Here is a 57,134-nt window from a genome sequence, read left to right as displayed (position 1 = left end):
TCGATATGGTGCGGACGGCGCAGTTCGCCGGAGTTCTTGTCTTCAACATAGGTCGCAGACTTGAGACCGTCAGCCGAGCGGCGCATGCCACGCTTGGACGGGCTTGTTTTTCTTTTTGGTACAGCCATTTTTGTTACTCCACTTAAGCGGCGAAACAACGGAACCGGCCAGAACCAAAGGCCGAATGTCGGATGTCTCGATATCGGAAATTTGGCGCGCTTATACATGCCCAAACGGGCTTTGACCAGCCCTGACGCGCATTTTTTCGGATTCGGCAAAAACCATGCGGCAAACTGCCCTCAGGCAATGCCAATCATGCTTCACCTTCTATCGAAAACAACCAGCTCCTTGAAGTGGTTCATATCCCTGAATTCACAGAAAGCCGGCGGACGCATCTCCATAACTGGCGCCGCGGCACGCAGCTTTTCCAGTTCCTCGTCAAGCATCGCCTGCCAGCGCGGCAGGCACGCGGGCTTGAACCAGCTGATGATGTAGGAAAGGGTGATGTGAAACTCGTAGCTGTCATGATCAGGATGGCGATATCCGAAGAAATCGGCGAATGTATCCCGCCACAGGGCCACAATGCGATCATCCTCGGCGGTGGCTCCCGTCAGGACCAGACCTACCGGCCGCAAACCGGTAACTTGCATGTTGAATCCCGGCAGCGCCGGAAAAGCAGAAAGGCGGTCGCGATAATAGTCCGTCATCGCGTCGATCGGTGTATCAAGCGGCATTGTCTGCGGCCAATAGGGCAGAGCACGCCGAAACTCGATGATGCCCTGAAACACCGTCATGTGCAGGCTGGAAGCCGGTGTGAAAGCAAGCTGGGATGCCTCCGGCATATCCAGGAAGCGCCGACGCGTCGCAATGATCGCGTTTTCGGTCTGCGAGCCCCCGACAAGATGGCAGACGACCGTATTGCCCGGCTCAGGCAGAAACTCACCATTCTCATTAAAGCGGCTGCCGAGATGGCGCGGCGGCTGATCATGACAGGCAGCAGAAATATAGCCGAGATCTTTCGAGACGAGCGGGGCGTGCATGGGAAACTCCTCGTGAAGCGTTTCCTCTAATCCGTGCACGCGACACAGCAATGACATGGACCGGCCAAAAGCCGGTCAATGCGCCTCGTCCCAGTTGTCAGCCGCGCGGGCATCCACCTGCAATGGCACCTTCATGGAGATTGCCGGCATGGCCGCATTTTCCATGACCGAGACGACGACGGGCAGAGTTTTCTCGATTTCCGCTTCATCGACCTCGAAGATGAGTTCGTCATGCACCTGCAACAGCATGCTGGCGGACAGGTTTTCAGCCTCCAGCGCCGGTTCGATACGGACCATGGCGCGCCGTATGATATCCGCCGCGGAGCCCTGGATCGGCGCGTTAATGGCGGCGCGCTCGTTGAAGGCCTTCACGGAAGGGTTGGACGAGCGGATTTCCGGATAATGGGCGCGGCGGCCGAAAATCGTCTCGACATAACCGTTCTCACGGGCGAAAGCCTTTGTCGCCTCCATGTAGTCGCGGATGCCGGGAAAACGCTCGAAATATTTCTTGATATATTCGCCGGCTTCAGAACGGGCGATACCGAGCTGGTTGGCGAGACCGAAAGCCGAAATACCGTAGATAATGCCGAAATTGATGGCCTTGGCGCGGCGGCGCACTTCCGAGGGCATGCCTTCGACAGGCACGCCAAACATTTCCGAAGCCGTCATGGCATGAATGTCGATGCCGTTTTCGAAGGCGTTGCGAAGCTGCGGAATATCGGCGACATGGGCCAGCACGCGCAGTTCGATCTGGCTGTAGTCGGCGGAAAGAAGCTTGTGGCCGGGCGTGGAGATGAAAGCCGTGCGGATTTTTCGCCCTTCCGCCGTGCGGACGGGGATGTTCTGAAGGTTCGGTTCCGAGGACGACAGACGGCCTGTTGTGGTGGAGGCCAGCGCATAGGATGTATGCACACGTTTTGTCTCCGGGTGGATATATCCCGGCAGAGCATCCGTATAGGTGGATTTCAGCTTCGTCAGCTGCCGCCAGTCGACGATCTTGCGGGGGAGTTCAATACCTTCGGCCGCCAAATCCTCCAGCACCTGTGCCGAGGTCGACCATTGGCCGGTCTTGGTCTTGGAGCCGCCCGGCAGGCCCATCTTGCCGAACAGGATGTCGCCGAGCTGCTTTGGCGAGCCGATGTTGAAACGCTCGCCGGCCAGCTCGTAGATTTCCTCTTCAAACGCTGCCGCCTTCTGGGCGAGTTCGCCGGAAAGACGTGAGAGGATTTGCCGGTCGACGGTGATGCCACGCTCCTCCATATGCGCCAGAACAGGCACCAGCGGACGTTCCAGCCGCTCGTAAACCTTGGTCAGCCGTTCTGAAACAAGCCGCGGCTTCAGCGCCATCCACAGCCGCAAGGTCACGTCGGCGTCCTCCGCTGCATATGCCGTCGCCTTGTCGATGTCGACAAAATCGAAGGTAACGCTCGACTTGCCCGATCCCGCCACGTCCTTATAGGGGATCGGCGTATGGCCGAGCCAACGTTCGGACAGCGAATCCATGCCGTGCGTCGCTTTGCCAGCCTCAAGCACATAGGAGATCAGCATCGTATCGTCGAAACTCTGCATGACGACGCCATGGCGTTTCATGAGCAGATAGTCATATTTGAGATTTTGCGCGACCTTCAGCACGGCCTCGTCTTCAAGCAAGTCCTTGAGACGGACCAGTGCTTCGTCAAAGGGCACCTGGCCTTCGGCGAGCCTGATACCATCGCTGAATAGATCGCCGCCGGAGCCAGTCTTGTGCGTCAAGGGAATGTAGGCGGCGCGTATATCGCTGCCCGAGGCATCCTTGCCATTATCGGCGATTGCCAGCGAAAACCCGACGAGCTCCGCCTGCATCGGATCAAGCGAGGTCGTTTCCGTATCGAACGCGACGACCCCCGTTTCCCGCGCCGCCGCAACCCAGAGGTCCAGCGTCGCAAGATCCCTGATCGTCGTGTAGGCGCTCGTGTCGATCTTGGCGGCGGCAAAAAGCGTCTGGCGGGCGGTGGCAAGATCAGCCGGCGCGCTGCCCTCCCCGACACCTTTCCGCGCCGGAATAGCGGGCGAAACCGCAGTGCCCGTTACGCCAGCAGCCGCTTCGCCCACAGCCGGAGCGGCCGTCGCATCGAGATCGGGACCATGGGCGTCAGCGCCCCACTGAACCGGCACATTGGCGGACTCAATGGCGGAAGCATCGGTCTCTGTCGCTTCGGCAACCCGCCGCGTCAGCGTGGTGAATTCCATCGCCTTCAGGAAGGCAATGAGTTTCGGGCCGTTCTGAGGTTCCAGCACCAGTGCTTCAAGCGGCTGATCCAGCGGCACGTCGGTCCTCAGTGCCACGAGCTGTCTGGAAATACGAGCAAGTTCCGCATTGGCGATGATATTTTCCCGACGCTTCTGCTGCTTGATCTCACCTGCACGGGCGAGCAGCGTATCGAGATCGCCGTATTCTTCCAGCAATTGCGCGGCCGTCTTTGGACCGATGCCGGGGATGCCCGGAACATTGTCGGTCGAATCGCCGGTCATCGCCTGCAGGTCGATCATCTTTTCGGGACCCACGCCCCATTTCTCTATGACATCAGGGATGCCGATCTGCTTGTCCTTCATCGCATCGTACATGTGGACATTGGCAGTGACGAGCTGCATCAGATCCTTGTCGGAGGAGATGATGGTGACATCGGCCCCAATGGCCTCCGCCTGCCGGGCATAGGTGGCGATGATATCGTCCGCCTCGAAGCCTTCCGTCTCGATGCAGGGAAGGTTGAAGGCGCGCGTCGCCTCCCGTATCAGCCCGAATTGCGGCACCAGATCTTCCGGCGGCGCCGTGCGATTGGCTTTATAGAGATCATAAAGCTCATTGCGGAATGTCTTTGACGAATAATCGAAAATTACCGCAAAATGCGTGGGCGTCACGCCGACATCGGTGTTGCGCGCATCCTTCAGGAGCTTCCACAACATGTTGCAGAAGCCGGAAACGGCGTTGACCGGCAGCCCGTCCGACTTGCGGTTCAGCGGCGGGATGGCATGGAAGGCCCGGAAAATGAAACCGGACCCGTCAACGAGGAAGAGATGATCGCCTTTTTTCATGGGTAGCATGGATAGCGCGGGGGCGTTTTAACGTCTACCGAAACTTCGCGGAACATACGGTAAAGAGCCGGAACCGAGGTGGTGAAAAAAGCGCGTCGCATTTCACCCGAACGTTACCGATTTGTAATCCATCTTTCCCTTGAAAAGCCGCATTTGCAGACACATTTCTTAGAGGACGGCGCCTGATCACGCCGTAGTCTGATAGCTGGCTCGTCCCCCGCCGCGTCAGACCGGACAAAGGCCTTTCCCCCTCTCCGGGCCTTTGTCCTCCAATATGACCGCCATGGCCGTCCCCTCCGGGCCATGGCGGTTTTATTTTGCGCCTGTTACCAGCTGGCAAAAACATATCGTGCGATATATATCGCACTATTGAATTGCCGGCGCCGCCTGGCCAAACTGTCTGAGGGACGGAGGAATGGGGTTTTCCCGGGATGAATCGGCCATCTATCTCGCCGCCAAAATGGCGCGGGAGTTCACTATGGCGCTGCAGAAAAGAGCCGCCGCATTGGGCTTCTCTCCCGGCCAATTCCCCATTCTCATCGAGCTCTGGCATGAAGAAGGGCTGACGCAAAGGCAGTTGCTCGACAGAATCGATGTCGAACAGGCAACGCTTGCTAACACGCTCTCACGCATGGAGCGCGACGGGCTGATCGTGCGAAAGACGCATCCCGCTGACCGCCGCGCCCAGATCATCGAATTGACGCAGCGCGGCAGGGACCTGGAAGCGAATGCCATTGCCGCTTCTGAGGCCACCGAAGACATGTTGCTTGCGGATTTCCGGCGTTTTGAACGCCAGCTTCTGCTGGAATATATGCGCCGCGCCATCGAGAGCGCAAAAAAAGCAAAATAGCGCTTCCAACTCGAAACCGCTTCGCAGTTTTCCTGAACTGCTCTATCGTTCCCGCGGCCGCGCGTTTGCCGATTCACGACACGCCGGCCCTTGTTTCCCGCGATGCGCGATGCCCGGATGTTTCGTCTTATCGCCGGGTCACGACAGACATGACAGGATCAGCGATGACAGACGTTTCCCCCATTCTTTCCACTGCCGATGACAATCTCACCTCCAGCCTCGAGCGACTGTTCGAACTCGTTCGCATTCCGTCGATTTCCACGGACCCCGCTTACAAGGCCGAGTGCCGCAAGGCGGCGGAATGGCTCGTGAGAACGCTTTCAGCGCTCGGCTTTACCGCCTCCGTTCGCGATACAGCCGGTCACCCCATGGTGGTGGCGCATCACGATGCGGCCACCGAAGACGCCCCACATGTGCTTTTCTACGGCCATTATGATGTACAGCCGGTCGATCCGCTCGATCTCTGGGAAAACGATCCTTTCGAACCTGCCGTCAAGGATATCGGCGCAGGCCGTCAGGTGATTACAGGACGCGGTACGGCGGATGACAAGGGCCAGTTGATGACCTTCGTGGAGGCCTGCCGCGCCTACAAGGCCGCGAATGGCGGCCTGCCGGTGCGCGTCACCATTCTTTTTGAAGGTGAAGAAGAATCCGGTTCGCCCTCGCTGAAGCCGTTCCTCGAAGCGAATGCGGAAGAGCTGAAGGCAGATTATGCCCTGGTCTGTGATACCGGCATGTGGGACCGGGATACGCCCGCCATTGCCGCGGCGCTGCGTGGTCTGGTCGGCGAAGAAATCGTCATCACCGCCGCCGATCGCGATCTGCATTCGGGTCTTTTCGGTGGTGCCGCCGCAAACCCCATCCACATCCTGACCGACATTCTCGCTGGCCTGCATGACGAGACCGGCCGCGTGACGCTCGACGGCTTCTATGACGGCGTGGAAGAAACGCCCGCCAATATCAAGGCTGCCTGGGAAACGCTGGGCCGCACCGCAGAAACCTTCCTCGGTGAAGTGGGCCTTTCGGTTCCCTCGGGTGAAAAGGGCCGCTCCGTGCTGGAACAGACCTGGGCGCGGCCGACAGCGGAGGTCAACGGCATCATAGGCGGGTACACCGGTGATGGCTTCAAGACCGTTATTGCAGCAAAAGCTTCCGCCAAGGTGTCGTTCCGCCTTGTCGGCGAACAGAACCCCGCCGCCATTCGCGAAAACTTCCGGGCCTATGTACGCTCGAAAATTCCGTCTGATTGCTCCGTGGAATTCCACGAGCATGGCGCATCGCCGGCGATCCAGCTTTCATACGATTCACCCGTCCTGACCAAGGCGAAGAACGCCCTCTCGGAAGAGTGGCCCAAACCGGCCGTCGTGATCGGCATGGGCGGCTCTATCCCGATCGTGGGCGATTTCCAGAAGATGCTCGGCATGGATTCGCTGCTCGTCGGTTTCGGCTTGACGGACGATCGCATTCATTCGCCGAATGAAAAATACGACCTGCAGTCCTTCCACAAGGGCATTCGCTCCTGGATCCGCATTCTCGACGCACTGGCCGCGAAATAAAAAAGAGGAGGCGCCACTGGTCGGGCGCCTCCGCTCACTCCAAAAACAAAAAGGCCGGGCAAGCCCGACCTTTCCATCCGTTTTCCGTCAATGCCAGTACATCCGTGGTCAAAGCGGTTCAACGGTCTGATGTTTCAGAGCGCGTCGATTTCCGACGCTGCTTTCACAATCAGGATCATCTGTTTTGGTTAATCTTTGGTTAACGCAACAACAGCGGCATCTTAAGACGCCCCTGACAGTTTTCATCTGAAACACTGTTGAACCCTATATCGGTATACGTACCGCCGTTTTCAAGACCCCGCCCGCCGGACTTCCTTCCAAAGAAAAAGGCCGGAAAAATCCGGCCTTTCAGTTCATGCAAGAAACCCTTTCGGGCCTTTTGCGTATCAGGCAGCGACGAGGTTGCCTGCGGACATCTTGCCAGAGCGGCGGTCCTGCATCAGCTCGTAAGAAAGCTTCTGGCCGTCGTTGAGGGCGGTCAGACCTGCGCGCTCAACAGCCGAGATGTGAACGAATACGTCCTGCGAACCGTCGTCCGGCTGAATGAAGCCGTAGCCCTTGGTTGCGTTGAACCACTTTACTGTACCAGTCGCCATAACGATTTCCTTCCGTTGGCAATTGTATTTGCGCTGCGAGCAGCGCGGTCTTGGGGTCGAATTTGAAGGAAAAGATCGTCGTGAGCGTCTGGAAAGACGCCGAAGCTCTGGTCGTCAAACAAATATCGATGGCGAAGTACCTAGGTTGGAAGGGGCTGAAAGTCAAGTTTCTTTGAACGAAACTATCGCACCAGGGGTCCGCCAGGGCTCGAAAAAGGAAGCGCCAAATAGCAAAAACCCGGCGCGGGAGGAGGTGCGCCGGGTTCTTGAAACTGACTGACAATTGGGAGGAGGAGTATTGTCAGTCCAATCGGGCGACGCTGGGAGGAGGAGTGCGTCGCTTCGATGTTTTGAACATACAACATCGCCGCTCAAAAAACAGACATTCTATCGCAGCGCAGCATTGCGATTATTGCATAGCTAAAGCATGACATCTTGAACAACCATTTCTAACCGCCTAACAAATACGCATGTCTATTCAATCCGTCAGAGCATTTTTTGCCGAAAAATCACCCGAGGTGACAATCATTGAAACGGAGGCCAGTTCGGCAACCGTTGCGCTCGCCGCTGAAGCACATGGCGTCGAGCCAGACCAGATCGCCAAAACGATCTGCCTCAAGGCGGGCGATGCCATTCTGCTCGTTGTCACCGCGGGTACGAAACGCCTCGACAACAGGAAATTCCGTGATCATTTCGGAACGAAACCGCGCATGCTGGGGGCGGAAGAGGTGGTTGCGGTGACCAGCCATCCTGTCGGCGGCGTATGCCCCTTCGGCTTGCCGTCGCCTTTGCCGGTGTTTTGCGACATATCGCTGAGAGATTATCTTGAAGTGGTTCCGGCAGCCGGCGCTACCAATGCAGCGGTGCGGATTTCTCCCCATGTAATGGCCGAACTGACTAAAGCTGAATGGGTCGACGTCTGCCAATGACGCCGATTTGATCCGGCCTGGGCTTAACCCCGCCTTAAATTGCCGCATTTAAACTCTTCATCCTGGATTAAGGATCGCGCAGGCATAGACGCCTGAGGCCGACAAGGCACAGGCGGTCCCCCAAAAGGAGCGATTTCGGCTGGATGGCAGGCAAGGGTAGATCACGCGAACGGGTAGAACCCTCCTTCGGGGATTTCCACGAGTCCGGTGACGATCTGCGTCTTGACGCCAGCGAGCGCATCAGCGGCACTGCAAAACAGTCGCCGAAGAAACCGAAACAGGCTTCACGCCGACCCAAGACGAAAAACGAAAAGCGCGCCCGCGGCACAGGTCGGGGGGCGACGGGTTTCATCCGGTCCCTCGTCTATTGGTGCATCGTGCTGGGCATTTGGGGCGGTATCGGGATTGCCGGACTTGTGCTTTATTATGGCGCGCGCATGCCGAGTGCCAGCAGCTGGTCCATTCCAGAACGTCCGCCGAATGTGAAGATCGTTTCCGTGAATGGCAGCGTGCTTGCAAACCGTGGCACGACCGGCGGCGAGGCGCTCGCGCTGGAAGACATGTCGCCCTATATTCCACAGGCTGTCATGGCGATTGAGGACCGACGGTTTTATTCCCATTTCGGGGTCGATCCGCTTGGTCTCGGACGCGCCATCGTCACGAATGTGCTGACGGGGCGAACCGTGCAGGGCGGCTCGACACTGACGCAACAGCTGGCGAAGAACCTTTTCCTTTCGCCGGACAGGACCCTGGAACGCAAGGTTCAGGAAGTGCTGCTGTCCTTCTGGCTGGAGCACAAGTTCACCAAGGATCAAATCCTGGCGATGTACCTCAATCGCGTCTATTTCGGATCCAACGCCTATGGCGTCGAGGCGGCCTCGCGGCGCTACTTCAACAAATCCGCCCGCGACGTCAATCTGGGCGAAGCGGCAATGCTCGCCGGGCTTCTCAAAGCGCCCTCGCGCCTTTCGCCGGCACGGGACCCACAGGCAGCGGAAGAACGGGCGCAGGTCGTGCTGCAATCCATGCGCGACGTCGGTTTCATTACCGATGATGAGATCAAGACCGCCATGTCGCAGCCGCCGACCAAAGCGAAACGCTTCTGGTCCGGTGCCGAACATTATGCCGCCGACATGGTGCTGGAAGAGGTGCGCGGCCTGGTTGGCGAGGTCAAGCAGGATATCGTCGTCGATACGACAATCGATCCCGATCTCGAGCGCGATGCCGAAAAGGCGCTGACCCACGTGCTGCAGGGCGACGGCAAAAAACAGGGCGCCTCCCAGGCGGCACTGGTTTCCATCGATGGTACGGGCGCGATCAGGGCCGTGGTGGGCGGGGCGGATTATGCCGAAAGCCAGTTTAACCGCGCCGCCAAGGCAAAACGGCAACCCGGCTCGGCATTCAAGCCCTTCGTCTACGTCGCCGCCCTCGAATCCGGGCTCACGCCCTATACCATTCGTAATGACGGGCCTGTTCGTATCGGCAACTGGACCCCGGAAAATTATGAGAAGAAATTTCGCGGCGAAGTGACACTGGCCACGGCGCTGGCCAACTCCCTGAACACCATCGCCGCCCAGCTGGTGATGGAGGTCGGTCCCGAGCGGGTGACACAGGTGGCGCATCGCATGGGCATCGAATCGGAGCTGCAGAACAATGCCTCCATCGCGCTCGGCACTTCGGAAGTGTCGCTGATGGAACTGACAGCTTCTTATGCTCCCTTCATGAATGGCGGCTATAAAGCCACGCCGCACATCGTGAAGCGTATCACCGATGCCGATGGCAAGGTGCTTTATGAAAACAAATATGACAATCCGCCACGGGTGCTGAGCGAAGAAATTGCCGCCACGATGAACGGCATGCTGTCGCGCGTCATCACCGAAGGTACCGGCAAGGCCGCGCGCCTGCAGGGCTGGCAGGCAGCGGGGAAATCCGGCACCACGCAGTCTTTCCGCGATGCGCTCTTTGTTGGCTATACGAGCAATCTGACGACCGGCGTCTGGTTTGGAAACGACGACGGCACCTCCATGAAAAAGGTCACGGGCGGCGGCCTTCCTGCAAGGGCGTGGAAAGAGTTCATGACCGCGGCTCATTTCGGTCTTTCGCCTTCGCCCCTCTTCGGTCTTGGTGCAGGCGGCGTGCCGCCGCTCATGGATATGCAGCAACCGGCGCCGGAGAATGCGCCCTCCTCCATTGGCGACATCATTTCCAACGCGCTGGGCGGCGGAACGACTGATAACCGCGCCTATCCCGCGGCGCCGGCATCACCCACACCGAATCAGCCAGATGGGCAGCCGGGAGGGCTGACGCCGCCGACTAATATTCCTTCGCGGGATATCGAACCCCGTTATTCCGCCGGCAACGGCCCTGTGCCGCCGGCCGATATTGGCGGTGATGCGCCTGGCGCGTCGGGACCGAAACAAACCACCCTGCTCGACATTCTGATGGGTCGTTGACAGGTTTTGATCGTCGCCAAATCCCGGTAACGAAGGACAAAGCGACCGAGGTCCAAGTCCTTCCCTCTTTCGTTTCAAGCTTTTCGGTGGCCGAACCGGTCGCCGCCGCATTCACGGTGGCGAATCATCGCCTGAAGCGCAACACCCGCGTGCATACGTTAACTTTAGATTGATATTTGCCCAGACACGGCTACATTTCGGATGACTTTTTAGAGTAAATGAATTATTAATCGTTCATATAAATTAATTTTCTTCTATCAAAATAAGTTTTTCAGGATCCTATATTATGTTGGGTACTAAAGGCTCATCCCATGCCGTTTTTTTCGGCGATCCCTATTCCTCGGCCATCACTTTCGAGACACCGGAAACGCAGCCCTGCATTTTTGAGAAACGGGTATCTCCACTACAACGCGGCCAGTTCGCGCTCAAAAGAACGATGGACATTGCGGGGGCGTCCATCGCCCTCGTAGCACTGGCTCCCGTCCTGCTGACGGTGGCAGCGCTCGTCAAACTCGACAGCCGCGGGCCGGTCCTGTTCTCGCAGGTCCGCTGGGGCATGAATGGGCGGAAGATTCGCGTCTATAAATTTCGCTCAATGAGAACAGACATGTGCGACGCCACCGGCGTGGCGCAAACAGTGAAGGATGACCCGAGAATAACCCGCATCGGCGCCATTCTCCGGCGCACGAATATTGATGAGCTGCCACAGCTCATCAATGTGCTCAAGGGTGACATGTCGCTGGTCGGACCGCGCTGCCATGCCATCGGCATGCTGGCGGCCGGCCGTCTCTACGAGGAGCTGGTTCCGCACTATCACCTACGGCACCGGATGCGGCCAGGCATCACGGGACTTGCCCAGATGCGGGGCCTGCGCGGGCCGACGGATCGCAGCGACAAGGCAAGGGCACGCATCGTATCCGATCTTTATTATGTCGAAAATTTTTCGGTCTGGCTGGATGTCAGGATCATGGTCGGAACGGTGATTTCCGAGTTGCGGGGCGGCAAGGGCTTCTGATCTTCAAGAGGCAAGGCAAGATTGCGAAAAGAAAAGCCCGGCATCTCTGCCGGGCTTTTCTCATGAACTGTCGTCACCTTTAATTTGTCGGCGCGGGAGCTGCAGCCGGATCCGGCAGCGGCGCCGGGTTCGCAGACAGCGTGCGGAGATAGGCAATAAGATCTGCTCTTTCCGTTTCTTTCTTCACACCCGCAAAGCCCATGGCCGTGCCTGGAACGTGCTTTTTCGGGGCTTCGAGAAAATAGTTGAGATGATCGTAATCCCAGTGCTCGGCTCCACCCTTGGAGAAATCCTTCATCGCTGCGGAGTAGCTGAAACCTTCGTGGCTGGCGATCGGCCGGTTGACGACATCGAAGAGATTGGGGCCGACCTTGTTTGCACCACCACTCTCTCCGGTATGACAGCTCGTACATTTCTTGAAGACCGCTTCGCCCTTGGCGGCGTCCGCGCTGGCGAGCAACTGTGCGATCGGGGTGGCCGCAGCCGCCGCTTCTCCGCCGCCCGTTCCGCCGCTGCTTTCTTCCGCGACGATGGCGTAACCTTCCTTTTCGGGCGCGGGCGCATGGAAAATGCCCTCGGACGCAATCGACACCGACATCAGGACGAATACTGTACCCAGAAACGCCCCAACGCCCATATTAACATAAGAATTCATCTAAACGCGCTCCCTCGCATCCGCTCGATATAACGGGCATCTTGAAATTGCTCGAAAGCTATGGCTTTTGCACAGCCTGCGCAACTTGAATAATGCTCCCCACACCGTGACGTTTTGACACTTTTCGGGCGGGATTTGAAGGGTGTCGGATGAATAATCGGGATTTCGAGAAAGCTGTCGTCCTCATACCGGCGCGAATGGCCTCCACGCGCCTGCCCGGCAAGCCGCTTGCCGACATTGGTGGCAAGCCGATGATCGTGCAGGTTGCGCAGCGGGCACGTGAGGCCGGCGCGGAGCGAATCGTCGTCGCGGTCGATGACGAACAAGTATTTTCGGCGGTTCAAAATGCCGGTTTCGACGTGATGATGACGCGTGACGACCATCAATCCGGTTCGGATCGCATTTTCGAAGCGCTGCAGAAGGCCGACCCCTATGGCAAGGCGGAATATGTCATCAATGTTCAGGGCGACCTTCCAACCATCGAGGCGGAAACTATACGTGCCTCGTTGCGCCCGCTGGAGAACGCCGCCGTCGACATTGCGACACTGACGGTCGAAATCACCGACGAGGAAGAAAAAACCAATCCGAACGTAGTGAAAGTTGTGGGCAGCCCACTTTCCGAAACCCGTCTGCGCGCGCTTTATTTCACCCGCACCACCGCGCCTTACGGCGAGGGGCCGCTTTATCATCATATCGGGCTCTACACCTATCGCCGTGCTGCGCTCGAGACATTCGTGAGTCTACCGCCCTCACCGCTGGAAAAGCGCGAGCGGCTGGAGCAGCTGCGTGCTCTCGAAGCGGGCATGCGCATTGATGCCGAGATCGTCAGCTCCGTACCGCTCGGTGTCGATACACCGCACGATCTCGAAAAAGCCCGCAAAATTCTTGCAAGCAGAACCCTTTAACGGACAGTCCCATGAGCTTGATCACCAATCGCATTGCCTTTCAGGGCGAATTCGGCGCGAACTCCGACATGGCCTGCCGCGACATGTTTCCGAACATGGAACCATTGCCGTGTCCGACATTCGAGGATGCGTTCAACGCCATTGAAAACGGCGAAGCCGATCTCGGCATGATCCCGATCGAAAACACTCTGGCCGGCCGCGTGGCGGATATTCATCACCTGCTGCCGGAATCGCGCCTGCATATCATCGGCGAATATTTCATGCCGATCCGCTTTCAGCTGATGGTGATGCCGGGCGTGAAAAAGGACGAAATCCGCACCGTCCACAGCCACATCCACGCACTTGGCCAGTGCCGCAAGATCATTCGTTCCAACGGCTGGAAACCCGTCATCGCCGGCGATACGGCAGGATCGGCAAGACTCGTTTCCGAAACGGGCGACCGCAGCATGGCGGCGCTTGCGCCGCGTCTTGCCGCCAGCCTTTACGGTCTCGATATTCTCGCCGAGAATGTCGAGGATTCGGAAAACAACGTCACGCGCTTCGTAGTGCTGTCCCGCGATGAAAACTGGGCCAAGCGCCAGTCGAGCGAAGAAATCGTCGTCACGACGTTCGTTTTCAACGTCCGCAACATTCCCGCGGCACTCTACAAGGCCATGGGTGGCTTTGCGACGAACGGCATCAATATGACGAAGCTCGAAAGCTACCAGCTCGGCGGCAAATTCGTGGCGACGCAATTTTATGCCGACATTGAAGGCCATCCCGATGACGAACCCGTGCGGCATGCCCTGGACGAGCTGCGCTTCTTCTCTGAAAAAGTCCGCATTCTCGGCGTCTACAAGGGCCATGCGATGCGCGGAAAGCTCAACCAGAGCTGAGCCTGCCGCGATCTCCTACTTCGGCCATTCCACCCAGTCGCGCATCAGGCGATGCGCGATGGCTCCCATGGGCGGCGCAGAAAGACCTTCGCCCGCCGGGGCCTCCAGCATCTTTGCCACCTCTTCCCGCGTGAACCAGCGGCAATCCTCAAGCTCGACCTCATCGCGTGCGATCTCAAAAGACAACGCCTCGGCATAACAGCCGATCATCAGCGTATGCGGCATCGGCCAAGGCTGGGAGGCGTGATAACGGACGCGGCCGATTTCGACACCGGATTCCTCGTGCGTTTCACGGCGAACAGCCTGTTCGATGGTCTCGCCCGGTTCCACAAAACCGGCGAGGCACGAATACATGCCCGGCGCAAAATGCGCTCCGCGGCCAAGCAGGCACAGATCGCGCTCGATATCGATCGTCATCATGATGACGACGGGATCGGTGCGTGGAAAAATAGTGTGGCTGCAGGCGGCGCAGATGCGCTTGTAGCCGCCGATTCGCAGCTCCATGGCCCCACCGCATTTCCCGCAAAAGCGGTTGTCGGCGTTCCAATGTGTGAGGCTGACGGCCTGGGCGACCTCGCTCAGCAATTCCTCTTCCAGCAGGTGATCGCGATAAAGCGTGCGGGCATCGGCGAGCTTGTAGTGACTCGCCAGCTGGTCTTCGGCCACGGCAACGGGAACGGCGATTCGCGGTTCGCCAGTCTCCCGATATCCAAGCAGGACGGCATTGTCGAAATCCGGCTGCAACTCGGCCAGCTCATAAGCGGAAAACAGGGGGTCGATAACCTGTTCGTCATGCTTCAGGACAAGCCGACTGCCCGAAAAGGCAAAAATATGAGTGCCGTCGACTTTCAGGGCATCGGCAACGCATTCCTCCGTCCGCTTTTCCGCGAAACGATCGAGGGCATTTTTGGAAAAAGCCGTCAGCAGACTTGCTTCGGGATGGGGGGCAGTGGTTTCAAAAATTTTCATGGAAATCATCAGAGTGCGCCGGAGATTTTTTTCATCAAAGTTTCCTTTTCGCCCGCGGCATAAGGCACGGGCGTCCCGTGACCCCAGATGGGGCCGGGCCAGCAGGTGTCGCCTTCATTGCGGGCGATAATATGGACATGCAGTTGCCGGACGATGTTGCCCAGAGCGCCCACATTGATCTTGGTGGCCGCGGTAATTTCTTTCAAGGCGGACGCGACAAGATTGGTCTCGAATGTCAGCACGGCCTGATCAAGCGGAGTAAGATCGAACAGCTCGCTGACGCCCTCTCGCTGCGGCACCAGCACCAGCCATGGCCAGCGGCTGTCATTTTGCAAACGCAGTTCACATAGCCCCAAACGCGTCACGAGCACGCTATCGCGCGCCAGTCTTTCGTCCAGCTGGAATGTCTCCAAGGTGTCCTCCATGTTTGTTTTCATTGTGATAGCAGTTTTTTGAATGCTTGGCTTGCATTTGCTGTCGATATTGCCGATATGTGGCCCCGGGAGGTTGGTGGTGGACGAGCCACTCGCCAACCGGGTCAGGTCCGGAAGGAAGCAGCCCTAACGAGCCCGGCACGGGTCGCCGTGCCAGCCTCCCACCTTTTAAAAGACGTGCTCAGCTTTCGCCGGGCCAGTTCAGCGCCCCAAGACAAACTGGCAAAACAAACTGGCGAGGCGATGAACGACAGCGTACCCACCACATCAAGCGAATCCCAGGTCGGGACCGGCTATCGGGTACTGGCGCGCAAATATCGCCCGAAGGATTTTTCCGATCTGATGGTCGGACAGGAGCCGATGGTCCGCACGCTGACAAACGCGTTCGAGACCGGACGTATTGCGCAGGCCTATATGCTGACCGGCGTCCGCGGCGTGGGCAAAACGACCACGGCCCGCATTCTCGCCCGAGCGCTGAATTACAAAACCGACACCATCGACAAGCCGACCATCGATCTGCGCATTCCCGGTGAACATTGTCAGGCGATCATGGAAGGTCGCCATGTCGACGTGATCGAGATGGACGCCGCCTCCCATACCGGCATCGACGATATTCGCGAAATCATCGAACAGGTGCGTTATCGCCCTGTCTCGGCGCGTTATAAGGTCTATATCATCGACGAAGTGCACATGCTGTCGACGCAGGCTTTCAACGGCCTGCTCAAGACGCTGGAAGAGCCGCCGGAGCATGTGAAGTTCATCTTCGCCACAACGGAAATTCGCAAGGTTCCGATTACGGTTCTGTCACGATGCCAGCGTTTCGACCTGCGCCGCATCAGCGCCGCCGATCTCGTCGGTCTTTTTACCGCCATCGCCGGCAAGGAAGGTTTCGAAGCCGAACCGCAGGCGCTTTCGATGATCGCCCGCGCGGCGGAAGGGTCTGCCCGTGACGGCCTGTCGCTGCTCGATCAGGCAATCGCCCATGGCGGTGGCCGGGTGGAAGCTGAAGCGGTACGCGGCATGCTCGGTCTTGCCGACCGGGCCCGCATCGTCGATCTCTTCCAGCATGTCGTCAAAGGCGATGTCGCGGCCGCTCTGTCGGAATTCAACGGTCAATATGAGGCGGGCGCGAACCCGGTTGTGGTCCTTAACGATCTCGCCGATTTCACCCATCTCGTGACCCGCATGAAATATGTGCCGGATGCAGCGGAAGATCCCTCGCTTTCTGAAATAGAACGCGTGCGCGGTGCGGAATTTGCCGACACGATTGCGGTCACCGCGCTTTCGCGCATCTGGCAGATGTTGCTGAAGGGCATACCGGAAACGGAAAATGCCTCGCGCCCGGCCGGCGCTGCCGAAATGGTTCTCATCCGGCTGGCGCACGCTGCCAATCTTCCCGCACCCGAAGATGCTGCCCGGCGCTTGCTGGAGCTTTCGAACGGTGACGGGGGTTACGCCAATGGCGGACCTTCCGGCGGTGGCAATGGCGGCGGTGCGCGCGCCTATTCGTCAGCACAGACCGTGGCCGCGGGACGACCTGTCGATCTTCCCAACCAGCGCCAGGCAACGCCACAGACCTCCGCCATACTGCGCGCCATTCCAGATAGCCGCCCGCAGGAAATGCAGGTCGCAGCACCGAAAACGGAGGAGCGGCCGGAGCCGAAAGTTCCCGTCAGTTCCGTGCAGGATATTGCCGATCTGTGCCAGAAGAACCGCGATCCCGTCATGCGGGCGAAAGTGCGCAACTTCGTACGGCTGGTACGGCTGGAGCCCGGCCGGCTCGATATGCGCCTCGGGGAAGGTGCCCCCGGCTCCCTGCCCGGCGAACTTGGCGTCAAGCTCAAGGAATGGACCGGCATCCACTGGATCATCAGCCTCAGCAAGGAGCAAGGGGAACCGACCCTTGTCGAGGCTGAGGGCAACGCACGGGACGCGCGTCTCGTCGATGCACGCCAGGACCCTGATGTGGCTGCCATCCTGGCGCAGTTTCCCGGCGCAAAAATTACCGACGTGCGCATCCGCGCCGCCGCACAGGATGAGGCTGAAGAGATCGCGCCGCCATCGGTTGCCGAATCGAGCGAAGGCGACATCCTTCCTGGCGACGATATCGAGTTTTAAACAAAAAGAACAGGAGATTGGCACATGCGTGACATCATGGGCATGATGGGCAAGGTCAAGGAAATGCAGGCCAAGATGGAGAAGGTGCAGGAAGAAATCGCTGCGCTCGAAATCGAGGGGCGTGCTGGCGGCGGTCTGGTAACCGTCATTCTGAACGGCAAGGGCGAAATGCGCGGCCTGAAAATCGATCCCTCGCTGTTGAAGGAAGACGAGGTGGAAATCCTTGAGGACCTGATCGTCGCAGCGCATAAGGACGCCAAGCAAAAAGGCGAAGCGCAGGCGCAGGAAAAGATGGCTGGGCTGACCGCCGGCCTGCCGCTGCCGCCCGGCATGAAGCTGCCGTTCTGATATAACCGATCTGAAGAGAGGGCGAAGCGCATGGAGCGGGCGCCCTCCTTGTCCCATGACGGCTTCAAGCTTCCAGCATCGCGCGAAACCGGCTCGCCAGCGGCGTTTCCAGAAAGGCCCGGCGTTCGGCTGCATTGAGCTGCATGGGGCGAAAGCGCTGCAAGATGGTCGGTATTGGCAGCTTCAATCCTCGATAGGGTTTGAACACGATATCCTCCCCGGCAGCCAACATGCCGCCTTTCAGCACCCGGCAGTAGAACCCCGGTTGGCCCGCCCGACGGAAACGCAGTGCGAAATCGGGATCGCCGATGCGAACCGACAGGGTGGCGCAGGGAATGCGGGCGGCAGTCACTTCCAGCTCAACGTCATTTGCCGAGAACCTGTCGCCAACGTGGAGTTTTGCGCTGTCGACACCATCAAGAACGAGGTTCTCACCAAAAAACCCGGGTTCGACCGCAAAGCCCAGAGAGCGGGACCAGAAGTCGAGATCGGCGGAGCCCATGACGTAAATCGCCTGATCCGGCCCGCCGTGATGTTTGCGATTGCAGACGGCGTCACTGACGATGCCTTCCGCATCGACCATGACGGGACCCTGCACGGCGTGTTTGAAGATGCCCGTCTTCGTGGTCTTTCCCTGCAGCCTTTTCGCCTCGCCCCGGCACACCGCCCTGATTTTCATGAACAACCCTTTGCGCTTCATGATTCCCGTTTCCCGATTTATGCAGTAGAAAGCGCTCATGGCAAAACGAGTCACCGGCCCCGAAATCGAAAAACTGATCCAGCTCCTGGCAAAAGTGCCGGGACTTGGGCCCCGCTCGGCGCGACGGGCAGCACTGCATCTCATCAAGAAGAAGGAACAGCTTCTCGGGCCGCTGGGCCATGCCATGGGCGAGGCCTATGACAAGGTGAAGATCTGCTCCTGCTGCGGCAACGTCGATACGATAGACCCCTGCACCGTCTGCGCCGACGACCGGCGCGACCAGTCGGTCATCATCGTGGTGGAAGATGTGTCTGATCTCTGGGCGCTGGAGCGGACGGGTGCGATGAACACTGCCTATCACGTGCTGGGGGGCACGCTGTCGCCGCTCGACGGGGTCGGGCCCGAGGACCTGAACATCAAGGGCCTGATCGACCGTGTGAGCGCCGGCGGCATTCGCGAGCTCATCATCGCCGTCAATGCGACGGTGGAAGGGCAGGCAACCGCCCATTACATCACCGACCGCCTCTCCGGTCTCGACATCAAGATCACCCGGCTTGCGCATGGCGTGCCGGTGGGCGGTGAGCTCGATTATCTCGACGAGGGCACTTTGACGGCCGCGCTTCGGGCGCGAACGACAATCTGAAGTCCCCCTCCCTCCCCGTCATTCAAAGAGGAGACCGAATGCGAAACCGTTTTGCCCCGAAGGCACTGGCTGCCCTTCTTTCCGTTTTTTCAGCAACGACGGCGTTGGCGCAATCGGCACCGACAGGAGCAGCGGCAGCCCGATATGATGCCGAATTTAATGCCTGGCTGAAAAAGGAAATCTGGCCGGAAGCGCGCAAGGCCGGCATTTCGCAAAGGACGCTTGAGGCCACGCTCAGCGGTCTCTCCATCAGCTGGAACCTGCCCGATCTCGTCATTCCCGGCCAGAAGCCGCCGAAGGAGCAGAGCCAGAGCCAGGCGGAATTTTCCTCGCCCGGCGCCTATTTCTCGGAAAAGCGGCTGCAGGGTCTTGCCGCCACCGGGCGTTCGCTTGCTTCCACCCACCGGGCGACGCTGCGCCGGATAGAGGCGAAATACGGTGTGCCAGGTGATATCGTCGTTGCGATCTGGGGCCGCGAATCCGGTTTCGGCCGGGCAAAACTGCCGCATTCCGTGGTCGATGTGCTGGCCACAAAAGCCTATATGTCTACCCGCAAGGAGATGTTTCGCGCCGAGTTGATCGATGCGCTGAAGATCGTCGAGAGTGGCGATATCGCGGCCGCTCGCATGATGGGCTCCTGGGCCGGTGCGCTCGGCCAGCCGCAATTCATGCCATCGAGCTATCTCAAATATGCCGTGGACTTTGATGGCGACGGCCACCGCGACATCTGGAACTCCGTGCCGGACGCGTTGGCATCCATAGCCAACTATCTTTCCCAGCGCGGCTGGCAACGCAATCGCGACTGGGGTTTCGAAGTCTCGATCCCCGCCAATGTTTCCTGCGCGCAGGAAGGGCCTGATCTCGCACGACCTGTGGCGGACTGGGCGAAAATGGGCATCACACGCATTTCCGGAAAAGCCTTCCCGGCCAATGACCTCTCTGCCGATGGCATGATGCTGGTCCCGGCTGGGCGCCACGGGCCAGAATTTGTGGTGACGCCGAATTTCTACGTCATAAAGGAATATAATAATTCCGATCTCTATGCGCTTTTCATCGGCAATCTCGCTGACCGCATCGCCCATGGGGCGGGGCCGTTCCAGGGGGAATGGGGCAATGTGGGCTCAATGCTGCGCTCGGATGTTCTGGCAATGCAGAAGGCGTTGATTGCCAAGGGCTACGATGTAGGCAAGGCAGATGGCCTCGCCGGTTTCAAGACGCGCCGCTCGCTTGGGGACTGGCAGTTGAAAAACGGGCTCGCTCCAACCTGCTTTCCCGATGCGACGTTGAAGGCGAAGCTGAAGTAGCGTTGCTGGCAGCGTGTGAAAACCTCTCCTCCGTCATGCTCGGGCCTGTCCCGAGCATCTGCAACCGATTGATTTAATGATAGGTGTTTGGATCCTCGGGACAGGCCAGAGGATGACGGGGAGTGTGTGAGAAGGGCATCGCCACTCACTTACCCATCGTCTCTCAATGCTGATCGGTATGAGGCTTGTGAAAGATATCGTCGGTCGGCGGGATGGTCTGACGTTCGATCATCCGGTGCACCCGTGGCCGCGTCTTGCCGCGGTGAAGCTCCAGCAGCCGGTCCCAGGCCTCTGCATCTGCCTGGGTGCGGCGGTGATTATGGCGGACATATTCCACCCAGGTCGGCACATGGTAACTTTCCGTCCAGATGTCGGGGTTTTCGAGATCCCGCATCAGGTTCCAGTTGCGCGCGCCGTCACGAATGCGAATGCGGCGGCGCTCGGCCATCAGCGGCAGGAATTCGCCCAGATCCTCGTCATGGATTTCGTAGTCGATGAGGATGGCGATGGGCCCGCTGCGCGGCTTGATGTCCAGTCTCAGCGGCGGCTCCACAAAACGGTTGAGCGGATCGAGATTTAGCGAGGCAAAGGCTGGCATGGCGAGCTTGAGGCCGACGACGACGCCAAGCAGCATCAGTGCGCAGGAACAGAGCAGCGAATAGGAAATGCCGTAATCTTCCGCCAACTCACCCCACAGCCAGCTGCCGACCGCAATGCCGCCGAAGGTGAGCGTCTGGTAAAGCGAGAGCGCCCTGCCAACCACCCATCGCGGGGTGGAGAGCTGGACAATGGTATTGAAGAGCGACAGTGCCAGCACCCAGCAGGCGCCGGCAACGGTCAGCACCAGTGACGTGATGATCGCGCTCGTGCTCACCGCCGTTACGCCGGCGCTGAAGGCGAAGCCTAGAAATGCGACGCGCACGATCCATTCGCTGGACAGCACCTCGCGCAATCTCGCGCTGATCAGCGCACCGCCAATCGCGCCGACGCCGAAGGCACCCAGCATGACGCCATAGGTCAGCGGGCCGCCCTCCACCAGGTCGCGGGCGACGATGGGCATCAAGGCGAGGATGGCGCTGGCTGAAAGGCCGAAAAGGAAGCCGCGCACCAGCACCTTGCCGATATTGGGCGACATCGCCACATAACGCATGCCGTCCGAAATGGCAGCCAGAAGCTGCTCCCGCGGCAGGGTCGAGGCATATTTGGGCGGCTGCCAGCGAAACAGGGCGTAGATCAGCGTGAAATAGCTCAGCGCATTCACGAAAAATGCGGCGGCCGCACCGGCGGCGGCGACGATGATACCGCCGATGGCCGGGCCGACACTGCGGGTAATATTGAAGCCGACACTGTTCAGCGTCACGGCGGCGGGCAAATCCTCGCGCGGCACCATTTCGCCGACGGAGGCCTGCCAGGACGGATTGTTGAGGGCCGTGCCACAGCCGATCATAAAGGTGAAGAAGAGCAGCAGCCAGGGCGTGAGCCAGCCGGACCAGGCAAAGACCGTCAGCAGCACGGAGGCGGTCAGCATCAGCAGCTGCGCCGAAATCATGATGCGGCGGCGGTCGAAACTATCGGCCAGCGCACCTGAAATCAGCGAGAACAGCATGATCGGCAAAGAGGTGGAGGCCTGCACCAGCGCGATCATGTTTTCCGAACTGGAGAGCGAGGTCATCATCCATGCGGCGCCCACCGCCTGGATCAGTCCACCGAAATTCGAGGCAAGGCTCGCGATCCAGATTCGTCTGTAAGTCAAATGCCTTAAAGGCGCGAGTGGCGATTTACGGTCAGGCACGCTCTGTCCACTTGATGCAACTGCGATTTATCAAACGGCAACTATAGACAGTGCCGAAAATCATGCCAGCCTTTCCCGCACGGGAAGGGTGAAAATATGGCCGAGGGCGCAGCGGAAGCGAGTCTACCCGCGAAAACCTTGCAATCCTGCACCGATGGGTCTATATGACCACTGAAATTCTTGATCGCTTGATGAAGAGTGGGGCCGCAAGGCTCCGCTCTTTTTCGTTAGGCGAACCGGAAACAGAGGGCTGAAAGCCCGGCGACAATCCAAAACCGGAAGGCCAGATGGCAGACACCGCACACGAACCGCGACTTATAACCGAAACCGGCATCGACCAGCGTATTGCCGAGATCATCGAACCCGTTCTGACGGGTATGGGCTATGTTCTGGTGCGCGTGCGGCTTTCCAATCAGAACGGCATGACGCTGCAGGTGATGGCGGAACGGGAAGACGGCACGATGACCGTTGAGGACTGTGAAGCCATTTCCATGGCCATTTCACCGGTTCTTGATGTGGAAGATCCGGTCGATAAAGCGTATCATCTTGAAGTTTCCTCGCCCGGCATCGACCGGCCGATGGTTCGCAAATCGGATTTCACCCGTTGGCAGGGCCATCTGGTGAAGGTCGAAACCTCCATTCTGGTCGAGAACCGCAAGCGGTTTCGCGGCAAGATCGTTGAGGTTGATGCTGACGGTTTCAAGCTGGAACGCGACCAGATCGCTTATGGCGAAGAGCCGACAGTCGTTATTCCGTTCACTGCGCTTTCCGATGCGAAGCTCATTCTGACGGACGACCTTATTCGTGATGCGCTGCGGGCAGACAAGGCGGCCAAGGCCGCTGCCGCAAACCAGAACGACGAAAACGAAGCAGACGAAGACTAATTCCAACGTAAAGCCCGGAAAACGGGCGATCCCCGCAATTATGCGACTTACGGAGATAAAAAAATGGCAGTGAGTGCTAACCGGCTTGAGCTTCTGCAGATCGCCGATGCTGTGGCGCGCGAAAAGGTCATCGACCGCGAAATCGTGCTTGCCGCAATGGCAGACGCTATCCAGAAAGCCGCCCGCTCGCGCTATGGTTCGGAAACCAACATCCGCGCTGATATCAACTCCAAGACCGGCGAAATCCGCCTGCAGCGTCTTCTGGAAGTTGTCGAAGCGGCTGAGGACTATTCGACCCAGATCCCGCTGGAGCTTGCCCGCGACCGCAACCCGGATGCCAAGCTCGGCGACTTCATTGCCGATCCGCTGCCGCCAATGGATTTCGGCCGTATCGCTGCCCAGTCCGCCAAGCAGGTCATCGTGCAGAAGGTGCGCGAGGCCGAGCGTGACCGCCAGTATGACGAGTTCAAGGACCGTATCGGCGAAATCGTCAACGGCACCGTCAAGCGCGTCGAATACGGCAACGTCATCGTCGATCTCGGCCGTGGCGAAGGCATTATCCGTCGTGACGAGATGATCCCGCGCGAAAACATGCGCTACGGCGATCGCGTACGCGCCTACGTCTACGACGTTCGCCGCGAACAGCGTGGCCCGCAGATTTTCCTGTCGCGTACCCATCCGCAGTTCATGGTGAAGCTCTTCACCATGGAAGTTCCGGAAATTTACGACGGCATCATCCAGATCAAATCGGTTGCCCGTGATCCTGGCTCACGCGCCAAGATCGCCGTCATCTCGAACGACAGCTCGATCGATCCGGTCGGCGCCTGCGTCGGTATGCGCGGTTCGCGCGTTCAGGCCGTCGTCGGCGAACTCCAGGGTGAGAAGATCGACATCATTCCATGGAGCCAGGAGCCGGCGTCGTTCATCGTCAATGCCCTGCAGCCGGCGGAAGTCGCCAAGGTCGTTCTGGATGAAGAATCCGAGCGTATCGAAGTGGTCGTTCCCGACGAGCAGCTGTCGCTCGCCATCGGCCGCCGCGGTCAGAACGTGCGTCTGGCATCGCAGCTGACCGGCTGGGATATCGACATCATGACCGAGCAGGAAGAATCCGAGCGCCGTCAGAAGGAATTCAACGAGCGTACGGCCCTGTTCATGGAAGCGCTCGACGTCGACGAAATGGTCGGCCAGGTTCTGGCTTCGGAAGGCTTCGCGCAGGTTGAAGAACTGGCTTATGTGGATCTCGACGAAATCTCCTCGATCGATGGCTTCGACGAAGACACCGCCGATGAAATCCAGACCCGCGCCCGCGAATATCTGGAACGCCTGGAAGCCGAAATGGACGCCAAGCGCAAGGAACTCGGCGTTTCCGACGAATTGCGCCAGATCGACGGCCTGACCTCGCAGATGATGGTTGCGCTCGGCGAAGACGGCATCAAGACCATCGAAGACTTTGCCGGCTGCGCAGCGGACGATCTCGTTGGCTGGAGCGAGCGCAAGGACGGCGAGACGAAGAAGTTCGAAGGCATCTTCTCCAAGCTCGATGTTTCGCGCGTCGAGGCCGAGAACATGGTGGTGCAGGCTCGCCTTCTGGCAGGCTGGATCACCGCCGAAGAGCTCGCTTCCGAACAGGAAGCCGATGCGGAAGCTGCCGAGGAGGCGGATACCGCCGAGCAGGAATGACATCGCAGGCGCATGAGCCGGACGAGCTGCCCGAGACTGACGATGACGGGCGGATCAAAGGCGACGTCAATGGACGTATGTGCATTGTGACACGGCAGAGCGGATCGCCAGATGAGCTGATCCGCTTCGTCGCAGGCCCGGACGGCAACGTCGTTCCGGACCTGAAACGCCAATTGCCGGGACGCGGCTGCTGGGTGACACCCGAGCGCGCCCTGATCGAGAAAGCCATCGCGAAGAAGCTCTTCGCGCGGGCTCTGAAACGTGACGTCAAGGCCGGGCCTGAGCTTCTCGCTCTTCTCGACCGTCTGATGGCGCAGCATGTGGCTGGCATGATGAACATGGCGCGCAAGGCGGGCCAGTTCATCAGCGGCGCGACGAAGGTCGATGCTGCCGTCCGGTCCGGGAACGCGATCGCCGTGTTCCATGCGACCGACGCTGCGGCCGATGGCGTCAGAAAACTGGACCAGGCCCGCAAGGCCTGGGCACTCGGCAGCGATGCCGGCAATGAAATTCCGTCCTTCCGGCTCTTTAGCGAAGCCGAAATGGACGAGTTGATGGGCCAGAATGCTTTTATCCATGCCTGCGCGCTTGCAGGGCAGGCGGGTGAGGGTGTAGTGAAGCGCGCAACGATGCTTGAGCAGTACCGCAATGGCGGTCGGGCTCATGCGGAACGCGACGCTGCCCGGACAGAACAATGACGCGGTTGCCCGATATGAACGGTCGCCGCGTTCCGATGCAGCAATTGAACGACGAGACCTGATGAACGTCATCCGGTTCTCGTCCGAAGGAACGGGAACGGAATGACCGACAACAACGACGACAAGACACTCAACGCGCCTGCCAAGAAGACTCTTACCCTGAAGCCGGGCGGGATGAATCAGGGCACCGTGCGGCAGGATATGGGTCGAGGTCGCACCAACGCGGTTGTCGTGGAAACACGCAAGCGCCGCCCCTTGCGTCCCGAAGACGAGAAGCAGGTACATTCGGCTGCGGCCCCCGCTCCGAAGCCGGCGGCTCCCGCCGCAGCAGCGCCGCGTCCACAGGCTCCGCAGCCACGCATCCACCAGCCCAGCAACCAGCAGCAGCGTCCGGGTTCTTCCCCTTCGCAGCAGCAGCGTCCCGGCTCGTCAGCGCCCCAGCAGCGCCAGCCGGAGCGTCCGCGCGGCAATGTTCTGCATGACCTTTCCGCCGGTGAAATGGAAGCCCGTCGCCGCGCACTGATGGAAGCGCAGGCCCGTGACGTTATTGAAGCCAAGCAGCGCGCCGAAGAAGAGGCTCGCCGCAAGGTGGAAGAAGAACGCCGCATTGCCGCGGAAAAGGAAGAGGCCGCCCGCCGCGCCGCCGAGGAGGCTGAAGCAGCAAAGCTCGCGGCAAGCCAGCCGGCCGCGGAAGCGAAATCCGAACCGGCCGCTGAAAAGCCGGTTTCTGCCGCTCAGCCGGCGCCGCGCGCCGAGGCTCGTCCTCAGCCCGCCGCTGCCCCTGCCCGCCCGGCCACCGAAACCGCCGCTCCGCGCGGTCGCCGCACTGACGGCGACGAGGAGGACGATCGCGGTGCACGCCGTGGTAACCTGCCAGTCCGTGGCAAGGTTGCAGCGCCAGCGCCGGCCAAGCCGGCTGCACGCCTGAAGACAGAAGAAGAACGCCGCCGTGGCAAGCTGACCGTTACCTCGTCCAACCTGGATGAAGACGGTACGCCACGTGGCCGCTCCATGGCATCCATGCGCCGCCGGCAGGAAAAGTTCCGCCGCAGCCAGATGCAGGAGACCCGTGAAAAGGTAATGCGCGAAGTGATCCTGCCGGAAACCATCACCATTCAGGAACTGTCGCAGCGCATGTCGGAACGTGCCGTCGACGTCATCAAGTTCCTGATGAAGGAAGGCCAGATGATGAAGCCGGGCGACGTGATCGACGCCGATCTGGCGGAACTGATTGCGGTCGAATTCGGCCACACCGTCAAGCGCGTTTCCGAATCCGACGTGGAAGAAGGCATCTTCAACCAGGCGGACGACGAAGGCGAAATGCTACCGCGTCCGCCCGTCGTGACGATCATGGGTCACGTCGACCACGGCAAGACCTCGCTTCTCGACGCCATCCGTCAGGCGAATGTTGTTGCCGGCGAAGCCGGTGGCATCACCCAGCATATCGGCGCCTATCAGGTCGAGAAGAATGGTCAGAAGATCACCTTCATCGACACCCCCGGCCACGCCGCCTTCACCGCCATGCGTGCCCGTGGTGCGCAGGCGACGGATATCGCCGTTCTGGTGGTTGCCGCAGACGACAGCGTGATGCCGCAGACGATCGAGTCCATCAACCACGCCAAGGCGGCGGGTGTTCCGATCGTCGTTGCGATCAACAAGATCGACAAGCATGAGGCCAACCCTGAAAAGGTTCGCCAGCAGCTTCTGCAGCACGAAGTCTTCGTGGAATCGATGGGTGGTGAAGTTCTTGACGTCGAAGTTTCGGCCAAGAACAAGCTCAACCTCGACAAGCTGCTTGAAGCGATCCTGCTGCAGGCCGAAATCCTCGACCTCAAGGCGGACCCGAACCGCACGGCGGAAGGTACGGTCATCGAAGCCGAGCTCGACCGCGGCCGCGGCGCCGTTGCCACGGTTCTGGTTCAGAAGGGCACGCTGAAGCCCGGCCAGATCATCGTTGCCGGTGATCAGTGGGGCCGTGTGCGCGCGCTCGTCAACGACAAGGGCGAGCATGTCAAGGAAGCCGGTCCGGCCATGCCGGTCGAGATTCTCGGTCTTTCCGGGACGCCGTCGGCCGGTGACCGTTTCGCGGTTGTCGAAAATGAAAGCCGTGCTCGCGAGATTTCCGAGTACCGCCAGCGTCTGGCACGCGACAAGGCTGTCGCACGTCAGACCGGCCAGCGCGGTTCGCTGGAACAGATGATGAGCCAGTTGCAGACGTCGGGAATGAAGGAATTCCCGCTGGTCATCAAGGCAGACGTGCAGGGTTCGGTCGAAGCCATTATCGCTTCGCTCGACAAGCTCGGCACCGACGAAGTCCGCGCTCGTATCGTTCATTCGGGTGCTGGTGCCATCACGGAATCGGATATCTCGCTTGCCGAGGCCTCCAACGCCGCAATCATCGGCTTCAACGTTCGCGCCAATGCACAGGCACGTACGGCTTCCGAACGCGCCGGTATCGAGATCCGCTACTACAACATCATCTACGATCTGGTGGATGACGTGAAGGCGGCGATGTCGGGTCTGCTTTCGCCGGAACGTCGCGAGACCTTCCTCGGCAATGCCGAAATCCTCGAGGTGTTCAACATCACCAAGGTCGGCAAGGTCGCGGGTTGCCGTGTCGTCGAAGGCAAGGTGGAACGTGGCGCGGGTGTTCGTCTGGTTCGCGACAACGTCGTCATCCACGAAGGCAAGCTCAAGACTCTCAAGCGCTTCAAGGACGAAGTCAACGAAGTGCCTGTTGGTCAGGAATGCGGTATGGCCTTCGAAAACTACGAAGACATCCGCGCCGGCGACACTATCGAGTGCTTCCGCGTCGAACACATCACGAGAACGCTCTAAAGCATTTCCAGGAAAAGTGGACCCCCGGTTTTCCGTCCGGAAATGCGATAGAACAAAGAGCGTTCTCGCCGCAAAACAGGACTTTACTGTCGGGCGCCGGCTTACCGGCGCTCGCTCCGTTTGAGGCATAACCCATGGCAAAAGCTACATCATCGGCCCCTTCCCAACGCATGCTGCGCGTCGGCGAACAGGTGCGCGCCGCCCTGACCCAGATTCTCCAGCGCGGTGAAGTCCGCGACGATCTGATCGAAAGCACCGTCATTTCCATTTCGGAAGTGCGCATGTCTCCCGATCTCAAGATCGCGACAGCTTACGTGACGCCGCTCGGCGTTGCCGACCACACCGATATCATCACGGCACTCAACCGCCATGCCAAGTTCATGCGCGGCCGCCTCGGCCCGCAGCTCCGGCAGATGAAATACATGCCGGAACTGCGTTTCCGCGACGATACGAGTTTCGACAATTATCAGAAGATCGACGCGCTTCTACGCTCGCCCGAAGTGCAGCGCGATCTTGGACCTTCAAACGAAAAAGACGACGAACAGAACTGAAGCATGTCCAAACCACGCAAACAGCAGAACCGCAAACCCAAGGGCCGTCCGATTTCCGGTTGGCTGATCCTCGACAAGCCGCTCGATTTCGGCTCTACCGAGGCCGTCTCCAAGATCAAGTGGCTGTTCAATGCCCAGAAGGCAGGCCATGCCGGCACGCTTGATCCGCTGGCCTCCGGCATGTTGCCGATCGCGCTTGGTGACGCCACCAAGACCGTGCCTTACGTCATGGACGGCCGGAAAATCTACGAATTCACAGTGACCTGGGGCGAGCAGCGCACGACCGACGATCTGGAAGGCGAAGTGGTCGAATCTTCCGATCAGCGCCCGGACGAGCAGGCGATCCGCGATCTTCTGCCCAATTATACCGGCGTGATCATGCAGACCCCGCCGCAATTCTCCGCTATCAAGATCGCCGGTGAACGCGCTTATGATCTGGCACGTGACGGCGAGACCGTGGAAATTCCCGCACGCGAGGTGGAAATCCATCGCTTGACGTTGCTGGCCTGCCCGGATGCCGATACGGCCCATTTCGAAGTGGAATGTGGCAAAGGCACTTATGTGCGGGCGCTTGCGCGTGACATGGGCCGCGATCTCGGCTGTTTCGGCCATATCTCGGAACTGCGCCGCACCATGGTCGCTCCATTCGGCGAAGACATGATGGTGCCGCTCGAAACGCTCACCGCGCTGGAAGCCGTTGAAGACCGCGACGAGCGGCTGGAAGCGCTGGACGCCTATCTGATCGACACGGCCGAGGCACTTTCCGCCCTTCCCCGCCTTATTATCAACGACGACCAGGCGCACCGGCTGAAGATGGGCAACCCTATCCTGCTGCGCGGGCGCGATGCGCCGGCCAGCCATCCGGAAGCCTACGCTACGGCGCATGGCAAGCTGGTCGCCATTGGCGAAATCGGCGAAGGCGAGTTTCGCCCGAAGAGGGTTTTCGGCTGAGTCGGACCGTCATGCGTTTGCTGACGCGTGGCGGAGCGCTGTCAATCGCCTCTTTCCATTGCACCCGGAATAGTTTATAGGCAGCGCCAGCTTGGGCTTTGCCTTCGCTTTCATGGCCAGAGCTGGACGACATCCCGGCTCTAGGCGTCCCGTTTTCCTTAAAACTGAAAGGATCGTCCGATGTCGATTACTGCAGAGCGTAAAGCCGCCCTCATCAAGGAATATGCAACGAAGGAAGGCGACACCGGTTCGCCGGAAGTTCAGGTCGCAATCCTTACCGAGCGGATCAACAACCTGACCGGTCACTTCAAGGATCACAAGAAGGACAACCACTCGCGTCGTGGCCTTCTAACCCTGGTTTCGAGCCGTCGTTCGCTTCTCGACTATCTGAAGAAGAAGGACGAAGCCCGTTACACCAAGCTGATCGGTGCTCTCGGCATTCGCCGCTAATAAGGTTTCCGGCGGGCTTCTCAATGATGCCCGCCGGTTTTTAATTCCGGCCCTTCAGGCCGCATGATTTTCCGGGCGTTTGCCGCAGATGTGGCCCCCGGGCGATAAGGGTGAACCGGATGGGCCGGTGCCGCCTTTTTCAACCGCAGACCTGTCATGGGGCAGGATTGCCGGATGCTTGCCTGTCCAAGCCTCCCGCTGTCTTGCCCGTGATTGAGTCACAGCGCTGCCACGGCCGGTCACGATGACCGAGCGGGCAGCCACAACCAAGGACAAGATATGTTCAATCAACACTCCGTGGAAATCGAATGGGCAGGCCGCCCGCTGAAGCTCGAGACCGGCAAGGTTGCCCGTCAGGCTGATGGCGCCGTCATCGCAACCTACGGCGAGACCATGGTTCTCGCGACTGTGGTTTCCGCTAAGTCTCCGAAGCCGGGTCAGGATTTCTTCCCGCTCACCGTCAACTATCAGGAAAAGACCTACGCAGCCGGCAAGATCCCCGGTGGTTACTTCAAGCGTGAAGGCCGTCCGAGCGAAAACGAAACGCTGGTCTCGCGCCTGATCGACCGCCCGATCCGTCCGCTCTTCCCTGAAGGCTACAAGAACGACACCCAGGTTGTCGTCACCGTTATCCAGCACGACCTGGAAAACAATCCTGACATCCTCTCCATGATCGCCACATCCGCGGCGCTCACGCTTTCCGGCGTTCCCTTCATGGGCCCGGTTGGCGGCGCGCGCGTTGGCTACATCAACGGCGAATATGTTCTGAACCCGCATCTCGACGAGATGGATGAGTCGGTTCTGGACCTGGTTGTTGCCGGCACGCAGGACGCCGTCCTGATGGTGGAATCGGAAGCCAAGGAACTCAACGAAGACGTCATGCTCGGCGCGGTCATGTTCGGTCACCGCGGTTTCCAGCCGGTTATCGACGCGATCATCAAGCTCGCCGAAGTTGCCGCCAAGGAGCCGCGCGAATTCGAACCGGAAGATTTTTCCGCTCTCGAAAACGAGATGCTGGCACTCGCCGAAGCTGAACTGCGCGACGCTTACAAGATCACCGAAAAGGCCGCCCGTTACGCCGCCGTCGACGCCGTCAAGGCTAAGGTGAAGGCGCACTTCCTGCCGGAAGAAGGCGAAGCCAAGTACACGCCGGAAGAAATCGGCGCTGTCTTCAAGCACCTTCAGGCCAAGATTGTTCGCTGGAACGTTCTCGACACCAAGAGCCGCATCGACGGCCGCGACCTGTCGACCGTTCGCCCGATCGTTTCCGAAGTCGGCATTCTGCCGCGCACGCACGGTTCGGCGCTCTTCACCCGCGGTGAAACCCAGGCGATCGTTGTTGCGACCCTCGGCACCGGCGAAGACGAGCAGTATGTCGACAGCCTCACCGGCATGTACAAGGAACGCTTCCTGCTGCATTACAACTTCCCGCCCTACTCGGTCGGTGAAACAGGCCGCATGGGCTCTCCGGGCCGTCGTGAAATCGGCCACGGCAAGCTCGCATGGCGCGCTATCCGTCCGATGCTGCCGACTGCCGAACAGTTCCCCTACACGCTGCGCGTCGTTTCCGAAATCACCGAATCCAACGGCTCCTCGTCGATGGCAACGGTTTGCGGCACCTCGCTGGCGCTGATGGACGCAGGCGTTCCGCTTGCCAAGCCGGTTGCCGGTATCGCCATGGGCCTCATCCTCGAAGGCGACCGTTTCGCGGTTCTTTCCGACATCCTCGGTGACGAAGACCACCTCGGCGACATGGACTTCAAGGTCGCAGGTACGGCTGACGGCATCACCTCGCTGCAGATGGACATCAAGATCGCCGGTATCACCGAAGAGATCATGAAGATCGCTCTGGAGCAGGCACAGGGTGGCCGCAAGCACATTCTCGGCGAAATGGCCAACGCCATCACCGAGAGCCGCGGTCAGCTCGGCGAATTTGCGCCGCGCATCGAAGTGATGAACATCCCGGTCGACAAGATCCGTGAAGTCATCGGCTCCGGCGGCAAGGTCATTCGCGAAATCGTCGAAAAGACCGGCGCGAAGATCAACATCGAAGACGACGGCACCGTCAAGATCGCTTCTTCTTCCGGCAAGGAAATCGAAGCGGCCCGCAAGTGGATCCACTCCATCGTTGCGGAACCGGAAGTCGGCGCCATCTACGAAGGCACGGTTGTCAAGACCGCTGACTTCGGCGCTTTCGTCAACTTCTTCGGCGCCCGTGACGGCCTCGTCCACATCTCGCAGCTCGCTTCCGAGCGTGTTGCCAAGACCTCCGACGTCGTTAAGGAAGGCGACAAGGTCTGGGTCAAGCTGATGGGCTTTGACGAGCGTGGCAAGGTTCGCCTGTCAATGAAGGTTGTCGACCAGGAAAGCGGCAAGGAAATCGTTGCCGACAAGAAGAAGGAAGACGGTGAAGCCGCTGCCGAATAAGGCCGCGCCACCAGATCCTGTCGAGGCGCGGGTTTTGCCCGCGCCTTTTTTCTATTCTACCGTGAGGATGCTCCCATGAGCCGTGACGCCGTAAAAACCCTTTTCCATCCCTTTGCCTCTGACATGCTTGCCATGCCGAAAGACGGCGAACGCGTTCTTTTTCTGGGAGCAGAGGCGGGTCCACGGCTCGACGGTTTCGACGCGGAGATCGCCGCGGTTCAGCATCTTCGGCCGCTCTATCGCGCTCTTGAAGCTCAGGGTGCAAAGGTCACTCCGGATATTTCGGGCGAAGATTACGATGCGGCGCTGCTGCTTTGCGGCAAACACCGCGGCGAAAATGAAAACCGTGTCGCTGAAGCGCTTTCCCGGGTGAAGGCCGGCGGCCTGATCGTCGCAGCCGGATCGAAGGAAGACGGTATTCTGACGCTGCGTAAGACGCTGACAAAGCTCGGTATCGAGGCGGACTCGACGCCGAAATATCACGGCGTCGCCCTGTGGTTCAAACGGCCGGACGATATCTCTGCCGTCGTGTCGAAACTTGCTCAGAAGCCCGTGACGGTGGAAGGCCGCTTCACCGCCCTGCCCGGCATGTTCTCGCATGACCGCGTGGATGATGGTTCGGAACTGCTCGCATCGCGCCTGCCGACCGATTTCGACGGCAATGCTGCCGATTTCGGTGCCGGCTGGGGTTATCTCTCCATCATGCTTGCGGAAAAATCGCCGCGCACGGCCCGTATCGATCTGTTCGAAGCGGATTGGAATGCGCTCGAATTCGCCAAGACCAATCTTCTCGAAAACAACCCTCGCCTAACGGCGCGTTTCTTCTGGCAGGATCTGGCAAACGAGCCGCCGAAGGAGAAATACGACCTCATCATCATGAACCCGCCTTTCCATTCAAGTGGACAGGCGGCGGAGCCGGCGCTGGGTCAGGCCTTCATCAAGGCCGCGGCCGGGGCGCTGCGCAGCGGTGGCAAGTTGCTGATGGTCGCCAATCGCGGCCTGCCCTATGAGCCGGTGTTGGCAGCAGAATTCCGCACCAGCACGGAAGTATGCCGAAATGCCCGCTTCAAGATTCTGAGCGCCCAGAAGTAAGAAAATCAGCTCAATAGCCAGGCCCATAGCGACACGGAAAGGACACCGGTCGCCGTGGATATGCTGATGGTTGAGGCCGCAACGCTGTGGCCTATGCCGAAACGGTTGGCGATGAGCCAGGCATTCACGCCCGTTGGCACCGACGAGGTGAGGACAAGCGCCGCCGTCCATTCACGGCTTAGCCCGAGTACATGGCCCATGGCCCAGACACAGGCTGGCAGGAGCAACAGTTTAAAAAAAGTCATGGTGACGGCAATGCCCATATTGCCGCGGATGGTGTATTTCGTCAGCGCCATGCCCAGCGAGATCAGGGCTGCGGGTCCTGCCATGGAGGCGATCTGATCCACCACTGTTTTCAGGACAGGCATCAGCGCCAGACCGGAAACGTTGGTCGAAAGCCCTATGACGAGGCCAATCACAAGAGGATTGGTGACGAGATTTCTGCCGACCTGCTTGAAGACCGCGGCCGTGCTGCGCTTTTCTCCACCGATTGCCTTGTGCGTTGCATTTTCCATCAGGATCGTGCCGGCGATCATCATGACCGGCAGGTGGATGGCGAGCAGGATGGAAAGGGCAACCAGCCCTTCGTCGCCCACGGAGCGACCGACAAGAGGCAGGCCAATGAAGATATTATTCGCAAAGGCCGAGGAGATGCCGGCAATGACGGCGATGCGGACATCCTGCTTGAACACATGGCGGGTGACGATATGCCCGACTGTCCAGGTGACGGCCACGCCAGCAAAATAAGTGAGCCAGAGCCGGAACGGCGAGGCACCGTGGAAATTCGCTTCCGCAAGGGTGCGGAAAATCAAGGTCGGCACGGCGATCTTGAAGACGAAGTCGCTCAAGATCTCTCCTGCGTCTGCCCGGAAGAGGCCAGCTCTCACGGTCAACCAGCCGATCAGGATGAGAATGAAAATCGGGGCGACATTCGCGGCAACGGCAGACATGGAGGGAAAGCTTTCGCGGCTTTTGCGGGAGGATACTCCGCTTTAGAGCCTTTTCGGCCGGAATGGAATCGCGAAAACGCTTCATGTTCCGGTTTTAATCGCGGCATGGAAGGCTGGGCAGCCTTCCCACCACGTCTACCGGGCGGGCGTCCGGCCCATGCGATGGTGACGTCTGCCTAAAAGAAAAAGCGGGGGTCTCCCCCGCCTTTCATGTCCGTTATATGCCGCCAGTACATCCGTGGCGGAGATAACGGTTGAGCCAGAAGACCTCATGTCTTCCACTTCGGTACGCATTCACACACCTCTGCTCTGGTCGCAGAGATAGCTTAACCATATTACAGGCAAATGACGCGTTTTCTTCTTTCGCGCAGAACCGCATATTTCCGCTTTAGGCTTTTCTTGCAGCCAGAAATGTTTAAGACCTTTGAGAAAAGACGCACACCCCGTGCGAACCGGATAGGGCCAATGACGAAATTTGACGTACTGACTGTCGGCAATGCCATCGTCGACATCATTTCCCGCTGCGATGACCGCTTTCTCAACGACAATGCCATTACCAAAGGGGCGATGAACCTCATAGACGCAGAACGGGCAGAGCTGCTTTATTCGCTGATGGGGCCGGCTCTCGAAGCCTCCGGCGGCAGCGCTGGCAATACGGCGGCGGGTGTGGCGAATTTCGGCGGCAAGGCTGCCTATTTCGGCAAGGTGGCGGAAGACCAGCTCGGCGAAATCTTCCAGCACGACATCCGCGCTCAGGGCGTTTATTTCGAAACCAAGCCGCAAGGTACCTTCCCGCCAACGGCCCGTTCGATGATCTTCGTGACTGAAGATGGCGAGCGTTCGATGAACACCTATCTCGGCGCCTGCGTCGATCTGAGCCCTGAGGATGTGGAAGATGACGTGGTGGCGCAGACCAAGGTCACCTATTTCGAGGGTTATCTGTGGGATCCGCCGCGCGCCAAGGATGCGATCCGCGAATGCGCCCGCATTGCTCATGAAAACGGCCGCGAAGTTTCCATGACGCTTTCCGACAGTTTCTGCGTCGGCCGTTACCGTGAGGAGTTTCTCGATCTGATGCGCTCCGGCACAGTGGATATCGTTTTCGCCAACAAGCAGGAAGCGCTTTCCCTTTATGAAACCGACGACTTCGAGCTTGCGCTGACCAGGATCGCCGCCGACTGCAAGATCGCGGCGGTGACGATGAGCGAAGAAGGCGCGGTTATCCTGCGCGGCACGGAACGCGTGAAGGTGGATGCCTATCCGGTGCATGACGTGGTCGACACGACGGGTGCGGGCGATCTTTTCGCCGCCGGCTTCCTGTTCGGTTATACGCAGGACCGGTCGCTCGAAGATTGCGGCAAGCTTGGCTGCCTTGCGGCTGCCGCTGTCATTCAGCAGGTCGGGCCTCGTCCCATGTCATCGCTGAAGGCGCTTGGCGAGAAGCACGGCCTTATTTAAAGGCTTCACCCGGGTAAGCACCCCAGATTTCGCCCTGCGAAACCCAGCCCGAGGCCTGACCGGCCTCGGCGCGACACCAGTCCCCATTGCATTCGCCGATCCTGAAGACCACGCCCGGCTCAAGCCGCGCCACGACGGCTGCGCCGGACTGCGCCTCGCGACGCATGTTGACATAGACTTCCTTGCCCTTGCCGCGCATCCATGGGGCAGCGACGGCCGTGCGCTCACCGGAGAGAAGGGCCTGGTTGACCCAGCCTTCCGTCCCATCGGCATCACGGATGCGCCGCCAGTTTTCATATTCCTGGATGATCTCGACCGGCATCCCGGATTTCAGATACATCCATGACACGGCGTAATCCGTGCTCGGACCGATGCGCATGTTCACGCGTTTGGATTTCAGGCTGACGAAACGCGGCAGCGGCAGGCCGCTGGCGCCTTTCGCGGCGCCCTGCGCCATGGCGTCGGTTGCCGCACCGAGGAGGCCCAAAGACAATGCAATGCAAACAATAGAAACCACACTGCGCATGCCCATTTCCGTTTCCCGCCTTCTGCAAACCGGATGATATTTAAGGAGGCTCGTTTCCACATGCCTCAAGCTTCAGCGAGTTTTGTTTGTCTTCGCCGGTGGGTCTGGTAGAAACGCCCTGATTGAAAGAAATTATCGCTCTTTCTGGTTAATGACTTCTGAACAAGGCAGCGGCAAACGATGACCCCCAAGAAGAGACCGACAGTCTATATCATCCGCAAATTGCCTGATGTCGTCGAAACCCGAATGCGCGAACTTTTCGACGCAGAACTCAATATCGATGACACCCCGCGCAGCGAGGAAGAACTGGTCGCCGCCATGCAGCGGGTGGACGTGCTGGTGCCAACGGTCACCGATCGCATTACCGCCCCGATGATCGAGCAGGCTGGACCGCAGCTGAAGCTGATCGCGAGTTTCTCCAACGGCATCGACCATGTGGATGTGGACGCCGCGGCCCGCAAGGGCATCACCGTGACGAACACGCCCAACGTACTGACCGAGGACAGCGCCGATATCACCATGGCGCTGGTGCTGGCCGTACCGCGCCGCATGATCGAGGGCACACGCGTCCTTGCCAATGGCGCGGATGAGTGGCTCGGCTGGTCACCAACCTGGATGCTGGGACGGCGCATTTCCGGCAAGCGTATCGGTATTGTCGGGATGGGCCGCATCGGCACCGCGGTGGCACGGCGCGCCAAGGCTTTCGGGCTTTCCATTCACTATCACAACCGCAAACGCGTCAATCCGGCGACGGAGGCGGAGCTCGAAGCGACCTATTGGGACAGTCTCGACCAGATGCTCGCGCGGGTGGACATCGTTTCGGTCAACTGCCCCTCGACGCCCGCGACCTATCACCTTATTTCCGCCCGGCGGCTCGCGCTGATGCAGCCGACGAGCTACATCGTCAATACCGCGCGGGGCGACATCATCGATGAGGCAGCGATGATCCAGTGCCTGCGCGAGGGCAAGATCGCCGGCGCTGGACTGGATGTCTACGAGAACGAGCCTGCGGTGAACCCCAAGCTCATCAAGCTTGCCAAGGAAGGCAAGGTGGTGCTGCTTCCACATATGGGTTCAGCGACAATCGAAGGCCGCATCGAGATGGGTGACAAGGTCATCATCAATATCCGCACGCTGTTCGATGGTCACCGCCCGCCGAACCGGGTGTTGCCCGGGCGAAACTGAAACAGAGGCCCGAAGATCGGACCTCCCGGTTCTTGTCAATCGCGCCGGAGGGAAGTCGCTTCAGCCGAGGATTTTGGTCATCTCGATCGAGGTCGTGCGATCATATCCCGCATGGGCATTTTCTGCCGTCTTGACGAAACCCCAAGCCCCGAACTTTGCATGATTGGCGACAAGCTCAATCCGGGTTTCCAGCCGTAGCGCCGGCAGCGCCAGTTCACGGGCCAGGGCCTCGGCTTGCGCCAGCAACATTTTACCGATGCCCTTTCCCTGCGCTTTCGGGGAAACGCACAATTTGCCGACGTAAAGACAGGATGGCGGCTCCGGCCTGCAGAAAAGGCAGCCCAGCAGGTCATTCCCGTCCAAAACTACGAAAGCAATCTCCGCCCTTGCCTTTTCGGCAAGATTTTCAGGCGTCAGGCGATGGGCTGAAGATGGTGGGTCGATGACGCCATCCATGTAAGCGAAGGACGTCATGATAAGCGCCAGCAATTCATGCCAGCGGTCGAAGTCGTCGCCAATTCTTTTGATTTCCATCATGTTTTCTTTGTCCCTTGACGCCGCTTGTATCGCACTGTTTCGAAACGCGCCGACAGGGCGTCATAGAGGAGCAGACGGCCAATCAGCGGTTCGCCGGCACCGGTGATCAGCTTGATCGCCTCCATGGCCATCAGCGTGCCGATAACGCCGGTCAGCGCGCCGACAATCCCTGTTTCCGCACAATTCGGGATGAGCCCCTGCGGCGGCGGCTCGGGAAACAGGTCACGATAGCCGGGCAGCAACGTGCCTTCGGCATTTGTTTCATAGGGCTTCAGCACCGTCACAGAACCATCAAAACGGCCAACGGCGCCCGTCACCAGCGGCCTTTTTGCCGTTTCCGCCGCGTCCGCTGCGGAATATCGAGTGTCGAAATTGTCCGATCCGTCAATCAGGAGATCGAAAGATTGCAAATGATCATGCGCCCAGACCTGCGAAAAGCGGTCTTCATACACGATTGTACGCACATGAGGATTGAGGCGAGCAATGGCCTTTCGGGCACTTTCCGTCTTCTGCTCGCCAATCGTCCCGCTATCGTGGATCACCTGGCGCTGAAGGTTGGAGAGAGACACGACGTCATCGTCGATCATGCCGAGTGTGCCGACGCCGGCGGCGGCGAGATAATGAAGCACGGGCGCACCGAGACCACCCGCCCCTATGACCAGCACGCGCGCGGCCTTCAGCCGTTGCTGGCCTGCACCGCCGATTTCCGGCAGCAGGATATGGCGTTTGTAGCGTTCTATTTCTTCCGGGCTCAGCGGGTCCATGTCGCACTCCCTCTCTTTGCCTTCATGCGGTGATGCTCCCGTGGGATACATTGAAGAATTGTGCCCGCTCGCCAAGGGCGGAGAACATGGCCGCATCCGTTCCAGTCATGAAACTCTGTCCCCCCAGCGCGTGGATGAGATCGAACAGGGCCGCCCGCCTGCCCTCGTCCAGATGAGCGGCAATCTCGTCCAGCAGCAGAACCGGTGCATAACCCGTCATGTTGGCGGTCAGCTGCGCATGCGCGAGCACCAGACCCACCAGCAGCGCCTTCTGCTCCCCCGTCGAACAGCGTTCGGCTTCCATGTCCTTTTCCGCATGCCGCACGAAGAGATCGACACGGTGCGGCCCATCAAGCGTGCGCCCGGCGGCGGCGTCCCGGTAGCGACCTTCACGCAGCATCAAGCCATATTCGTCTTCCAGATCGACGGCGGGACGGTTGAGGCCATCATCCATAAAGCCGGAAAGCGACAGCGTCGCAGAGGGGAAGGCCGCATCGCCCGTCCGCCCTTCGATCAAACTCCGGAGCAGGCCGAGCATCTCATAACGGGCAACCGCCATGGAGATGCCGAGTTCAGCCATCTGCTTTTCGATACCATCCAGCCAGACCGGATCAAAACGGCCCTCGGAAAGCAGTCTGTTACGCCCACGCATAGCTTTGTCAAAATCGCTGGCGCGTCGACCATGGGCGGGATCAAGCGAAAGCACAAGTCGGTCAAGGAAACGCCGGCGGTCAGACGATGAGCCTGTAAAAAGGCCGTCCATGGCGGGGGTGAGCCACAGGACACGCAGATGGTCGGTCAATTCATCGACGGATTTGACAGGCGTCCCGTTCAGCCGCAGCCGGCGCGACACCACCTCGCCATCGCCTTCAATCCCCGTGCCGATCGCGACCTCGCCATCCATGCCGTCGACATCTGCGAAAATCGAAAAGCCGGTGGCTTGCGCACCCACGCGCGTGACGTCGGACAGGACCGCGCGGCGAAGTCCGCGTCCGGGCGACAGAAACGACACCGCCTCCAGAAGGTTGGTCTTGCCGGACCCATTGTCGCCGGTCAGCACCACATGGCGGTCATCCAGGGAAAGCGACGCCACCGCGTAGTTGCGGAAGTCCGTGAGTTTCAGTCGGGAAAGCGAGACCTTGTTCGTCATGGTTACGGCCTAAAACGAAGCTGCCCCGATGGCAAGGCGGCTCTTGTCCATGTTTATTGCCTAGCGCCGAAACCATGCGAATTATTCAGTAGTGGCAACTTTTTTAGCGGGCGGCTATTTATAGCCGGTTCGTTATCACCGGTAACTCTTCCATGCGTCTCCTCCTGCCTCTTTTTATCATGCTCGGTCTTCTTTCCTCCTGCGCCGGACGGCCGGGAGCGGACGTGCTGCAAGCGGTCGACACCAGGGCGAAGGATGCCAAAATCGTGACCGCCTATGTGGCAAGCACGCGCGAAAAAAGCGAGGAGGCCAAAAAGGGCTTCAGTGCGCTCAGAGCGGCCGAACCGAATTATGCCCGCTTCGACATTTCGATACCGCCCACCCACAAGAGTGGAAAAATTGAGTGGTCGACCGGCAAACCCGACGCGAAGAAGGATTTTGTCGTCACGCAGGCGCAGATGTTGAGCAAGGCTCGTTTTAACGATGACCTCGGAGATATCACCCGCTCCGGCAAGCAGATCGCGCTTTTTGTGCATGGCTATAATTACAGCTATCAGGAAGCGCTTTTCCGGGCAGCGCAGATGGCAGCCGATGCCAATCTGGATGGCGTGCCGCTGGTATTTTCCTGGCCCTCGCAGGCGAATGTCGCCGGCTACGTTGCCGACAAGGAATCGGCGACCTACTCCCGTGACGCACTCGCCAATCTGCTGACAGACCTCACACGCCGTTCTCCACGCAAGAACATTGTCGTTTTCGGCCATAGCATGGGCGGCTGGCTGGTCATGGAAGCGCTACGCCAATTGCGTTTCGAGGGGCGAAGCGACGTTATTGCCAAGCTGCAGGTGGTTCTTGCCGCGCCCGACATCGATGCCGATGTCTTCCGCAAACAGATCGAGGTGGTTGGCCGGCTCAACCCGCCGCTCACCGTTCTGGTTTCCAAGGACGACCGCGCCCTGAAAGCCTCCTCCATACTGGGCGCAGACGTCACGCGGATCGGCGCACTTGACGTCACGGATCCGAAGGTGCAGGACGCCGCCCTCAAGGAGGGCGTTCAGTTCGTGGATATTTCCAAGCTGAAGGCGTCGGACCCGCTCAACCACGACCGCTATGCTGCTTTGGCGTCACTCGTGCCGCAGCTGGAGGCAAGCCGCAACGGCAATGGACAAAACGGCATCGGCCGTGCGGGCGCATTCGTGTTCGATGCTATCGGCGCGACCGTATCGAGCCCCTTCCGGCTTGCCAGCCAGGTGGTGAACCCGCAGTAAAAATACTGCGGGTTGCCCAAAGGGTTCAAAAGTCCCAGTCTTCGTCCTCGGTCGCGACCGCCTTGCCGATGACGTAGGACGAGCCGGAGCCGGAGAAGAAGTCGTGGTTCTCATCTGCATTGGGCGAGAGCGCTGAAAGGATCGCCGGATTGACCCGGCAAGCCTCGGCGGGAAACAGTGCCTCGTAACCCAGATTCATCAGGGCCTTATTGGCGTTGTAGTGCAGGAACTGCTTGACGTCCTCGGTCAGGCCGACGCCGTCATAGAGGTCCTCGGTATATTTTGCCTCGTTATCGTAAAGCTCAAGAAGCAGGTCGAAGGCGAAATCCTTGATCTCCTGCCTTTCGTTTTCATTAAGGCGGTCTATCGCCCTTTGGAACTTGTAGCCGATATAATAGCCGTGCACGGCCTCGTCGCGGATGATCAGGCGGATCAGGTCCGCCGTGTTGGTAAGCTTGGCGCGGCTTGACCAGAACATCGGCAGGTAGAAGCCGGAATAGAACAGGAAGCTTTCCAGAAACACGCTGGCGATCTTTTTCTTCAGCGGATCGCCGCTGTCATATTCCCGCATGATCAGTGCGGATTTGCGCTGCAGGAACTCGTTTTCCTCCGACCAGCGATAGGCATCGTCGACGTCAGGTGTCAGGCAGAGCGTCGAGAAGATCGATGAATAGGACCGGGCGTGCACCGCTTCCATGAATGAAATGTTGGAGAGAACCGCTTCCTCATGCGGTGTTGCCGAATCTGCCATCAGGCGCACCGCGCCGACGCCGTTCTGGATTGTGTCCAGCAATGTCAGGCCGGTGAAGACACGGATCGTCAGTTTCTGCTCCTCGGGCCTCAATGTTCCCCAGGAGGGGATGTCGTTGGAAAGCGGCACCTTTTCCGGCAGCCAGAAATTCGAGGTCAGGCGGTTCCAGACTTCCAGGTCCTTGTCGTCCTCGATGCGGTTCCAGTTGACCGCGCGGATGCGGGACACAGGTTTTACGGCGATGTTCATTGTCTTGTCCCTCAAATCAGAGCGTGCAGGAAACGCAGCCCTGAACCTGCGTGCCTTCCAGCGCCATCTGGCGCAAACGGATGTAGTAGATGGTCTTGATGCCCTTCTTCCAGGCATAAATCTGTGCCCGGTTGATGTCGCGGGTCGTGGCCGTATCACGGAAGAACAGCGTCAGAGACAGGCCCTGATCGACATGCTGGGTAGCCGCCGCATAGGTGTCGATGATCTTTTCAGGGCCAATCTCATAGGCATCCTGGTAATATTCGAGATTGTCGTTCGAGAGATAAGAAGCCGGGTAATAAACTCGGCCGATCTTGCCCTCTTTACGGATTTCAATCTTCGAAACGATCGGATGAATGGAGGATGTGGAGTGGTTGATATAGGAGATCGAGCCTGTCGGCGGCACGGCCTGAAGGTTCTGGTTATAGAGGCCTGATGCCATGACCTCCTGCTTCAAGACCTTCCAGTCTTCCTGGGTCGGAATGGCGATACCGGCCTTTTCGAACAAGTCGCGGACCTTCTCCATCGCGGGCAACCATTCCCGGTCGGTATATTTGTCGAAATATTCGCCCGAGGCATATTTGGAGTTTTCAAAGCCCTTGAAGCTCTGGCCTCTTTCCACCGCCAGCCGGTTGCTGGCGCGGATAGCGTGATACGTCACGGTGTAGAAATAGATATTGGTGAAATCTATGCCTTCCTCCGAGCCATAAAAGATGCGCTCGCGCGCCAGATAACCGTGCAGGTTCATCTGACCGAGCCCGATGGCATGGCTTTCGTCATTTCCCTTTTCAACAGAGGGAACGGAGGAGATGTGGCTCATGTCCGACACCGCCGTCAGTGCCCTGATGGAGGTTTCAATGGTCTTGCCGAAATCGGCCGAATCCATTGCCGCGGCGATATTCAATGAACCGAGATTGCAGGAAATATCCTTGCCCATGTGACTATAGGAGAGATCGGCGTTGAACGCGCTCGCTTCGCTGACCTGCAGGATTTCCGAGCAGAGATTGCTCATGCTGATGCGACCGGCAATCGGATTGGCGCGGTTCACCGTATCCTCAAACATGATGTAGGGATAACCGCTCTCGAACTGGATTTCGGCGATCACCTGGAAGAATTCGCGCGCCTTGATCTTCTTCTTGCGGATGCGGCTGTCGGCGACCATCTCGTGGTATTTTTCCGTCACCGAGATTTCGGTGAAGGGCACGCCATAGACCCGCTCCACATCATAGGGAGAGAACAGATACATATCCTCGTTGTTGCGGGCGAGCTCAAAGGTGATGTCGGGGATGACGACGCCGAGCGACAGGGTCTTGATGCGGATTTTTTCGTCGGCGTTTTCACGCTTGGTATCGAGGAAACGCATGATGTCGGGGTGGTGGGCATGCAGATAGACAGCACCCGCACCCTGGCGGGCGCCGAGCTGGTTGGCATAGGAAAACGAATCTTCCAGTAGCTTCATCACGGGTATGACACCGGAGGACTGGTTTTCGATCTGTTTGATCGGCGCGCCAGCCTCGCGAATATTGGTCAGTGAAAGGGCAACGCCGCCACCGCGCTTGGAGAGCTGCAGCGCCGAATTGATGGAGCGGCCGATGCTTTCCATATTGTCTTCCACGCGCAGCAGGAAACAGGAGACCAGCTCGCCGCGGCTCTTCTTGCCCGCGTTCAGGAACGTCGGTGTCGCCGGCTGGAAGCGGCCGGAAATGATCTCGTCGACCAGATTGCGTGCCAGCTGCTCATCACCGCGCGCAAGGGAAAGCGCCACCATGCAGACGCGATCCTCGTAACGCTCCAGATAACGTTTTCCGTCGAAGGTCTTCAGCGTGTAGGAGGTGTAATATTTGAACGCACCGAGGAAGGTCGGAAAGCGAAACTTCCGGGCATAGGCCTCGTCATAGAGGTCACGAACGAAATTGAAGGAGTACTGGTCCAGCACCTCCTGTTCGTAGTAGCCCTCCGCTACCAGATAATCGAGCTTTTCCCTGAGGTTATGGAAAAACACCGTGTTCTGGTTGACGTGCTGGAGGAAATATTGACGGGCAGCAAGACGATCCTTGTCGAGCTGGATTTTTCCGTTCTCGTCATAAAGGTTCAACATCGCGTTCAGCGCGTGGTAGTCCAGGCCTGCATCGAGCGGCGTCTGGCTTGCGGCTGTTGGCTGTTTGGTGTCCTTGCGCAGCGCGTTAGCGGTCAGCGTGTCCAAAATCGTTCCAATCCATGTTTGACGTTGGCGACATCCTCCTCAGTGCCGAGAAGCTCGAAGCGATAGAGAAACGGCACCGCGCATTTGCGCGAGACGATGTCTCCGGCGGATGCGAAAGCTGCGCCAAAATTGGTGTTTCCCGCCGCGATGACGCCGCGAATGAGATTGCGGTTGGAGGGTTCGTTTAAAAACCGGATGACCGGCTTCGGCACCGCACCCTTGGTGCCGCCGCCGCCATAGGTGGGCGTGACGAGCACATAGGGTTCCGACACCTGAGGCACGTCATCCTCAGCGCCGAGCGGCAGGCGAAGCAACCGCCGCCCCAGTTTCAGAAGGAAACGATGGGTGTTTTCGGAACGACTGGAATAATAGACGATCAGACCCATCGCCCGCCGCCTCAGCCGATCGAGCCGATCATGTCCGGCCGGAACCCCGCCCAATGGCGTTCACCGGCAACCACCACCGGAACCTGCATGTAACCGAGACCACGGACATGATCGAGAGCGTCAGCATCTTCGGAAATATCGACGATCTCATAGGGAACGCCTATGCGGTCGAGCGCGCGATAGGTGGCGGTGCACTGGACGCAGGCGGGTTTGCTATAAACGGTGATGGTCATAATTTCCCTTTCGAAGCGATTTTGGACGCGGCAAAGCGTTGCCGATTGCAATCGCAATCGGGCGGCGGTGGTTTTGTCATTCAGGTGGGGCGTGCTCTCTCGGAGTTTTCTCGGGAAATCCGACTGGTTCTCCTGGAACTGCTGAAAGCCGCAGAAAATCACTCCCTACGCAGATGAGCGTAGCAACTCAAAAATATGCACTGGCATGACTTCACCCCGAAGCTTGTTCTGGAGGGGGCAGAAAAGGGCGCACGCAAATCATCTGCGTCTACACCTTCCTCCGGACACCCCGCCCGTGGACGTTTGCGCTCAAGGCAGGTCTCCTGACTTGCGGGTCACAACATCTATTCCGGCCTTCCCGGAGCGCTCAGCTCCAGTGACTCAAATCGGAACGATGCTCGCCGCTTACAGTTGCGGGGGCAGTTTCGGCCTTGCTTCACCACGATGGCGTCACGCACCGAATTCCCGTCTTAGCTCCCAATCCTTGCGAATCGGAAGAACCTCGAACACCACATATAGTATATGAGGAAATTTTCTCGTCAATAAATAGACACACAAAAGCCCCGCCCTGTGGATCAAAAAGATTCAACACATGGTCAACAATGACTTAACGGCGGGCCGGACACACCGCGCGGGAGATGAAGATCTTAATCTATTCCCAGATATCGATGTGGATATCGGCGGGACGGGCGTTTTCGATCACCCTTTTCCCGTTGGGAAGATCGTTTGCGAAAAGCTTGGCGTGGATCTGAGCTGCATCGAGACCATAACCCAGCCATCTGTTTCGCAGCCTCTCTTCCAGCACCGCGACGGACGGACCCACGAAGATAGTGAGATCAAAGCTTCCGGAAAGGTTTGTCCAGGGCGCTTCGTTCAGCAGCAGATAATTGCCCTCGGCGAGGATGAAGCGTGTTTCCGGAGCAATCGCACGGGCAGACGCAATGGCGATTTCACGGGAGCGATCAAACACCGGGACAAGTACCTCCTGCCCGCCCTTGCGGACGGCGGAGACGATATCGAGGAAGCCACGAACATCGAATGTTTCCGGCGCACCCTTCCTTGGCAGCAGTCCTCGCTCTTCGAGGATGCCATTGTCCATATGGAAGCCGTCCATGGGCAGAATGGCGGCCGTTTCGCCTCGTGCGCGCAAGGCGTCGCAAAGAGCATCCGCCAACGTGGATTTGCCGGCCCCAGGGGGACCGGCAATCGCGACGATGAAACGGGAGTGGCCTTCTGCCCGCTGAAGAACCTCTTCGACGATCGTCTCAAGCTTCAGCGTCATGCGGCGAGCGTTTCCCTCGGTGCTTCCTTGGCACCGGTCATGAAGGCGACGGCATCCGACATGGAATAGTCCTTCGGGTTGATGACGCACAGGCGCTTGCCAAGCCGATGGATATGGATGCGGTCGGCAACCTCGAAAACATGCGGCATGTTATGCGAAATCAGAACGATCGGCAGGCCGCGGGAACGCACGTCGAGAATAAGTTCCAGGACACGGCGGCTTTCCTTGACCCCAAGCGCGGCAGTCGGTTCGTCGAGGATCACGACCTTGGAACCGAAGGCGGCTGCACGTGCCACCGCGACGCCCTGGCGCTGACCGCCCGAGAGGGTTTCCACCGCCTGATTGATGTTCTGGATCGTCATCAGGCCGAGTTCCGACAGTTTTTCGCGGGCGAATTTTTCCATGGCCGGACGATCCAGCGCGCGGAAGAGGCTGCCCTGTATGCCGGGCTTACGGATTTCCCGGCCAAGAAACATATTGTCGGCTATGGAAAGTGCAGGAGACAAGGCCAGGTTTTGATAGACGGTCTCAATACCCGCCTTGCGCGCCTCAATCGGCGAACGGAACTGCACAGGCTGGCCCTCCAGCCGGATTTCCCCCTCATCGGGCGTAACCGCGCCTGAAATCGCCTTGATGAGAGAGGATTTTCCGGCGCCGTTGTCGCCGATCACGGCCAGGATTTCGCCCGGATAGAGATCGAAATCGGCGTGATCCAGGGCCGTCACACGGCCATAGCGCTTAACGAGATTGCGTGCTGTGAGAATGGGTTCTTTTGTCATCAGCCTGCTACCTTTCTGATCCACTGGTCGATTGCGACAGCCAAGATGATGAGGACGCCGATCAACAGATAGGTCCATTGCGGGTCTGTCCCGATAAGCCTGAGGCCGAGCGAAAAGACGCCGACGATCAGGGCGCCGAAGATCATGCCCATGATGGAGCCGCGTCCACCGAACAGTGATAAACCGCCGATAACCACCGCCGTGATGGATTCGATATTGGCGAATTGGCCAGCAGTCGGCGAAACCGACCCGATGCGGCCGATGAGAGCCCAACCGGCAAAGGCGCAGATGAGGCCTGACAGGGTGTAAACAGTGGTCAGCATACGTTTGACGTTGACACCGGCGAGCTCTGCGGCATCCGGATCGTCACCCACGGCATAAAGATGGCGGCCCCAGGCGGTGCGGTTCAGGACATACCAGAGCAGAGCAACAAGCAGAACCATGGCGATGACGCCGTAGGTGAAGACCGCATTGCCTATACGAAGATTGGCGCCGAAAAATTGCAGGATCGGTGCCTGCTGGGCAATGTCCTGAGCCCGGATCGTCTCATTTGCGGAATAGAGGAAGTTGGTCGCGAGCACGATCTGCCACATGCCAAGCGTGACGATAAAAGGCGGCAGGCGCATGCGCGAAACCAGAACGCCGTTTATGAAGCCGCAAAATGCGCCAACGGCGAGACCACAGAGAATGGAGAGCTCCGCTGGCAGACCGTAACGGAAAGTGAACTGCCCCATGACGACCGAGGACAGAACCATGATCGCGCCGACCGAAAGGTCGATGCCCGCCGTCAGGATGACCAGCGACTGTGCCGCGCCGACGATGCCGACGATCGCGACCTGCTGCAGGATGAGGGTCAGCGAAAAGGCCGAGAAAAACTTGCCGCCGAGGAGCAGGCCGAAAATAATCAGCGACAGCACCAGAACGATAAGCGGCACGGCTGCCGGGCTGGAATGGAGAAAGTGCTGGAATTTTTCCAGCGCGCTCTTGTCGTGCGTATCGAAAGCGGCGACCTGCGTCGAACTTCCGGAGAGCACTTTTTCAAATTCATTATGCGGCTGAGCCCGCACCGGCTGATCGCTCATGGATTTTCCTCCCGATCGCTCCATCGCATCCGCCCTGACACCGAGGTCTATCTCCAAAGAGAGTGATGCGTAGATTTCAAAGTGTTGAAGCGGCCTTTGTCATCCCCGAAGGGCGCGCAACGCGCTCGTTTGTTCCTTTGTCCGATCCCCCGGATCGTGCCTGATATTCATTCTGGCCCAAGGGCGGGGGCACGAATGCCCCCGCGGGTTTCAACGGTGAGGCATCAGCCCCAGCATTTGTTGAGACCTTCCTTCGTATCGATCGAGTCGAGGCCCTTGACCGGCTTGTCGGTTACCAGCGTCACGCCGGTGTCGACAAAGTTCTTGCCTGCTGTCGGCTTCGGCTTTTCACCCGTGTCCGCAAACTTCTTGACCGCTTCGACGCCAAGCGCCGCCATCAACAGCGGATATTGCTGCGAGGTCGCGCCGATAACGCCCTCCGCGACGTTCTTGACACCCGGGCAACCGCCATCGACGGAAACGATCAGCACGTCCTTTTCACGGCCGACGGCCTTCAGCGCCTCATAAGCGCCGGCAGCCGCAGGTTCGTTGATGGTGTGGACGACATTGATGGTCGGGTCCTTCTGCAGCAGATTCTCCATCGCCGCACGGCCGCCTTCCTCGTTACCATTGGTGACATCGTGGCCCACGATACGCGGGTCGTTCTCGTCACCGATCTTGTTGATGTCCTTCACATCAATGCCAAAGCCCTTCATGAAGCCCTGGTTGCGCAAAACATCCACAGTCGGCTGGGAAGGAGTGAGGTTGAGGAAGGCGATTTTTGCGTCCTTGGCCTTGTCGCCCAGCGTGCCGGCGGCCCACTTACCGATCAGCTCGCCAGCCAGAAGATTGTCGGTGGCAAAGGTGGAATCAGCGGCATCGACAGGCTCCAGAGGCGTGTCGAGGGCAATGACCAGAAGCCCCGCATCACGTGCCTTCTGCACGGCCGGAACGATGCCTTTGGTATCCGATGCTGTGATCAGAATACCTTTGGCGCCATCGGCGATGCAGGTCTCGATCGCTGCGACCTGGCTTTCGGAATCGCCGTCGATCTTGCCTGCGTAGGATTTCAGCGTCACACCAAGCTCCTTGGCCTTGGCAGTCGCGCCTTCCTTCATCTTGACGAAGAATGGATTGGTGTCGGTCTTGGTGATGAGGCAAACAGATGTGTCGGCGGCGGAAGCGGCGGAAGCGAAAGAAACGCCAAGCGCAAGCGCGCCCAGAAGAGCGGAAACAGTGGTCTTCATGAGATCCTCCCAATGGATATTTGAGCACCTATTCGGCTACCCGACGATCTCGTCTCCTCCGAGAACAATGATCGTTAGCTCCGATGGAACCACCAAAGGAAACGGCTGTCAATAAATAAATCCGATTGAATTATTAATTCTGTGTGGCATTCTGAGGCCCGGCATGGAGGAATATCGCCAATGACGTTTACGTTGCGATAGCAAGATTGCCATAAAGCCAGCTGTATCGGCCGCGGCAGATATGGAAGGCGGGAGGATGACATTATGAGACAATCTGTCGAGACGGCGCAGCAAGCGCCGCCCACTACCATGGATATGAGCGGTGGCGCCAACCAGATCGGTGTGCGCGCTTATAACGAGCGGCTTGTGCTCTCCCTCGTTCGCCGCCATGGCGGGTTGTCAAAAGCCGAAATTGCCAGACTTTGTGGTCTCTCCGCGCAGACCGTTTCGGTTATCATGCGCTCACTCGAAAAGGACGGGCTTCTCATTCGCGGCGAAAGGCTGCGCGGCAGGGTCGGCCAACCATCGACCCCAATGCGCCTCAATCCCGACGCCGTGTTCTCCTTCGGTGTCAAGATCGGCCGGCGCAGCGTCGATCTGGTGTTGATGGATTTTGTCGGCCACATCAGGCTCAAGCTCCGCAGGACCTACCCCTATCCGCTGCCGGAATGGATATTGCCCTTCGTGATTGAGGGTATGGCGGAACTGGAATCGAAGCTTTCCCCCGCAGAACGGCAGAAAATAGCCGGTGTGGGTATCGCCGCCCCGTTCGAACTCTGGAACTGGGCGCAGGAGGTCGGGGCGCCGCAGATTGAGATGGAACGGTGGCGGGATGTCGATATTCGGGCGGGCATCGCCGAAAACGTCAGCTACCCGGTGTTCCTGCAGAATGACGCAACCAGCGCCTGCGGTGCTGAACTGGTATTTGGCGCGGGCCAAAACTATACCGATTTTCTCTACGTCTTTATCGGCTCCTTCATAGGCGGCGGCGTTGTCCTGAATTCAGCGCTGTTTTCCGGAAAAACCGGTACCGCAGGCGCAATCGGCCCACTGCCCGTCCAGGGGGAGGATGGTAATACCGTTCAGCTCCTCAAAATCGCATCCATCTTCGTTCTTGAGAACATGCTGCGCGAAAGGGGCATCGATCCGCGCCCCCTCTGGTTCTCGCCCGACGAATGGATCGATTTTGGCGAGCCGCTGGAAAGCTGGATCGGAAAAACTGCGGCAGCCCTAGCCCAGGCTGTCATCGCCGCAGCATCCATCATCGATTTTTCCAGCGTCATCATTGATGGCGGCTTTCCGGACTGGGTCAGGACAAGGATCGTTGCCGCCACCCGGGAGGCGCTCAAACGCCACGATCTTCAGGGCGTTACGCTGCCGGAGATCGTCGAAGGCGCCGTCGGCAGCCAGGCGCGTGCAATCGGTGGCGCCAGCCTGCCCTTGTTTTCCCGTTACCTCATCGATCAGAACGTTCTGTTTAAAGACACGACCGGTTGACCCGGCTCATGTGACTTTTTCTGACGGGATTTCCTCTGGGTGTCGGCCGGTCAGTCGCTGGCGGCATGCTGCATGATCGCCTCAAGAAAGGCCGGACCGTAACGTTCCAGTTTGGTATCCCCCACGCCTGGAATTTGCGCCATATCCTTCACGGAGACAGGTTTTGCGGCGGCAAGCTCGATGAGCGTCTTATCGTGAAAAATCACATAAGGCGGAACGTTCTGTGCGCGGGCGATTTCCATGCGTTTTGCGCGCAGAACCTCGAAGAGGCCGCGGTCAGTGTCTGGCAGGGCGGCCGATGCGGCGTTTCGCGGCGCCTGCTGCCGGGCTGCACGGGGTGCAGATGGTATTCTCAGCATCAGCGGCGGTTTTTCACGCAGGAACTGCCTCCCGTCGGCGGAAATGGACAATCCGCCATGTCCGGACAAATCGACATCAATCAGTCGCAACGCGACCAGCTGGCGAAGAATGGCGCGCCAGGTGCGATTGTCGTGCTCCTTACCGATGCCATAAGTGGTTATGCGATCATGCCCGAATCGGGAAATCCTTTCGTCTTCGAGGCCCAGCAGGACGCGGATGACATAGGCCTGTCCGAATCTTTCTCCGGTGCGGTAAATACAGGAAAGCAGTTTTTGTGCGGCTATGGCACCGTCGAACAGATCCGGCGGCTCTGCGCATGTATCGCAATTGCCGCATGGCTCGCATCTGTCGCCGAAATAGGAAAGCAATATCTGCCTGCGGCAGCTTGCCGTCTCCGCAAGACCGAGCAGCGCGTCTAGCTTCTGCCGCTCCATATGTTTGCGCTGATCCGCGGCGTCCGATTCCTCGATGAAACGATTACGCAACGCAATGTCTTCATAACCGTAGAGCATGAGCACGTCGGACGGGAGACCATCACGGCCTGCACGGCCGGTCTCCTGATAATAGGCTTCGATGCTGCCGGGCAGATCGATATGGACGACAAAACGTACGTCCGGTTTGTCGATGCCCATGCCGAAGGCAACCGTCGCGACGATGATGACGGCTTCACCATGCTGGAAACGGGTCTGGTTCTCCTCCCGCGCGGCTTTGTCCATGCCGGCATGATAAGGCAGTGCGTCACGTCCTTCTTCGCGCAGCCAGGCGGCCGTTTCCTCGACCTTGCGTTTCGACAGGCAGTAAACGATGCCGCTTTGGTCTTCCCGGTCTTTCAGAAAACGTCTGAGCTGAGCGCGGGGATTATCCTTTTCCATGATCGCGTAGCGGATATTGGGACGATCGAAACCCGCGATGAAGGCATCGTCCTCTTTGATATCCAGATGGCCGAGGATCTCGGCGCGGGTAGGCTCGTCTGCTGTTGCCGTCAGCGCCATGCGCGGCGTATTCGGAAAATGCTCGATAAGCAGATCGAGTTGGCGATAGGGCGGACGGAAGTCGTGCCCCCATTGCGAAAGGCAGTGAGCCTCGTCGACAGCGATCAGCGACAGATCAATGGATTGAAGTGCCTCGAGAACCTCCGGTTTGAGAAGGGTTTCCGGCGCAGCATAGAGAATATCGACATTTCCGGAGCGCATGGCCTGCCAGAGCGCACGCCGCTCTTCTGGCGAAAGGTCGGAGTTGAGTGCCTCGGCCCGCACGCCGGCCTGCCGAAGCGCCGCCACCTGATCGACCATCAACGCGATCAGCGGCGAGACGATCAGCCCCATGCCTTTGCGGGCGAGCGCCGGAATCTGGTAACACAGTGACTTTCCGCCACCCGTCGGCATCAGCACGAAGGCGTTGTTTCCAGCCATGACATGCCGAATGATTTCCGCCTGTCGCCCACGGAAGCTGTCATAGCCGTAAACGGTCTTGAGGATTTGCAACGGATCGTCGTTCACGGCTTCTTCTTCTGTGTCTCGAGGATGGCGCATCATCGCCAGTTTCGGTTCCATGGCAATCCCGAATGTGGAATTGGCCGCTAAGACAGAAGCTGTCTCAGGCGTTGGCGTACAGAAACCGCTTGAGGGACGCCAACATCACAAGCCATCCGGTCGGGACCTCCTCGGAGGGACGCCTGCCACGAGCGGCTTCCTGTATGGCTTCAGATTGCACGGCTCCGGGCCAGGGTGCATCCGGGACTTTGTGAAGCCGGGTTGTTTTCGGAGTGTTCGACTGTGTTTGGGCGCATCCACTTGCCGCGGGTGCTCGGGGCCGGATTTGTGCTAGTGTTATGCTATGCCCAAAACGCGAGAAAGCCCTCTTTTGGGAGAGGGCTTTCGTGTTTGCTTTCATCGTAATTTTGGTTGCGGGGGCAGGATTTGAACCTGCGGCCTTCAGGTTATGAGCCTGACGAGCTACCGGGCTGCTCCACCCCGCGTCCAGCGCATTCGGCAAGGCCGAATGTCGCGGTTACGTCGTTGCTTTAGCGACGACGGATCTTTGCCGGAGTAAATTGCGGAGCAATTTATCTCCTGTAAGGGACGCACTTGGCGTTTTCCTTAAGTTTTGTCTTAAACTGCAAAAGGCCGCTTTTGGCGGCCCTTTTTTTTCGGCTGGGCCGAGGGATGTGATGAGAAGATTTTGATGCGTTTTGCAGACCTGGCAGCGACCTACTCTCCCGCGTCTTGAGACGAAGTACCATTGGCGCTGGGGCGTTTCACGGCCGTGTTCGGAATGGGAACGGGTGCAGCCGCCCCGCGATAACCACCAGGTCGGCAAAACGCAACATTGTTCATGTTTTCACATGAACGTTGTTTTCGAGAAGCTGGAGAGCTCAAGGCTCTATTTAATTTACACGTCGTTTCTGTGACTTATCCGTATGTTGCCTTGCTCGAGGTCGAGCGTGGCGCCCATACAGGACGCTAGTCCGTCGCCAATCGTTTGGCGCGCCGTCTGCAGCGTAGTGGCCGAAGGCCACGTCAGCGTGAAGACAGAACAGATCATCAAGCTTCGCTTGATGAGCATGAACAATGGGAACGAAGAAGTCGATCGAGCTATTAGTAACGGTAAGCTTCACACATTGCTGTGCTTCCACACCCGTCCTATCAACGTGGTCGTCTTCCACGGCTCTGATAGGGAACACTCGTTTTCAGGTTGGTTTCCCGCTTAGATGCCTTCAGCGGTTATCCATTCCGTATATAGCTACTCTGCTATGCCCTTGGCAGGACAACAGATCCACCAGAGATACGTCCATCCCGGTCCTCTCGTACTAGGGACAGATCCTGTCAATATTCCTACACCCACGGCAGATAGGGACCGAACTGTCTCACGACGTTCTGAACCCAACTCACGTACCGCTTTAAATGGCGAACAGCCATACCCTTGGGACCTGCTCCAGCCCCAGGATGCGATGAGTCGACATCGAGGTGCCAAACAACCCCGTCGATATGGACTCTTGGGGGTCATCAGCCTGTTATCCCCGGCGTACCTTTTATCCGTTGAGCGATGGCCCTTCCACACGGGACCACCGGATCACTATGACCGACTTTCGTCTCTGCTCGACTTGTCAGTCTCGCAGTCAGGCTAGCTTATGCCATTGCACTCGACGACCGATTTCCGACCGGTCTGAGCTAACCATCGCGCGCCTCCGTTACTCTTTCGGAGGCGACCGCCCCAGTCAAACTACCCACCATACACTGTCCCGGATCCGGATAACGGACCGCGGTTAGACATCCACGAAGATAAGGGTGGTATTTCAAGGATGGCTCCACAGAAACTGGCGTCCCTGCTTCAAAGCCTACCACCTATCCTACACATGCCTTGGCGAATGCCAGTGTAAAGCTATAGTAAAGGTGCACGGGGTCTTTCCGTCTGACCGCAGGAACCCCGCATCTTCACGGGGAATTCAATTTCACTGAGTCTATGTTGGAGACAGCGGGGAAGTCGTTACGCCATTCGTGCAGGTCGGAACTTACCCGACAAGGAATTTCGCTACCTTAGGACCGTTATAGTTACGGCCGCCGTTTACTGGGGCTTCAGTTCAGAGCTTGCACCCCTCCCTTTAACCTTCCAGCACCGGGCAGGCGTCAGACCCTATACGTCGTATTGCTACTTCGCAGAGCCCTGTGTTTTTGATAAACAGTCGCTACCCCCTGGTCTGTGCCACCCCATCATACTTGCGTACAAAAGGGTCACGCTTCTTCCGAAGTTACGCGTGCAATTTGCCGAGTTCCTTCAACATAGTTCTCTCAAGCGCCTTGGTATACTCTACCTGACCACCTGTGTCGGTTTCGGGTACGGTCTATACGGTGGAGCTATTTCCTGGAACCTCTTCGCCGCCCAACCAATCCAATAAGGTTGAACAACACACGAGATCCGTCACTACCACCAGGCCCACGAATATTAACGTGGTTCCCATCGACTACGCGTGTCCGCCTCGTCTTAGGGGCCGGCTAACCCTGCTCAGATTAACTTTAAGCAGGAACCCTTGGTCTTTCGGCGAGGGAGTCTCTCACTCCCTTTATCGTTACTCATGTCAACATTCGCACTTCCGATATCTCCAGCAGCCCTCACGGGTCCGCCTTCACAGACTTACGGAACGCTCCGCTACCACTTGCATTGCTGCAAATCCTCAGCTTCGGTGCATGGCTTTAGCCCCGTTACATTTTCGGCGCAAAGACCCTTATTTAGACCAGTGAGCTGTTACGCTTTCTTTAAATGATGGCTGCTTCTAAGCCAACATCCTGGTTGTTTTGGGATCCTCACATCCTTTCCCACTTAGCCATGACTTGGGGACCTTAGCTGGAGGTCAGGGTTGTTGCCCTTTTCACGACGGACGTTAGCACCCGCCGTGTGTCTGCCGACTAGTACTCCTCGGTATTCGGAGTTTGGTTAGGATCAGTAAGACGGTGAGTCCCCATAGCCCATCCAGTGCTCTACCCCCGAGGGTATTCGGTCGACGCTCTACCTAAATAGATTTCGCGGAGAACCAGCTATTTCCGAGTTTGATTGGCCTTTCACCCCTAGCCACAAGTCATCCCGAACTATTGCAACAGTTATGGGTTCGGCCCTCCAGTTGGTGTTACCCAACCTTCAGCCTGCTCATGGCTAGATCACTCGGTTTCGGGTCTAATGCAACTAACTCAATCGCCCTATTCAGACTCGCTTTCGCTGCGCCTACACCTACCGGCTTAAGCTTGCTAGTTACACTAAGTCGTTGACCCATTATACAAAAGGTACGCCGTCACCCTTGCGGGCTCCGACTGTTTGTAGGCATCCGGTTTCAGGTTCTATTTCACTCCCCTCGTCGGGGTGCTTTTCACCTTTCCCTCACGGTACTTGTTCGCTATCGGTCATGCACGAGTACTTAGGCTTGGAGAGTGGTCTCCCCATGTTCAGACAGGATTTCACGTGTCCCGCCCTACTCAAGGACAATGACTGTTCTACGCGTAAGGGGCTATCACCCTCTATGGCCGACTTTTCCAAATCGTTCCGCTTTATTCATCATTGCCACTGGCCTGGTCCGCGTTCGCTCGCCACTACTTGCGGAGTCTCGGTTGATGTCCTTTCCTGCAGGTACTTAGATGTTTCAGTTCCCTGCGTTCGCTTCTTACCCCTATGTATTCGAAAGTAAGATACCTTATCACAATGCTTGGAAACCCAGGCCGTTCGTTAAAACAGACTGGATTTTCCAAGCATTTAAGGTGGGTTGCCCCATTCGGAGATCCATGGATCAAAGCTTATTCGCAGCTCCCCACGGCTTTTCGCAGCGTATCACGTCCTTCTTCGCCTGTGCATGCCAAGGCATCCACCAAATGCCCTTAATTCACTTCTTCGTTCTCATTGTCTATGCTCATCCATAGCCG

General features: G+C 58.6%; 47 protein-coding genes, 1 tRNA gene, 2 rRNA genes, 1 other RNA gene and 1 riboswitch (1 of these 52 only partly in view). Of the genes, 25 read left to right on the top strand and 26 right to left on the bottom strand.

The window, feature by feature from the left end; genetic code table 11:
* The 3 genes from rpmF to polA all read right to left on the bottom strand — a co-directional run.
* On the bottom strand, positions 1 to 128 hold the 5' portion of the coding sequence (gene rpmF / locus AGR2A_RS01965) for a 50S ribosomal protein L32 (RefSeq protein WP_003507205.1). Its footprint begins 58 nt before the window's first position; the window shows 128 of its 186 coding nt (coding positions 1–128); it begins with the start codon at positions 126 to 128; its stop codon lies off the left edge, out of view.
* A gap of 192 nt (positions 129 to 320) precedes the next feature.
* The gene (locus AGR2A_RS01960) at positions 321 to 1,040 is read right to left on the bottom strand and encodes a DUF1868 domain-containing protein (protein WP_072493786.1); all 720 of its coding nucleotides are present in this window, start codon (positions 1,038 to 1,040) and stop codon (positions 321 to 323) included.
* Positions 1,041 to 1,115: 75 nt separating this feature from the next.
* On the bottom strand, positions 1,116 to 4,112 hold the full coding sequence (polA, locus tag AGR2A_RS01955; protein WP_072493785.1) for a DNA polymerase I: 2,997 nt from the start codon (positions 4,110 to 4,112) through the stop codon (positions 1,116 to 1,118).
* Positions 4,113 to 4,527: 415 nt separating this feature from the next.
* Between polA and AGR2A_RS01950 the strand changes: the two genes are divergently transcribed.
* The gene (locus tag AGR2A_RS01950; RefSeq protein WP_035206501.1) at positions 4,528 to 4,962 is read left to right on the top strand and encodes a MarR family winged helix-turn-helix transcriptional regulator; all 435 of its coding nucleotides are present in this window, start codon (positions 4,528 to 4,530) and stop codon (positions 4,960 to 4,962) included.
* Positions 4,963 to 5,126: 164 nt separating this feature from the next.
* The gene (locus AGR2A_RS01945) at positions 5,127 to 6,518 is read left to right on the top strand and encodes a dipeptidase (protein WP_072493784.1); all 1,392 of its coding nucleotides are present in this window, start codon (positions 5,127 to 5,129) and stop codon (positions 6,516 to 6,518) included.
* Between the two features lie 386 nt (positions 6,519 to 6,904).
* Here the strand turns inward: AGR2A_RS01945 and AGR2A_RS01940 are convergent, their stop codons facing one another.
* Positions 6,905 to 7,114 carry a cold-shock protein gene (locus AGR2A_RS01940; RefSeq protein WP_003492998.1) on the bottom strand — a complete coding sequence of 70 codons (210 nt, stop codon included), beginning with the start codon at positions 7,112 to 7,114 and terminating at the stop codon, positions 6,905 to 6,907.
* Positions 7,115 to 7,584: 470 nt separating this feature from the next.
* Between AGR2A_RS01940 and AGR2A_RS01930 the strand changes: the two genes are divergently transcribed.
* The 3 genes from AGR2A_RS01930 (at position 7,585) to AGR2A_RS01920 (ending at position 11,511) form a co-directional block, all read left to right on the top strand.
* Positions 7,585 to 8,043 carry a YbaK/EbsC family protein gene (locus AGR2A_RS01930; protein ID WP_072493783.1) on the top strand — a complete coding sequence of 153 codons (459 nt, stop codon included), beginning with the start codon at positions 7,585 to 7,587 and terminating at the stop codon, positions 8,041 to 8,043.
* Between the two features lie 143 nt (positions 8,044 to 8,186).
* Positions 8,187 to 10,496, top strand: coding sequence for a transglycosylase domain-containing protein (locus AGR2A_RS01925; protein WP_072493782.1), 2,310 nt, complete (start codon positions 8,187 to 8,189; stop codon positions 10,494 to 10,496).
* Between the two features lie 286 nt (positions 10,497 to 10,782).
* Positions 10,783 to 11,511: a sugar transferase gene (locus tag AGR2A_RS01920; RefSeq protein WP_072493781.1), complete on the top strand. Its 729-nt coding sequence runs from the start codon at positions 10,783 to 10,785 to the stop codon at positions 11,509 to 11,511.
* A gap of 79 nt (positions 11,512 to 11,590) precedes the next feature.
* Here AGR2A_RS01920 and AGR2A_RS01915 read toward each other — a convergent pair whose 3' ends face one another.
* Entirely contained in the window at positions 11,591 to 12,166 is a 576-nt protein-coding gene (locus AGR2A_RS01915) for a c-type cytochrome (RefSeq protein ID WP_004439101.1), read from the bottom strand.
* A gap of 149 nt (positions 12,167 to 12,315) precedes the next feature.
* On the opposite strand from AGR2A_RS01915, the gene AGR2A_RS01910 reads away from it, so the two are divergent.
* Both AGR2A_RS01910 and AGR2A_RS01905 read left to right on the top strand, forming a co-directional pair.
* Positions 12,316 to 13,071: a 3-deoxy-manno-octulosonate cytidylyltransferase gene (locus AGR2A_RS01910; RefSeq protein ID WP_072493780.1), complete on the top strand. Its 756-nt coding sequence runs from the start codon at positions 12,316 to 12,318 to the stop codon at positions 13,069 to 13,071.
* An 11-nt stretch (positions 13,072 to 13,082) separates the two neighbouring features.
* Positions 13,083 to 13,946: a prephenate dehydratase gene (locus tag AGR2A_RS01905; RefSeq protein WP_004439096.1), complete on the top strand. Its 864-nt coding sequence runs from the start codon at positions 13,083 to 13,085 to the stop codon at positions 13,944 to 13,946.
* A gap of 15 nt (positions 13,947 to 13,961) precedes the next feature.
* Here AGR2A_RS01905 and nudC read toward each other — a convergent pair whose 3' ends face one another.
* On the bottom strand, positions 13,962 to 14,924 hold the full coding sequence (gene nudC / locus AGR2A_RS01900; protein WP_077986523.1) for an NAD(+) diphosphatase: 963 nt from the start codon (positions 14,922 to 14,924) through the stop codon (positions 13,962 to 13,964).
* Positions 14,924 to 15,352: an HIT domain-containing protein gene (locus tag AGR2A_RS01895; protein WP_006699828.1), complete on the bottom strand. Its 429-nt coding sequence runs from the start codon at positions 15,350 to 15,352 to the stop codon at positions 14,924 to 14,926. Before AGR2A_RS01895 ends, nudC begins: the two co-directional genes overlap by 1 nt.
* A gap of 65 nt (positions 15,353 to 15,417) precedes the next feature.
* Here AGR2A_RS01895 and ffs point away from each other — a divergent pair.
* The 3 genes from ffs to AGR2A_RS01880 all read left to right on the top strand — a co-directional run bounded on the left by ffs (position 15,418) and on the right by AGR2A_RS01880 (position 17,815).
* Positions 15,418 to 15,514, top strand: an RNA gene (gene ffs, locus AGR2A_RS01890) — signal recognition particle sRNA small type.
* A gap of 78 nt (positions 15,515 to 15,592) precedes the next feature.
* Positions 15,593 to 17,467 carry a DNA polymerase III subunit gamma/tau gene (locus AGR2A_RS01885; RefSeq protein WP_072493779.1) on the top strand — a complete coding sequence of 625 codons (1,875 nt, stop codon included), beginning with the start codon at positions 15,593 to 15,595 and terminating at the stop codon, positions 17,465 to 17,467.
* A 24-nt stretch (positions 17,468 to 17,491) separates the two neighbouring features.
* Positions 17,492 to 17,815, top strand: a complete 324-nt coding sequence (locus AGR2A_RS01880; protein ID WP_004439084.1) for a YbaB/EbfC family nucleoid-associated protein — start codon at positions 17,492 to 17,494, stop codon at positions 17,813 to 17,815.
* A 64-nt stretch (positions 17,816 to 17,879) separates the two neighbouring features.
* Here the strand turns inward: AGR2A_RS01880 and AGR2A_RS01875 are convergent, their stop codons facing one another.
* The gene (locus AGR2A_RS01875) at positions 17,880 to 18,515 is read right to left on the bottom strand and encodes an MOSC domain-containing protein (protein WP_072493778.1); all 636 of its coding nucleotides are present in this window, start codon (positions 18,513 to 18,515) and stop codon (positions 17,880 to 17,882) included.
* Positions 18,516 to 18,552: 37 nt separating this feature from the next.
* On the opposite strand from AGR2A_RS01875, the gene recR reads away from it, so the two are divergent.
* Both recR and AGR2A_RS01865 read left to right on the top strand, forming a co-directional pair.
* On the top strand, positions 18,553 to 19,158 hold the full coding sequence (gene recR / locus AGR2A_RS01870; RefSeq protein ID WP_003507177.1) for a recombination mediator RecR: 606 nt from the start codon (positions 18,553 to 18,555) through the stop codon (positions 19,156 to 19,158).
* Positions 19,159 to 19,196: 38 nt separating this feature from the next.
* Positions 19,197 to 20,462 (top strand): lytic murein transglycosylase, encoded by a 1,266-nt coding sequence (locus AGR2A_RS01865; protein WP_072493777.1) that lies wholly within the window; start codon positions 19,197 to 19,199, stop codon positions 20,460 to 20,462.
* Between the two features lie 163 nt (positions 20,463 to 20,625).
* Here the strand turns inward: AGR2A_RS01865 and AGR2A_RS01860 are convergent, their stop codons facing one another.
* A complete protein-coding gene (locus AGR2A_RS01860; protein ID WP_080822366.1) occupies positions 20,626 to 22,254 on the bottom strand; it encodes an MFS transporter in 1,629 nt (542 codons plus the stop codon).
* Between the two features lie 287 nt (positions 22,255 to 22,541).
* Here AGR2A_RS01860 and rimP point away from each other — a divergent pair, with 287 nt between their 5' ends.
* The 9 genes from rimP (at position 22,542) to AGR2A_RS01815 (ending at position 33,825) form a co-directional block, all read left to right on the top strand.
* Positions 22,542 to 23,138 (top strand): ribosome maturation factor RimP, encoded by a 597-nt coding sequence (rimP, locus tag AGR2A_RS01855; RefSeq protein ID WP_004439068.1) that lies wholly within the window; start codon positions 22,542 to 22,544, stop codon positions 23,136 to 23,138.
* 63 nt (positions 23,139 to 23,201) lie between these two features.
* Complete coding sequence (nusA, locus tag AGR2A_RS01850; RefSeq protein ID WP_003524306.1) at positions 23,202 to 24,818, top strand: transcription termination factor NusA; 1,617 nt, start codon at positions 23,202 to 23,204, stop codon at positions 24,816 to 24,818.
* Positions 24,815 to 25,516, top strand: a complete 702-nt coding sequence (locus tag AGR2A_RS01845; RefSeq protein ID WP_035206477.1) for an RNA-binding protein — start codon at positions 24,815 to 24,817, stop codon at positions 25,514 to 25,516. Before nusA ends, AGR2A_RS01845 begins: the two co-directional genes overlap by 4 nt.
* A gap of 102 nt (positions 25,517 to 25,618) precedes the next feature.
* On the top strand, positions 25,619 to 28,354 hold the full coding sequence (gene infB / locus AGR2A_RS01840; protein WP_080822364.1) for a translation initiation factor IF-2: 2,736 nt from the start codon (positions 25,619 to 25,621) through the stop codon (positions 28,352 to 28,354).
* A gap of 134 nt (positions 28,355 to 28,488) precedes the next feature.
* Positions 28,489 to 28,905, top strand: a complete 417-nt coding sequence (gene rbfA / locus AGR2A_RS01835) for a 30S ribosome-binding factor RbfA (RefSeq protein WP_004439055.1) — start codon at positions 28,489 to 28,491, stop codon at positions 28,903 to 28,905.
* Positions 28,906 to 28,908: 3 nt separating this feature from the next.
* Positions 28,909 to 29,856, top strand: coding sequence for a tRNA pseudouridine(55) synthase TruB (gene truB / locus AGR2A_RS01830; RefSeq protein ID WP_004439053.1), 948 nt, complete (start codon positions 28,909 to 28,911; stop codon positions 29,854 to 29,856).
* 180 nt (positions 29,857 to 30,036) lie between these two features.
* On the top strand, positions 30,037 to 30,306 hold the full coding sequence (gene rpsO, locus AGR2A_RS01825; RefSeq protein ID WP_004439050.1) for a 30S ribosomal protein S15: 270 nt from the start codon (positions 30,037 to 30,039) through the stop codon (positions 30,304 to 30,306).
* Between the two features lie 279 nt (positions 30,307 to 30,585).
* Complete coding sequence (gene pnp / locus AGR2A_RS01820) at positions 30,586 to 32,733, top strand: polyribonucleotide nucleotidyltransferase (protein ID WP_006699832.1); 2,148 nt, start codon at positions 30,586 to 30,588, stop codon at positions 32,731 to 32,733.
* 75 nt (positions 32,734 to 32,808) lie between these two features.
* The gene (locus AGR2A_RS01815; protein ID WP_004439044.1) at positions 32,809 to 33,825 is read left to right on the top strand and encodes a class I SAM-dependent methyltransferase; all 1,017 of its coding nucleotides are present in this window, start codon (positions 32,809 to 32,811) and stop codon (positions 33,823 to 33,825) included.
* A gap of 5 nt (positions 33,826 to 33,830) precedes the next feature.
* On the opposite strand, the gene AGR2A_RS01810 is transcribed toward AGR2A_RS01815, so the two are convergent.
* Positions 33,831 to 34,775, bottom strand: a complete 945-nt coding sequence (locus tag AGR2A_RS01810) for an AEC family transporter (protein WP_072493774.1) — start codon at positions 34,773 to 34,775, stop codon at positions 33,831 to 33,833.
* A 465-nt stretch (positions 34,776 to 35,240) separates the two neighbouring features.
* On the opposite strand from AGR2A_RS01810, the gene AGR2A_RS01805 reads away from it, so the two are divergent.
* Entirely contained in the window at positions 35,241 to 36,233 is a 993-nt protein-coding gene (locus tag AGR2A_RS01805) for an adenosine kinase (protein WP_072493773.1), read from the top strand.
* On the opposite strand, the gene AGR2A_RS01800 is transcribed toward AGR2A_RS01805, so the two are convergent.
* Positions 36,226 to 36,759, bottom strand: a complete 534-nt coding sequence (locus AGR2A_RS01800) for an SH3 domain-containing protein (RefSeq protein ID WP_034496360.1) — start codon at positions 36,757 to 36,759, stop codon at positions 36,226 to 36,228. The two genes, AGR2A_RS01805 and AGR2A_RS01800, sit on opposite strands and share 8 nt — an antisense overlap.
* Positions 36,760 to 36,939: 180 nt before the next feature.
* Between AGR2A_RS01800 and AGR2A_RS01795 the strand changes: the two genes are divergently transcribed.
* Positions 36,940 to 37,944, top strand: coding sequence for a 2-hydroxyacid dehydrogenase (locus AGR2A_RS01795; protein WP_072493772.1), 1,005 nt, complete (start codon positions 36,940 to 36,942; stop codon positions 37,942 to 37,944).
* Between the two features lie 60 nt (positions 37,945 to 38,004).
* On the opposite strand, the gene AGR2A_RS01790 is transcribed toward AGR2A_RS01795, so the two are convergent.
* The 3 genes from AGR2A_RS01790 to recF are packed head-to-tail and all read right to left on the bottom strand — an operon-like array spanning position 38,005 to position 40,395.
* The gene (locus AGR2A_RS01790; RefSeq protein WP_004439033.1) at positions 38,005 to 38,481 is read right to left on the bottom strand and encodes a GNAT family N-acetyltransferase; all 477 of its coding nucleotides are present in this window, start codon (positions 38,479 to 38,481) and stop codon (positions 38,005 to 38,007) included.
* Positions 38,478 to 39,245 (bottom strand): molybdopterin-synthase adenylyltransferase MoeB, encoded by a 768-nt coding sequence (locus AGR2A_RS01785; protein ID WP_037089577.1) that lies wholly within the window; start codon positions 39,243 to 39,245, stop codon positions 38,478 to 38,480. Before AGR2A_RS01785 ends, AGR2A_RS01790 begins: the two co-directional genes overlap by 4 nt.
* 22 nt (positions 39,246 to 39,267) lie before the next feature.
* The gene (recF, locus tag AGR2A_RS01780) at positions 39,268 to 40,395 is read right to left on the bottom strand and encodes a DNA replication/repair protein RecF (RefSeq protein WP_072493771.1); all 1,128 of its coding nucleotides are present in this window, start codon (positions 40,393 to 40,395) and stop codon (positions 39,268 to 39,270) included.
* A gap of 152 nt (positions 40,396 to 40,547) precedes the next feature.
* Between recF and AGR2A_RS01775 the strand changes: the two genes are divergently transcribed.
* On the top strand, positions 40,548 to 41,660 hold the full coding sequence (locus AGR2A_RS01775; RefSeq protein ID WP_022555341.1) for an alpha/beta hydrolase: 1,113 nt from the start codon (positions 40,548 to 40,550) through the stop codon (positions 41,658 to 41,660).
* Between the two features lie 25 nt (positions 41,661 to 41,685).
* Here the strand turns inward: AGR2A_RS01775 and nrdF are convergent, their stop codons facing one another.
* From nrdF to AGR2A_RS01735, 8 genes are all read right to left on the bottom strand, one after another.
* A complete protein-coding gene (gene nrdF, locus AGR2A_RS01770; RefSeq protein WP_035211739.1) occupies positions 41,686 to 42,660 on the bottom strand; it encodes a class 1b ribonucleoside-diphosphate reductase subunit beta in 975 nt (324 codons plus the stop codon).
* A 16-nt stretch (positions 42,661 to 42,676) separates the two neighbouring features.
* The gene (nrdE, locus tag AGR2A_RS01765; protein WP_072493770.1) at positions 42,677 to 44,863 is read right to left on the bottom strand and encodes a class 1b ribonucleoside-diphosphate reductase subunit alpha; all 2,187 of its coding nucleotides are present in this window, start codon (positions 44,861 to 44,863) and stop codon (positions 42,677 to 42,679) included.
* Positions 44,851 to 45,249, bottom strand: a complete 399-nt coding sequence (nrdI, locus tag AGR2A_RS01760; protein ID WP_004439016.1) for a class Ib ribonucleoside-diphosphate reductase assembly flavoprotein NrdI — start codon at positions 45,247 to 45,249, stop codon at positions 44,851 to 44,853. The genes nrdE and nrdI overlap by 13 nt, the downstream gene beginning before the upstream one ends.
* An 11-nt stretch (positions 45,250 to 45,260) precedes the next feature.
* Positions 45,261 to 45,482, bottom strand: a complete 222-nt coding sequence (nrdH, locus tag AGR2A_RS01755) for a glutaredoxin-like protein NrdH (protein ID WP_004439013.1) — start codon at positions 45,480 to 45,482, stop codon at positions 45,261 to 45,263.
* A 296-nt stretch (positions 45,483 to 45,778) separates the two neighbouring features.
* Positions 45,779 to 46,002, bottom strand: a riboswitch (cobalamin riboswitch).
* A 132-nt stretch (positions 46,003 to 46,134) separates the two neighbouring features.
* Positions 46,135 to 46,764, bottom strand: coding sequence for a nucleoside triphosphate hydrolase (locus AGR2A_RS01750; protein ID WP_022555336.1), 630 nt, complete (start codon positions 46,762 to 46,764; stop codon positions 46,135 to 46,137).
* Entirely contained in the window at positions 46,761 to 47,543 is a 783-nt protein-coding gene (locus AGR2A_RS01745; protein WP_037089587.1) for an ATP-binding cassette domain-containing protein, read from the bottom strand. The genes AGR2A_RS01750 and AGR2A_RS01745 overlap by 4 nt, the downstream gene beginning before the upstream one ends.
* Complete coding sequence (locus AGR2A_RS01740) at positions 47,543 to 48,625, bottom strand: ABC transporter permease (RefSeq protein WP_004439008.1); 1,083 nt, start codon at positions 48,623 to 48,625, stop codon at positions 47,543 to 47,545. The genes AGR2A_RS01745 and AGR2A_RS01740 overlap by 1 nt, the downstream gene beginning before the upstream one ends.
* 224 nt (positions 48,626 to 48,849) lie before the next feature.
* Entirely contained in the window at positions 48,850 to 49,872 is a 1,023-nt protein-coding gene (locus AGR2A_RS01735) for a sugar ABC transporter substrate-binding protein (RefSeq protein WP_004439006.1), read from the bottom strand.
* 264 nt (positions 49,873 to 50,136) lie between these two features.
* Between AGR2A_RS01735 and AGR2A_RS01730 the strand changes: the two genes are divergently transcribed.
* Positions 50,137 to 51,369 carry an ROK family transcriptional regulator gene (locus tag AGR2A_RS01730; RefSeq protein WP_004439004.1) on the top strand — a complete coding sequence of 411 codons (1,233 nt, stop codon included), beginning with the start codon at positions 50,137 to 50,139 and terminating at the stop codon, positions 51,367 to 51,369.
* Positions 51,370 to 51,419: 50 nt separating this feature from the next.
* Here the strand turns inward: AGR2A_RS01730 and recQ are convergent, their stop codons facing one another.
* From recQ to AGR2A_RS01710, 4 genes are all read right to left on the bottom strand, one after another.
* Positions 51,420 to 53,228: a DNA helicase RecQ gene (recQ, locus tag AGR2A_RS01725; RefSeq protein ID WP_080822995.1), complete on the bottom strand. Its 1,809-nt coding sequence runs from the start codon at positions 53,226 to 53,228 to the stop codon at positions 51,420 to 51,422.
* 402 nt (positions 53,229 to 53,630) lie between these two features.
* A tRNA-Met gene (locus AGR2A_RS01720) sits at positions 53,631 to 53,707 on the bottom strand.
* A gap of 219 nt (positions 53,708 to 53,926) precedes the next feature.
* Positions 53,927 to 54,041: ribosomal RNA gene (gene rrf / locus AGR2A_RS01715) — 5S ribosomal RNA — on the bottom strand.
* Between the two features lie 264 nt (positions 54,042 to 54,305).
* Positions 54,306 to 57,104, bottom strand: a 23S ribosomal RNA gene (locus AGR2A_RS01710).
* Positions 57,105 to 57,134 lie beyond the last annotated feature (30 nt).

Origin of the sequence: Agrobacterium genomosp. 2 str. CFBP 5494 (genome assembly GCF_900013495.1) — a bacterium.
Lineage (GTDB): Bacteria > Pseudomonadota > Alphaproteobacteria > Rhizobiales > Rhizobiaceae > Agrobacterium > Agrobacterium pusense.
The sequence above is the reverse complement of the archived record's forward strand: the minus strand, read 5'-3'. Positions and strand labels throughout refer to the sequence as shown.

What these genes read in the sequence shown, in the direction of transcription:
- AGR2A_RS01960 (WP_072493786.1), bottom strand. Translation starts at nt 1,040, where the DNA reads ATGCACGCCCCGCTCGTCTCGAAAGATCTCGGCTATATTTCTGCTGCC.
- polA (WP_072493785.1), bottom strand. Translation starts at nt 4,112, where the DNA reads ATGAAAAAAGGCGATCATCTCTTCCTCGTTGACGGGTCCGGTTTCATT.
- AGR2A_RS01950 (WP_035206501.1), top strand. Translation starts at nt 4,528, where the DNA reads ATGGGGTTTTCCCGGGATGAATCGGCCATCTATCTCGCCGCCAAAATG.
- AGR2A_RS01945 (WP_072493784.1), top strand. Translation starts at nt 5,127, where the DNA reads ATGACAGACGTTTCCCCCATTCTTTCCACTGCCGATGACAATCTCACC.
- AGR2A_RS01940 (WP_003492998.1), bottom strand. Translation starts at nt 7,114, where the DNA reads ATGGCGACTGGTACAGTAAAGTGGTTCAACGCAACCAAGGGCTACGGC.
- AGR2A_RS01930 (WP_072493783.1), top strand. Translation starts at nt 7,585, where the DNA reads ATGTCTATTCAATCCGTCAGAGCATTTTTTGCCGAAAAATCACCCGAG.
- AGR2A_RS01925 (WP_072493782.1), top strand. Translation starts at nt 8,187, where the DNA reads ATGGCAGGCAAGGGTAGATCACGCGAACGGGTAGAACCCTCCTTCGGG.
- AGR2A_RS01920 (WP_072493781.1), top strand. Translation starts at nt 10,783, where the DNA reads ATGTTGGGTACTAAAGGCTCATCCCATGCCGTTTTTTTCGGCGATCCC.
- AGR2A_RS01915 (WP_004439101.1), bottom strand. Translation starts at nt 12,166, where the DNA reads ATGAATTCTTATGTTAATATGGGCGTTGGGGCGTTTCTGGGTACAGTA.
- AGR2A_RS01910 (WP_072493780.1), top strand. Translation starts at nt 12,316, where the DNA reads ATGAATAATCGGGATTTCGAGAAAGCTGTCGTCCTCATACCGGCGCGA.
- AGR2A_RS01905 (WP_004439096.1), top strand. Translation starts at nt 13,083, where the DNA reads ATGAGCTTGATCACCAATCGCATTGCCTTTCAGGGCGAATTCGGCGCG.
- nudC (WP_077986523.1), bottom strand. Translation starts at nt 14,924, where the DNA reads ATGATTTCCATGAAAATTTTTGAAACCACTGCCCCCCATCCCGAAGCA.
- AGR2A_RS01895 (WP_006699828.1), bottom strand. Translation starts at nt 15,352, where the DNA reads ATGAAAACAAACATGGAGGACACCTTGGAGACATTCCAGCTGGACGAA.
- AGR2A_RS01885 (WP_072493779.1), top strand. Translation starts at nt 15,593, where the DNA reads ATGAACGACAGCGTACCCACCACATCAAGCGAATCCCAGGTCGGGACC.
- AGR2A_RS01880 (WP_004439084.1), top strand. Translation starts at nt 17,492, where the DNA reads ATGCGTGACATCATGGGCATGATGGGCAAGGTCAAGGAAATGCAGGCC.
- AGR2A_RS01875 (WP_072493778.1), bottom strand. Translation starts at nt 18,515, where the DNA reads ATGAAGCGCAAAGGGTTGTTCATGAAAATCAGGGCGGTGTGCCGGGGC.
- recR (WP_003507177.1), top strand. Translation starts at nt 18,553, where the DNA reads ATGGCAAAACGAGTCACCGGCCCCGAAATCGAAAAACTGATCCAGCTC.
- AGR2A_RS01865 (WP_072493777.1), top strand. Translation starts at nt 19,197, where the DNA reads ATGCGAAACCGTTTTGCCCCGAAGGCACTGGCTGCCCTTCTTTCCGTT.
- rimP (WP_004439068.1), top strand. Translation starts at nt 22,542, where the DNA reads ATGGCAGACACCGCACACGAACCGCGACTTATAACCGAAACCGGCATC.
- nusA (WP_003524306.1), top strand. Translation starts at nt 23,202, where the DNA reads ATGGCAGTGAGTGCTAACCGGCTTGAGCTTCTGCAGATCGCCGATGCT.
- AGR2A_RS01845 (WP_035206477.1), top strand. Translation starts at nt 24,815, where the DNA reads ATGACATCGCAGGCGCATGAGCCGGACGAGCTGCCCGAGACTGACGAT.
- infB (WP_080822364.1), top strand. Translation starts at nt 25,619, where the DNA reads ATGACCGACAACAACGACGACAAGACACTCAACGCGCCTGCCAAGAAG.
- rbfA (WP_004439055.1), top strand. Translation starts at nt 28,489, where the DNA reads ATGGCAAAAGCTACATCATCGGCCCCTTCCCAACGCATGCTGCGCGTC.
- truB (WP_004439053.1), top strand. Translation starts at nt 28,909, where the DNA reads ATGTCCAAACCACGCAAACAGCAGAACCGCAAACCCAAGGGCCGTCCG.
- rpsO (WP_004439050.1), top strand. Translation starts at nt 30,037, where the DNA reads ATGTCGATTACTGCAGAGCGTAAAGCCGCCCTCATCAAGGAATATGCA.
- pnp (WP_006699832.1), top strand. Translation starts at nt 30,586, where the DNA reads ATGTTCAATCAACACTCCGTGGAAATCGAATGGGCAGGCCGCCCGCTG.
- AGR2A_RS01815 (WP_004439044.1), top strand. Translation starts at nt 32,809, where the DNA reads ATGAGCCGTGACGCCGTAAAAACCCTTTTCCATCCCTTTGCCTCTGAC.
- AGR2A_RS01810 (WP_072493774.1), bottom strand. Translation starts at nt 34,775, where the DNA reads ATGTCTGCCGTTGCCGCGAATGTCGCCCCGATTTTCATTCTCATCCTG.
- AGR2A_RS01805 (WP_072493773.1), top strand. Translation starts at nt 35,241, where the DNA reads ATGACGAAATTTGACGTACTGACTGTCGGCAATGCCATCGTCGACATC.
- AGR2A_RS01800 (WP_034496360.1), bottom strand. Translation starts at nt 36,759, where the DNA reads ATGCGCAGTGTGGTTTCTATTGTTTGCATTGCATTGTCTTTGGGCCTC.
- AGR2A_RS01795 (WP_072493772.1), top strand. Translation starts at nt 36,940, where the DNA reads ATGACCCCCAAGAAGAGACCGACAGTCTATATCATCCGCAAATTGCCT.
- AGR2A_RS01790 (WP_004439033.1), bottom strand. Translation starts at nt 38,481, where the DNA reads ATGATGGAAATCAAAAGAATTGGCGACGACTTCGACCGCTGGCATGAA.
- AGR2A_RS01785 (WP_037089577.1), bottom strand. Translation starts at nt 39,245, where the DNA reads ATGGACCCGCTGAGCCCGGAAGAAATAGAACGCTACAAACGCCATATC.
- recF (WP_072493771.1), bottom strand. Translation starts at nt 40,395, where the DNA reads ATGACGAACAAGGTCTCGCTTTCCCGACTGAAACTCACGGACTTCCGC.
- AGR2A_RS01775 (WP_022555341.1), top strand. Translation starts at nt 40,548, where the DNA reads ATGCGTCTCCTCCTGCCTCTTTTTATCATGCTCGGTCTTCTTTCCTCC.
- nrdF (WP_035211739.1), bottom strand. Translation starts at nt 42,660, where the DNA reads ATGAACATCGCCGTAAAACCTGTGTCCCGCATCCGCGCGGTCAACTGG.
- nrdI (WP_004439016.1), bottom strand. Translation starts at nt 45,249, where the DNA reads ATGGGTCTGATCGTCTATTATTCCAGTCGTTCCGAAAACACCCATCGT.
- nrdH (WP_004439013.1), bottom strand. Translation starts at nt 45,482, where the DNA reads ATGACCATCACCGTTTATAGCAAACCCGCCTGCGTCCAGTGCACCGCC.
- AGR2A_RS01750 (WP_022555336.1), bottom strand. Translation starts at nt 46,764, where the DNA reads ATGACGCTGAAGCTTGAGACGATCGTCGAAGAGGTTCTTCAGCGGGCA.
- AGR2A_RS01745 (WP_037089587.1), bottom strand. Translation starts at nt 47,543, where the DNA reads ATGACAAAAGAACCCATTCTCACAGCACGCAATCTCGTTAAGCGCTAT.
- AGR2A_RS01740 (WP_004439008.1), bottom strand. Translation starts at nt 48,625, where the DNA reads ATGAGCGATCAGCCGGTGCGGGCTCAGCCGCATAATGAATTTGAAAAA.
- AGR2A_RS01735 (WP_004439006.1), bottom strand. Translation starts at nt 49,872, where the DNA reads ATGAAGACCACTGTTTCCGCTCTTCTGGGCGCGCTTGCGCTTGGCGTT.
- AGR2A_RS01730 (WP_004439004.1), top strand. Translation starts at nt 50,137, where the DNA reads ATGAGACAATCTGTCGAGACGGCGCAGCAAGCGCCGCCCACTACCATG.